Annotated in this window: 43 protein-coding genes and 1 riboswitch; of the genes, 26 read left to right on the top strand and 17 right to left on the bottom strand. The window is 72.3% G+C overall.

The window, feature by feature from the left end:
- Positions 1–90 precede the first annotated feature (90 nt).
- Entirely contained in the window at positions 91–876 is a 786-nt protein-coding gene (gene fabG / locus ACWEMJ_RS22855; RefSeq protein ID WP_452138951.1) for a 3-oxoacyl-ACP reductase FabG, read from the bottom strand.
- A gap of 483 nt (positions 877–1359) precedes the next feature.
- Here fabG and ACWEMJ_RS22850 point away from each other — a divergent pair, with 483 nt between their 5' ends.
- Positions 1360–2184 carry a MarR family winged helix-turn-helix transcriptional regulator gene (locus ACWEMJ_RS22850; protein ID WP_452138950.1) on the top strand — a complete coding sequence of 275 codons (825 nt, stop codon included), beginning with the start codon at positions 1360–1362 and terminating at the stop codon, positions 2182–2184.
- Between the two features lie 200 nt (positions 2185–2384).
- Here the strand turns inward: ACWEMJ_RS22850 and ACWEMJ_RS22845 are convergent, their stop codons facing one another.
- Positions 2385–3260: an aldo/keto reductase gene (locus tag ACWEMJ_RS22845; RefSeq protein ID WP_452138949.1), complete on the bottom strand. Its 876-nt coding sequence runs from the start codon at positions 3258–3260 to the stop codon at positions 2385–2387.
- A gap of 224 nt (positions 3261–3484) precedes the next feature.
- Between ACWEMJ_RS22845 and ACWEMJ_RS22840 the strand changes: the two genes are divergently transcribed.
- The 7 genes from ACWEMJ_RS22840 to ACWEMJ_RS22810 all read left to right on the top strand — a co-directional run bounded on the left by ACWEMJ_RS22840 (position 3485) and on the right by ACWEMJ_RS22810 (position 8155).
- Complete coding sequence (locus ACWEMJ_RS22840) at positions 3485–3733, top strand: lipopolysaccharide assembly protein LapA domain-containing protein (RefSeq protein WP_452138948.1); 249 nt, start codon at positions 3485–3487, stop codon at positions 3731–3733.
- A gap of 41 nt (positions 3734–3774) precedes the next feature.
- A complete protein-coding gene (locus tag ACWEMJ_RS22835) occupies positions 3775–4503 on the top strand; it encodes an amino acid ABC transporter ATP-binding protein (protein ID WP_452138952.1) in 729 nt (242 codons plus the stop codon).
- 11 nt (positions 4504–4514) lie between these two features.
- Positions 4515–5429 (top strand): glutamate ABC transporter substrate-binding protein, encoded by a 915-nt coding sequence (locus ACWEMJ_RS22830; RefSeq protein ID WP_452138947.1) that lies wholly within the window; start codon positions 4515–4517, stop codon positions 5427–5429.
- A 13-nt stretch (positions 5430–5442) separates the two neighbouring features.
- Positions 5443–6087, top strand: a complete 645-nt coding sequence (locus tag ACWEMJ_RS22825; protein WP_452138946.1) for an amino acid ABC transporter permease — start codon at positions 5443–5445, stop codon at positions 6085–6087.
- The gene (locus ACWEMJ_RS22820; RefSeq protein ID WP_452138945.1) at positions 6084–6938 is read left to right on the top strand and encodes an amino acid ABC transporter permease; all 855 of its coding nucleotides are present in this window, start codon (positions 6084–6086) and stop codon (positions 6936–6938) included. Before ACWEMJ_RS22825 ends, ACWEMJ_RS22820 begins: the two co-directional genes overlap by 4 nt.
- 78 nt (positions 6939–7016) lie before the next feature.
- Positions 7017–7709, top strand: coding sequence for a spermidine synthase (locus tag ACWEMJ_RS22815; RefSeq protein ID WP_452138944.1), 693 nt, complete (start codon positions 7017–7019; stop codon positions 7707–7709).
- A gap of 122 nt (positions 7710–7831) precedes the next feature.
- Positions 7832–8155 (top strand): hypothetical protein, encoded by a 324-nt coding sequence (locus tag ACWEMJ_RS22810; protein WP_452138943.1) that lies wholly within the window; start codon positions 7832–7834, stop codon positions 8153–8155.
- A gap of 18 nt (positions 8156–8173) precedes the next feature.
- On the opposite strand, the gene ACWEMJ_RS22805 is transcribed toward ACWEMJ_RS22810, so the two are convergent.
- From ACWEMJ_RS22805 to ACWEMJ_RS22785, 5 genes are all read right to left on the bottom strand, one after another.
- Positions 8174–8581, bottom strand: a complete 408-nt coding sequence (locus ACWEMJ_RS22805; protein ID WP_452138942.1) for a DUF4259 domain-containing protein — start codon at positions 8579–8581, stop codon at positions 8174–8176.
- Positions 8582–8677: 96 nt separating this feature from the next.
- The gene (locus ACWEMJ_RS22800; protein WP_452138941.1) at positions 8678–9457 is read right to left on the bottom strand and encodes a dienelactone hydrolase family protein; all 780 of its coding nucleotides are present in this window, start codon (positions 9455–9457) and stop codon (positions 8678–8680) included.
- A 265-nt stretch (positions 9458–9722) separates the two neighbouring features.
- Positions 9723–12155, bottom strand: coding sequence for a hypothetical protein (locus ACWEMJ_RS22795; RefSeq protein WP_452138940.1), 2433 nt, complete (start codon positions 12153–12155; stop codon positions 9723–9725).
- 269 nt (positions 12156–12424) lie between these two features.
- Positions 12425–13213, bottom strand: a complete 789-nt coding sequence (locus ACWEMJ_RS22790) for a TetR/AcrR family transcriptional regulator (RefSeq protein WP_452138939.1) — start codon at positions 13211–13213, stop codon at positions 12425–12427.
- 52 nt (positions 13214–13265) lie between these two features.
- Complete coding sequence (locus ACWEMJ_RS22785) at positions 13266–13784, bottom strand: NUDIX hydrolase (RefSeq protein ID WP_452138938.1); 519 nt, start codon at positions 13782–13784, stop codon at positions 13266–13268.
- Between the two features lie 129 nt (positions 13785–13913).
- On the opposite strand from ACWEMJ_RS22785, the gene ACWEMJ_RS22780 reads away from it, so the two are divergent.
- From ACWEMJ_RS22780 to ACWEMJ_RS22765, 4 genes are all read left to right on the top strand, one after another.
- Entirely contained in the window at positions 13914–14246 is a 333-nt protein-coding gene (locus ACWEMJ_RS22780; protein WP_452138937.1) for a hypothetical protein, read from the top strand.
- Between the two features lie 74 nt (positions 14247–14320).
- Positions 14321–15541, top strand: a complete 1221-nt coding sequence (locus tag ACWEMJ_RS22775; RefSeq protein ID WP_452138936.1) for a serine hydrolase domain-containing protein — start codon at positions 14321–14323, stop codon at positions 15539–15541.
- A 426-nt stretch (positions 15542–15967) separates the two neighbouring features.
- A complete protein-coding gene (locus tag ACWEMJ_RS22770) occupies positions 15968–16510 on the top strand; it encodes an RNA polymerase sigma factor (protein WP_452138935.1) in 543 nt (180 codons plus the stop codon).
- Positions 16507–17283: a hypothetical protein gene (locus ACWEMJ_RS22765; RefSeq protein ID WP_452138934.1), complete on the top strand. Its 777-nt coding sequence runs from the start codon at positions 16507–16509 to the stop codon at positions 17281–17283. Before ACWEMJ_RS22770 ends, ACWEMJ_RS22765 begins: the two co-directional genes overlap by 4 nt.
- 268 nt (positions 17284–17551) lie before the next feature.
- Here ACWEMJ_RS22765 and ACWEMJ_RS22760 read toward each other — a convergent pair whose 3' ends face one another.
- The gene (locus tag ACWEMJ_RS22760; protein ID WP_452138933.1) at positions 17552–17878 is read right to left on the bottom strand and encodes a nuclear transport factor 2 family protein; all 327 of its coding nucleotides are present in this window, start codon (positions 17876–17878) and stop codon (positions 17552–17554) included.
- 250 nt (positions 17879–18128) lie between these two features.
- Positions 18129–19172 (bottom strand): terpene synthase family protein, encoded by a 1044-nt coding sequence (locus ACWEMJ_RS22755; protein ID WP_452138932.1) that lies wholly within the window; start codon positions 19170–19172, stop codon positions 18129–18131.
- Between the two features lie 272 nt (positions 19173–19444).
- Between ACWEMJ_RS22755 and ACWEMJ_RS22750 the strand changes: the two genes are divergently transcribed.
- The 7 genes from ACWEMJ_RS22750 (at position 19445) to ACWEMJ_RS22720 (ending at position 29989) form a co-directional block, all read left to right on the top strand.
- Positions 19445–22405, top strand: coding sequence for an ATP-binding protein (locus tag ACWEMJ_RS22750; protein WP_452138931.1), 2961 nt, complete (start codon positions 19445–19447; stop codon positions 22403–22405).
- Positions 22406–22506: 101 nt separating this feature from the next.
- On the top strand, positions 22507–23571 hold the full coding sequence (locus ACWEMJ_RS22745; RefSeq protein ID WP_452138930.1) for an aldose epimerase family protein: 1065 nt from the start codon (positions 22507–22509) through the stop codon (positions 23569–23571).
- A 313-nt stretch (positions 23572–23884) separates the two neighbouring features.
- A complete protein-coding gene (locus ACWEMJ_RS22740) occupies positions 23885–25168 on the top strand; it encodes an extracellular solute-binding protein (RefSeq protein ID WP_452138929.1) in 1284 nt (427 codons plus the stop codon).
- 112 nt (positions 25169–25280) lie between these two features.
- Positions 25281–26231 (top strand): carbohydrate ABC transporter permease, encoded by a 951-nt coding sequence (locus ACWEMJ_RS22735; protein WP_452138928.1) that lies wholly within the window; start codon positions 25281–25283, stop codon positions 26229–26231.
- A 50-nt stretch (positions 26232–26281) separates the two neighbouring features.
- Complete coding sequence (locus ACWEMJ_RS22730) at positions 26282–27181, top strand: sugar ABC transporter permease (RefSeq protein WP_452138927.1); 900 nt, start codon at positions 26282–26284, stop codon at positions 27179–27181.
- A 41-nt stretch (positions 27182–27222) separates the two neighbouring features.
- Positions 27223–28941 carry a glycoside hydrolase family 13 protein gene (locus ACWEMJ_RS22725; protein ID WP_452138926.1) on the top strand — a complete coding sequence of 573 codons (1719 nt, stop codon included), beginning with the start codon at positions 27223–27225 and terminating at the stop codon, positions 28939–28941.
- A gap of 1 nt (position 28942) precedes the next feature.
- Positions 28943–29989 (top strand): LacI family DNA-binding transcriptional regulator, encoded by a 1047-nt coding sequence (locus tag ACWEMJ_RS22720; protein WP_452138925.1) that lies wholly within the window; start codon positions 28943–28945, stop codon positions 29987–29989.
- Between the two features lie 56 nt (positions 29990–30045).
- Here the strand turns inward: ACWEMJ_RS22720 and ACWEMJ_RS22715 are convergent, their stop codons facing one another.
- The 3 genes from ACWEMJ_RS22715 to ACWEMJ_RS22705 all read right to left on the bottom strand — a co-directional run bounded on the left by ACWEMJ_RS22715 (position 30046) and on the right by ACWEMJ_RS22705 (position 33770).
- The gene (locus ACWEMJ_RS22715; protein ID WP_452138924.1) at positions 30046–32046 is read right to left on the bottom strand and encodes an AMP-dependent synthetase/ligase; all 2001 of its coding nucleotides are present in this window, start codon (positions 32044–32046) and stop codon (positions 30046–30048) included.
- Between the two features lie 102 nt (positions 32047–32148).
- Complete coding sequence (locus ACWEMJ_RS22710) at positions 32149–32349, bottom strand: hypothetical protein (protein WP_452138923.1); 201 nt, start codon at positions 32347–32349, stop codon at positions 32149–32151.
- A 119-nt stretch (positions 32350–32468) separates the two neighbouring features.
- Positions 32469–33770 carry a transglycosylase family protein gene (locus tag ACWEMJ_RS22705; protein WP_452138922.1) on the bottom strand — a complete coding sequence of 434 codons (1302 nt, stop codon included), beginning with the start codon at positions 33768–33770 and terminating at the stop codon, positions 32469–32471.
- Positions 33755–33928: riboswitch (cyclic di-AMP (ydaO/yuaA leader) on the bottom strand. Its footprint overlaps the gene before it by 16 nt.
- Before the next feature lie 480 nt (positions 33929–34408).
- On the opposite strand from ACWEMJ_RS22705, the gene ACWEMJ_RS22700 reads away from it, so the two are divergent.
- On the top strand, positions 34409–36424 hold the full coding sequence (locus ACWEMJ_RS22700) for a hypothetical protein (RefSeq protein WP_452138921.1): 2016 nt from the start codon (positions 34409–34411) through the stop codon (positions 36422–36424).
- Positions 36425–36488: 64 nt separating this feature from the next.
- On the opposite strand, the gene ACWEMJ_RS22695 is transcribed toward ACWEMJ_RS22700, so the two are convergent.
- The gene (locus ACWEMJ_RS22695; protein ID WP_452138920.1) at positions 36489–37388 is read right to left on the bottom strand and encodes a hypothetical protein; all 900 of its coding nucleotides are present in this window, start codon (positions 37386–37388) and stop codon (positions 36489–36491) included.
- A gap of 348 nt (positions 37389–37736) precedes the next feature.
- On the opposite strand from ACWEMJ_RS22695, the gene ACWEMJ_RS22690 reads away from it, so the two are divergent.
- Positions 37737–37976 carry a DUF397 domain-containing protein gene (locus tag ACWEMJ_RS22690; protein WP_452138919.1) on the top strand — a complete coding sequence of 80 codons (240 nt, stop codon included), beginning with the start codon at positions 37737–37739 and terminating at the stop codon, positions 37974–37976.
- A gap of 219 nt (positions 37977–38195) precedes the next feature.
- Here ACWEMJ_RS22690 and ACWEMJ_RS22685 read toward each other — a convergent pair whose 3' ends face one another.
- Complete coding sequence (locus ACWEMJ_RS22685; RefSeq protein ID WP_452138918.1) at positions 38196–38723, bottom strand: ATP-binding protein; 528 nt, start codon at positions 38721–38723, stop codon at positions 38196–38198.
- Positions 38724–39141: 418 nt separating this feature from the next.
- On the opposite strand from ACWEMJ_RS22685, the gene ACWEMJ_RS22680 reads away from it, so the two are divergent.
- Positions 39142–40008 carry a helix-turn-helix domain-containing protein gene (locus tag ACWEMJ_RS22680; protein ID WP_452138917.1) on the top strand — a complete coding sequence of 289 codons (867 nt, stop codon included), beginning with the start codon at positions 39142–39144 and terminating at the stop codon, positions 40006–40008.
- 236 nt (positions 40009–40244) lie between these two features.
- On the opposite strand, the gene ACWEMJ_RS22675 is transcribed toward ACWEMJ_RS22680, so the two are convergent.
- Positions 40245–41729 (bottom strand): MFS transporter, encoded by a 1485-nt coding sequence (locus ACWEMJ_RS22675; protein WP_452138916.1) that lies wholly within the window; start codon positions 41727–41729, stop codon positions 40245–40247.
- 88 nt (positions 41730–41817) lie between these two features.
- On the opposite strand from ACWEMJ_RS22675, the gene ACWEMJ_RS22670 reads away from it, so the two are divergent.
- A complete protein-coding gene (locus tag ACWEMJ_RS22670; RefSeq protein ID WP_452138915.1) occupies positions 41818–42237 on the top strand; it encodes a MarR family winged helix-turn-helix transcriptional regulator in 420 nt (139 codons plus the stop codon).
- Between the two features lie 88 nt (positions 42238–42325).
- Here the strand turns inward: ACWEMJ_RS22670 and ACWEMJ_RS22665 are convergent, their stop codons facing one another.
- Both ACWEMJ_RS22665 and ACWEMJ_RS22660 read right to left on the bottom strand, forming a co-directional pair.
- Positions 42326–43273 carry a M56 family metallopeptidase gene (locus ACWEMJ_RS22665; RefSeq protein WP_452138914.1) on the bottom strand — a complete coding sequence of 316 codons (948 nt, stop codon included), beginning with the start codon at positions 43271–43273 and terminating at the stop codon, positions 42326–42328.
- A gap of 161 nt (positions 43274–43434) precedes the next feature.
- Positions 43435–43980, bottom strand: a complete 546-nt coding sequence (locus ACWEMJ_RS22660) for a DUF5134 domain-containing protein (protein ID WP_452138913.1) — start codon at positions 43978–43980, stop codon at positions 43435–43437.
- A 362-nt stretch (positions 43981–44342) separates the two neighbouring features.
- Here ACWEMJ_RS22660 and ACWEMJ_RS22655 point away from each other — a divergent pair, with 362 nt between their 5' ends.
- Genes ACWEMJ_RS22655 through ACWEMJ_RS22645 form a run of 3 tightly spaced genes read left to right on the top strand, consistent with a single transcriptional unit; the run spans position 44343 to position 47589 of the window.
- Entirely contained in the window at positions 44343–45743 is a 1401-nt protein-coding gene (locus ACWEMJ_RS22655) for a DUF6421 family protein (RefSeq protein ID WP_452138912.1), read from the top strand.
- The gene (locus ACWEMJ_RS22650; RefSeq protein WP_452138911.1) at positions 45740–46510 is read left to right on the top strand and encodes an SDR family oxidoreductase; all 771 of its coding nucleotides are present in this window, start codon (positions 45740–45742) and stop codon (positions 46508–46510) included. Before ACWEMJ_RS22655 ends, ACWEMJ_RS22650 begins: the two co-directional genes overlap by 4 nt.
- Positions 46507–47589 carry a threonine aldolase family protein gene (locus ACWEMJ_RS22645; protein ID WP_452138910.1) on the top strand — a complete coding sequence of 361 codons (1083 nt, stop codon included), beginning with the start codon at positions 46507–46509 and terminating at the stop codon, positions 47587–47589. Before ACWEMJ_RS22650 ends, ACWEMJ_RS22645 begins: the two co-directional genes overlap by 4 nt.
- The last annotated feature ends 331 nt before the right edge of the window (positions 47590–47920 follow it).

Below are 47920 nucleotides of genomic sequence, written 5' to 3'. Positions count from 1 at the left end.
CGCTACGACAAACGCGGATACGTCTACCTCGGAACCGTCACCGCAGCAGCCCTGGTCATCTGGCTCCGCACATGATCGACCGGACAAGTCCTAGTCGAGCGGGCCGCCCGCCACGTAGATGACCTGGCCGGAGACGAAGCCGGCGCCCTCGGAGGCGAGGAAGGAGATGGTGTGCGCGATGTCGTCCGGCACGCCGACCCGCTGGACCGGGATCGCCGAGGCGGCGGCCTGCTTGAAGGCGTCGAACTCCATGCCGACCCGGGCCGCGGTGGCGGCGGTCATGTCGGTGGCGATGAAGCCGGGGGCGACCGCGTTGGCGGTGATGCCGAACTTGCCGAGCTCGATGGCCAGGGTCTTGGTGAAGCCCTGCAGGCCGGCCTTGGCGGCCGAGTAGTTGGCCTGGCCGCGGTTGCCCTGGGCGGAGGAGGAGGACAGGTTGACGACGCGTCCGAAGCCGGCGTCGACCATGTGCTTCTGGACCGCGCGGGTCATCAGGAAGGCGCCCTTGAGGTGGACGTTCATCACGGTGTCCCAGTCGGACTCGGACATCTTGAACAGCAGGTTGTCGCGGAGCACGCCCGCGTTGTTCACCAGCACCACGGGGGCGCCGAGCTCGGCGGCGATCCGGTCGACCGCGGCCTGCACCTGCTCGGCATTCGAGACGTCGGCGCCGACGGCCAGCGCCCGGCCGCCCGCGGCGACGATCGCCTCGGCGGTGCCCTTGGCGTTCGACTCCTCCAGGTCGACCACCGCGACCGCGTAACCGTCGGCGGCCAGCCGCAGCGCGGTGGCGGCGCCGATGCCGCGGGCCGCGCCCGTCACCACGGCCACCCGCACCGGAGCGTCGGCGGTCACGGACGTGCTCTGCTCGGTCATCTTCGTACTCGTCTCTCTCGGAATCGGACGACGGAACCGGCCGGGGCCGGTGACCCGCGGATGAGATTTGAATGAGGTGCGCAGCGCGCAGCGCGGCAACCCTACCGGCGAGTAGAAATTCCGACCAGAGGCAGCGCCGCAGGTGACAGAGGGTGAGGGCGCACGGCGGCCGAGCGGGTGAACCAGGTCGGTCGCCGTCCCGACATACGGGGGAAATATGCCAACTTTGCCGAACCTGCGACTACTCTGCGCCCCTACCTGCCGGTCCAGGCCGACCGTTTGTATAGTGTGCGCCAGCAGCCACCGGCTGCACGGCCGGCGCGTCCTTTCTCACAGCGGGATGCTCACTCGCCGTTACTGCCCCGCTCGGGTGTCCCACACACCCCCGAGCGTGACACCGGGACGGATTTCATGGTGCTGGGGGAGATCCCGACAACCCGTGTGCCCGGCCGACTGCAGCAGTCGCCCGGTCACCTCATCCGCGTGGCCCAGCAGGTACACACCCGCTTGTGGTCCGAATACGTCGGTACCGAGCTGACGGCTCCGCAGTTCGCGGTGCTGCTGGTACTGGCACTCGAGCCCGGAGCCGACCAGCGTACGGTCGGTGAACGGGCCTCGCTCGACAAGGCCACGATGGCCGAGATGGTCGCCCGGCTGGTCAGGCGGGGACTGGTGCTCCGGCGCCGGGACCCGGCGGACGGCCGTCGCAAGCTCCTGGCGCTCTCGCAGAGCGGCGCCCAGGCGGTGCGCGAGGCGACCGGGGGCGTGGTCCGCGTCCAGCGGACCCTGTTCGAGCCGCTCAGCCCCGACGAGCAGCTCGAACTCGTCCGGACCATGGCACGGATCGCCCGGCTGGAGCCGGCCGCCGTCGCCGTGATGGCCGACGCCCGGCCCACGCTGGACGCCCAGCGGGCCATCGGCTACCTGATCCGGGTCGCCCAGCAGGTGCACACCAAGCTCTGGTCGGAGAAGGTCGGCACCGAGCTGACCGCTCCTCAGTACGCGGTGCTGGACGCGCTGGAGACCGAACCGGGCGCCGACCAGCGCACGGTGGGTGAGCTCGCCTCGCTGGACAAGGCGACGATGGCCGAAATGGTCAGCCGGCTGGTGCGACGCGGCCTGGTGCTGCGCCGCCGCGACCCCTCGGACGGGCGCCGCAACCTGCTCTCGCTCTCCCCGACCGGCCAGGAGCTGCTGCACCGCTCCACCGCCGGGGTCCGCGAGGTCCAGGAGGCACTGCTCGCTCCGCTGGAGCCGCACGAGCACGCGTCGGCGCTGGCGCTGCTCGCGAAGGCGGCCCGGCTGTAACGATTCTGCAAAGCGTCGTCCAAAATTTTGGGCGACGATCGCGCCCCGGCGGGCACGCGGCACCGCCCGGGACGCTCCGGAAGGGGCCGACACCACTCAGGTGTCGGCCCCTTCCGGGTTCCAGCCTTCGTCACGCTCCGTGCTGACGCGGCGTCAGCTCGGGCTGATGCGACGTCAACTCACGGGCGGTTAGCGGCGGGTCAGTTCCAGTCGAATCCGGCCGGGTCGGGGCCGATCCGCTTGCCGGTGGCGACGCCCGCGAGCGCCGCCAGGTCCTCGGCGTCCAGCTCGAAGCCCGTCACGTCCAGGTTCTGCCGGATCCGGGCCGGGGTGACCGACTTCGGGATGGCGATCACGCCGCTCTGCAGGTGCCAGCGCAGCACCACCTGGGCCGTCGAACGGCCGTGCTTCTCGGCGATCTTCACCAGCGCGGGCTCGGCCAGCAGCTCGCCGCCCTGGCCCAGCGGGCTCCAGGCCTCGGTGGCGATGCCGTGCTCGGCGTGGAAGGCGCGCAGCTCGGTCTGCGGGAAGTACGGGTGCAGCTCGACCTGGTTCAGCGCCGGGACCACCGTGGTCTCCTTGAGCAGCAGCTCCAAGTCCGGGACGCGGAAGTTGGAGACGCCGATCGCGCGGACCCGGCCGTCGGCGAGCAGCTGCTCGAAGGTGCGCCAGATGTTCAGGAAGGACGGGCCGTGCATCGGGCGCGGCCAGTGGATCAGGTACAGGTCGAGCTGCTCCAGGCCGAGCTTGGCCATCGACTCGTCGAAGGCGCGCAGCACCCGGTCGCGGCCCTGCTCGCCGGTCCAGTCGACGGTGCCGGAGTTCCACAGCTTGGTGGTCACGAACAGCTCGTCCCGGGCCACGCCGGCCTCGGCGATCGCCCGGCCGGTGCCCGCCTCGTTCTCGTAGACCTGGGCGGTGTCGATCGAGCGGTAGCCCGACTCGATCGCGGTGCGCACCGCCGGGACGGCCTCCGCGTCCGGCACCTGCCAGACGCCGAAGCCGAGCTGCGGGATCCGCACGCCGTTGTTCAGCGTGATCGAGGGGATCGGGGGTACTGCGGGAGTGCTGGTCACTGGAAGGGGTGCCCTTCGGTCGTGCGTGTGTGGACGGGTGTTGCCAAGAGGGCGGCAACCGCGGCGAACGTCGCCGTATTCCCGACGGCGGGCCGGGCTCCCGGCGCGCCGGGGCGGGCGGGCCGGGCATCGAACGGGTAACGGGTTGGGCCGGTCGGGTGAATGGGCGGGGCGGGCGGTGGTGGTGCGGCGGCGGGTGTGGGGGCCGGGCGCAGACTGCCAGGGTGACCAAGACTTCAGGTGGTTCCCCGTCCGCGTCCCGCCGCAGTGAGATCGGCGGCATCCCGACCCGGTACATCGGGATCGGCGTCATCGTGGTGCTGGCGGTCTGGTTCCTGCTCGCCAACCTGGACAAGGTGCGGATCCAGTTCTGGGTCTTCACCGTCACCTGCCCGCTGTGGATCGCCCTGTTGGCCACGCTGCTGGCGGGGGCGGCGCTCGGCTGGATGCTGAAGGGCCGGCGCACCCCGTGACGGCTCCGCAGGAAGCGGCGGGGCGGTCGGTCGGGGAGCCGCTGATCGAGCTGCGCGGGGTCAACAAGCACTACGGGCGACTGCACGTCCTGCAGGACATCGACCTGACGGTCGGCCGGGGCGAGGTCGTGGTGGTGATCGGCCCGTCCGGGTCGGGGAAGTCCACGCTGTGCCGGGCGATCAACCGGCTGGAGCCGGTGGAGAGCGGCGACATCCTGATCGAGGGGCAGCCGCTGCCCGCCGAGGGCAAGGGCCTGGCGAAGCTGCGGGCCGAGGTCGGGATGGTCTTCCAGTCCTTCAACCTGTTCGCGCACCGCACGGTCCTGCAGAACGTCACGCTGGCCCAGATCAAGGTCCGCAGGCGCGGCAGGGCGGAGGCCGAGGCCAAGGGGCGGGCGCTGCTGGAGCGGGTCGGGCTGGCCTCGCAGGCGGACAAGTACCCCTCGCAGCTGTCCGGCGGGCAGCAGCAGCGGGTGGCGATCGCCCGGGCGCTGGCGATGGACCCGAAGGCGCTGCTGTTCGACGAGCCGACCTCGGCGCTCGACCCCGAGATGATCAACGAGGTGCTGGAGGTGATGCGCTCGCTGGCCGCCGAGGGAATGACCATGGTGGTGGTCACCCACGAGATGGGGTTCGCGCGCTCCGCCGCCAACCGGGTGGTCTTCATGGCGGACGGGCGGATCGTCGAGGACCGCGTCCCCGAGGAGTTCTTCGCGAACCCGCGCAGCGAGCGCGCCCGGGACTTCCTCTCCAAGATCCTGAAGCACTGAGGCGGCGCGCGGTGAACCAGCGGTACATCCTGCGTGCGCTCGCCCTGGCCCTGGCGCTCCCCGGCCTGGCCGCCGGCTTGTCGGGCTGCGGCAAGGAGGGCACCCCGCCGCCCAAGGGCCCGCAGCCCGAGGCGCTGCCCAGCTACGAGGTGCGCGCCAACACCGTCACCGGCTCGCCCACGCTGGACGCGGCCCGGGCGCGCGGGCACCTGGTGGTCGGCGCCAAGGAGGACCAGCCGTACCTGGGGCAGAAGAACCCGGCCACCGGCGAGTACTCCGGCTTCGACATCGAGATCGCCAGGATGGTCGCCGCCGACCTCGGCTTCGGGCCCGACCGGATCGAGTTCCGCACCATCGCCTCCGCCAACCGGGAGACCGCGCTGCAGAACGGCCAGGTCGACTACTACGTGGGCACGTACACCATCAACGCCAACCGCAAGAAGCTGGTCGGCTTCGCCGGGCCGTACTTCATCGCCGGGCAGGCGCTGATGGTCCGCAAGAGCGAGACGAAGATCAACGGGCCGCAGGACCTGGCCGGGCGGAAGGTCTGCTCGGCCGCCGGGTCCACGCCGTACCAGCGGATCAAGAACGACTACCCCAAGGCCGAGCTGATCGGCTACGACACCTACTCGGCGTGCGTGGACAACCTGATCAGCAACCAGGTCGACGCGGTCACCACCGACAACGCGATCCTGCAGGGCTACGTGGCGAAGGTCCCCGACGAGCTGAAGATGGTCGGCGAGCCGTTCTCCACCGAGCCGTACGGCATCGGCGTCCCCAAGAACGACACCGTGCTGCGGATGGCCATCAACGACGCGCTGCAGCGGAACATGGACAACGGCAACTGGAAGAAGGCGTACGACGCGACGCTCGGCCTCTCCGGGGTGCCCGCGCCGCCGCCCCCGGCCATCGACCGGTACAACTGAGCAGGGGCCGCGGATGAACGTCCTGACCGACAACTGGTCCACCTACTGGCACGGCTTCCTCGGAACCCTGTGGCTGACCCTGGTCAGCGCCGCGCTCGCGCTGGTGCTCGGGGTGGTGATGGCGGGCTTCCGGGTCTCGCCGGTCAAGCCGCTGCGGGCCTTCGGCACCGGGTGGGTGACGGTGCTCCGGAACACCCCGCTGACGCTGCTGTTCTTCATCGTGGTGCTGGGTCTGCCGCGGTTCTCCATCACGCTGCCGTTCTTCATCTTCGCCGTGCTGGCGCTGGGCTGCTACACCTCGGCGTTCGTCTGCGAGGCGCTGCGCTCCGGGGTGAACACGGTGCCGGTCGGGCAGGGCGAGGCAGCCCGCAGCCTGGGCATGACCTTCGGTCAGACGCTGAGCCTGGTCGTCCTGCCGCAGGCGTACCGCTCGGTGGTCGCGCCGCTGGGCAGTGTGATGATCGCGCTGGCGAAGAACACGGCGATCGCCGGCTCGTTCAGCGTGGTCGAGCTGCTCGGGACCTACCGGACCATCAACGAGCTGGGCTACAGCATCATCTGGACCTTCGTCTGGATCGCGGTCGGCTATCTGATCATCACGCTGGCGATCAGCGCTCTGTTCAACCTGCTGGAACGACGGGTGGCGGTGTCCCGATGACGGTGGAGTCCTCCGCGCTGTACGACGTCCCCGGTCCGAAGGCACTGGCCCGGCACCGGCTGTACGGCCTCCTGGCGCTGCTGGTGATCGCCGCGGTGGTCGGCTGGGTGATCTGGATGCTGTTCCACACCCACCAGTTCACCTACCAGAAGTGGACGGCCTTCCAGTACAAGGGCGTTCAGGAGCTGCTGCTGCGCGGCCTCGGCAACACCCTGAAGGCGTTCGGCTGGACGGTGCTGTTCGCGCTGCCGTTCGGCGCGCTGTTCGCCGCCGGGCGACTCTCCGACCACCGGGCGGTGCGCTGGGTGTCCACGCTGGTGGTGGAGTTCTTCCGGGCCATGCCGCTGCTGGTGATGATCTTCTTCATCTTCGTCGCCCTCAAGGTCGAACCGCTGTGGGCACTGGTGGCCGGCCTCACCCTGTACAACGGCTCGGTGCTGGCCGAGGTGTTCCGGGCCGGGGTGCTCGCCGTGCCCAAGGGACAGAAGGAGGCGGCGTTCGCGCTCGGGCTGCGCAAGACCCAGGTGATGACGTACGTGCTGGTGCCGCAGGCCGTCCGGGCGATGCTGCCGACCATCGTCAGCCAGCTGGTGGTGGCGCTGAAGGACACCTCGCTGGGCTTCCTGATCACCTTCGAGGAGTTCCTGCACGCCGGGAAGCTGATCGCCACCAACCTGGACTACGACCTGCCGTTCATCCCCGTGGTGATGGTGATCGCGCCGATCTACATCGGCATGTGTCTGCTGCTGTCCTGGCTGGCCAAGTGGCTGGAGCGGCGCGGGCGGCGCAGCCCGCGCGAGGTGGTGGAGCCGCCCGCCGAGATCGGGCCGGTGCTGGACGCGCAGGGGTGACGAAAAGGCCGGTGGCCCGGGCCGGTGATCGGTTAGGGTCGTTCGGTCCGTGACCGTGCGTGGACCGGGAGTCGCCGAATGTCCGTCCTGCCCAGCCGCCAGGGCCTGCCCGAGGCCGAAGTGATCGACCGCCGGGAGGGGCCGTACGGCGAGGTGGTGCTGCGGCGGCGGGGCGAGCAGTACGAGATCATCGCGAACGGGTGCTTCCTGATGGACACCGCCGACGGGCGCTCCGAACGGCTGCTGATCCAGGCCGCGTTGGACGAGTGGGGCGGCTCCGGTGCGCCGAGCGTGCTGATCGGCGGGCTCGGGGTCGGGTTCTCGCTGGCGCACGCGGCGGCCTCGGAGCGGTGGGGGCGGATCGCCGTGGTCGAGCGGGAGGGGGCGATCGTCGACTGGCACCGGAGCGGGCCGCTCGGGGCGTTCTCGGCCCGGGCGCTGGACGATCCCCGGGTGGAGGTGCTGCACACCGACCTGGTGGCGTACCTGGCCGCCGGCGGGGAGCGCTACGACGCGCTCTGCCTCGACATCGACAACGGGCCCGACTGGACCGTCACCGAGGAGAACGACGCCCTGTACGGCCCCGTCGGGCTGGCCAACGCCGCCGCCCGGCTCCGGCCCGGTGGGATCCTCGCGGTGTGGAGCGCCCGGCCGTCCGCCGCCTTCGAACAGGCGCTGCGGGACGCCGGGTTCACCGACGTCCGCACCGAGGAGGTCGTCGTGGAGCGCGGTGTGCCCGACGTGGTGCACCTGGGGCGCCGGGGCGGCTGAGCCCTCTGGGCCTCGTGGGGTCGCTCGGGTACGGCCGAAATTGGTGGGGTGGCCGGACCCGGTGAGGAAGATGTGCGGGTGACGCGTTCACAGCGACGCCCGCGTGCGGCATGATCATCATCATGGCGGACGAGAAGAGCGACCTCCTGGCGTGCCTCTGGGACGAGTTCAGCGCCATGCGCTTCCCCACCGGCTGGTACGACCAGCAGCCCGAAGGGACCTGTCTGGTCACCCTGGACACCGTCCTCGCCGGATTCGCCGCGAGCGTCCTCGACGGGCCGCCGCTCGGCGCCCGCCACCGCGAACACCTGCGCAGCCGCATCGCCCTGCTCGGGGACATCCTGCCGACCTTCGCCACCGACGGCTACGCGTCCCGGTACTTCGTCGCGCTGTACCGGATGGCGGCGCTGGCCGAGGAGATCGACAGCGAGCGGGGCGTGGGCTGACGGCTCCGGGCGGCGGGGTCAGCCGGCGGCGAGGACGGCGCGGAGCCGCTCCACCTCGCTGCGCCAGGCCGGGCCCTCGTCCGACTCGTCCCAGAGCTCGGCGAGTTCGGAGTCGTCGGTGAGCACGCCGGCCAGGGCGTCCAGGGCGAGCCGGCGGAGCTCCGGGGCGAAGCGGGGGAGCGGTTGCTCCGGGCCGTGGGCGGTGGTGACCGGGGTGCCGCCCGGGCACTGGCTGGCTACCAGGGCGGCTGCGGCGACGATGCGGGCGCCGTCGTCGCCGTCCAGGTCGTCGAACTCGCCGGTGCCGTCGTTGGTGAGGACGGCGCGGATCAGGGCTTCGCGCTCCTCCGGGTCGGTGGCGTCGAGCTCGCCCGCGAAGTCGGCGGCGTCGTCGTTGTCGAACGGGCCGATGTCCCAGGTACCCATGGTGATCTCCTTCGGGTGGATGGTGCGGAGATCATCGCAATGGGCACTGACAGGCGGGCCGTTCGGTGGTTCGTTGGTTCGTTCGTTGGCGGCTGGTCAGGGGGCGATCGTGCGGGCGAGGAGGGGGAGCAGGCGGTCCCAGTGCAGGCGGAGGGCGGACGGGGCGAAGGCGTCGGTGTCGGGCATGGTGAAGCCGTGGACGGTGCCGGGGTAGATCTCCGAGGTGTGGGTGACTCCGGCGGCGGTCAGGGAGTGGTTGAGCTCGGCGAGCGTCTCGGGCGTCAAGTCGCTTGCGGCGTGGCCGAAGTGGACCTCGGCGGTGAGAGCGGCGAAGGGCGCCGGCCCGTCGGCGTGGACCGGGGCGTGGAAGGCAGCCAGGGCGGCGACCTGGTGCGGGTGGGCGGCGGCGGTGCGGAGGGCGTGCAGGCCGCCGATGCAGTAGCCCGTCACGCCGACCGGGCCGGGGGAGACCTCGGGGCGGGCGGTGAGGAAGCGCAGGTAGGCGTCCGCGTCGAGGAGGGCCTGGTCGCGGGTGTGGGCGGTGATCAACGGCATGAGGCGGGCGAGGAGTTCGGGGCGGGCCTGCTCGTCGATGTGGGTCGGCAGGTCGACCACGGGCGTCGGGCCGTGGCGGTAGAAGAGGTTGGGGACGAGCACGTAGTAGCCGTGGCCGGCCAGTTCGGCGGCGAGCTCGGTGAGGGCGGGGCGGATACCGAAAGCGTCCGGGTACATCAGGACTCCGGGGAGGCGATCGGCCGCGGTGGTGGCACCGGCTTGGGCAGCGGTGCCGGCTTCGGTGGGGAAGGCGGCGAGGGCGTCGGCGAGGCCGTCCCGGGTGGGGATGTGGAGCAGTTCGGTGCGGATCTGGGTGGGCATCAGGTCTCCGGTCGTGGTTGACGTTTCGTGGTGAGGTCAACACGAGGGAGGCGGGGCGCGGGACGCTGCCCGGGCGGCGCTCAGGGGAGTGCCGGGTCGCCCGTCCGTGAGTGGCGCGAGGCCGGCCCGGTCGTCATGGTCGACAAACCTAGCCGACGAGGGGTGCGGGGGCCAGCGGTGCGGACTAACCGGTAGGTGGTGAGGGGGAGTTGGGGGAACGCCGAACGGCGGGCCCGGGGTGGGCCCGCCGTTTGCCGGGCGCGGCTCAGCCGAAGGGGTTGTTGGCCGGCGGCTGCGGCGGTGCGGCCGCGGCGGGGGCGGTTGCGGGGGCGGAGCTGGCGGCGAAGGGGTTGAAGTCGGCCGGGGGGACCTTGACCAGGCGGCCCTTGGTGGGGTCGGCGGCTTCGGGCTGGGGTTCTTCGGCCTTCTGCGCGGGCGGGGCCGGGGGCGCGAAGGGGTTGAAGTCGGCCGGCGGGACCTTGACCAGGCGGCCCTTGGTCGGGTCGGCCGGCTCCGGCGGGGCGGTCGGGGCCGGGACGGCCGGCGGGGCGGCGGGGCGGGGCGGGATGTTGCTGGAGGGGCCGGTGACCGTGCCGAAGGGGTCGGACGGCTCGCTGGACAGCACCGTGCCGAACGGGTCGGCGGACGCCGGGCGGGCCGGGGCGGGCGCGGCGGCGGGCGCCGGGGCCGGTGCGGCTGCGGCGGTGGCGGGTGCGGGGGCGGAGGAGGCGGCGAAGGGGTTGAAGTCGGCCGGGGGGACCTTGACCAGGCGGCCCTTGGTGGGGTCGGCGGCTTCGGGCTGGGGCTCTTCGGCCTTCTGCGCGGGCGGGGCCGGCGGCGCGAAGGGGTTGAAGTCCGGCGGCGGGACCTTGACGAGACGGCCCTTGGTCGGGTCGGCGGCCTCGGGTGCGGCGGCCTGCGGCTCGGGTGCCGGGGCGGCGGGGGGCGTCGCGGCGGGGGCCGCTGCGGCGGGGGTGCCGAAGGGGTCCGGGGCGGCGAAGGGGTCGGGTGCCGCGAACGGGTCGGGTGAGCCGAAGGGGTCGGCGGCCGGGGTGGCGGGTGCCGGGGCTGCGGCGGGGGTGGGGGCCGGTGCGGCTGCCGCGAAGGGGTTGAAGTCCGGCGGGGGGACCTTGACCAGGCGTCCCTTGGTCGGGTCGGCCGCCTCGGGGGCGGGCTCCGGATCGGGCTCGGGCGCCGGGGCGGGTGCGGGGGTGGCCGCGAAGGGGTCGGCTGCCGCGAACAGGTCGGGTGAGCCGAAGGGGTCGGCGGCCGGGGTCGGGGCCGGGGCGGCTGCGGCGGGGGCGGAGCTGGCGGCGAAGGGGTTGAAGTCGGCCGGAGGGACCTTGACCAGGCGTCCCTTGGTGGGGTCGGCGGCCTCGGGGGCGGGTGCGGGCTCCGGGGTGGGCTCGGGGGTGGCGGCCGGGGCGCCGAACGGGTCGGCGGAGGCCAGCACCGGGGACGGCTGGTGGGCCGGCGAGTTGGTCGGGGCGGGCGTCGCGAACGGGTTGAAGTCCGAGGGCGGGACGCGCACCGAGGTGCCGGACGGGGCGTCCGGCTGCTCGGGGACCGCGACCGGGACCGGCGGGGCCGCGGGGGCGGCCGGGGTGGCGGACTGGGTGGGTCGCGCACGGCCGACCGGGACCGGGGCGGGGGCCACGGCCACACCGTCCCAGGCGAGTTGGACCGAGCAGAGCAGGTCGGCGAAGACTGAGGTGTAGACGTCCCAGTCCTCGGCGTCGGAGGTGGTCAGCTGGACCGTCAGGACCGTTGCCCCGTCCGGCATCGGGACGAACGCCTCGACCACGGAGCTGTGCACCGCGCCGCCGGGGCGCTCGTCGTGCAGCTCCTTCATCGCGGGCATCGCCCGGTTCTCCACCAGCACCGCCGCCGGCCCGGCCGGCAGCAGGACCGTCCACACCTCGGCGTGCGGGCGCTCGGTGGACAGTTCCACCGCGAGCTCCTGGATCGGCTGGGCGCACGGGACCGTCGACACCACCAGCGAGACGCGCGAGCGGCGGCCGTTCAGCAGCAGCGCGGCGACGCCCGCGTAGGCGACGTTCGCAGCCGAGAACTGCTCTGCGAGCAGCGCCGCGACTATCGCGAAGTCGTTGCGCTCCGCCGGGGACGCGCCGGAGAACAACTCCTCGGCGGTCTCGGCGAGATGGGCCGAGAGGGCGTTGCCCGAACCGCGCACCGTCAGGGTGTGGAAGGCCGGCGGCACCACCAGGCGGGCCTCGACGCCCGAACCGGTCGACAGCTCGTCCGGGGCGACCGTGGCGCGAGGTTCGGCCAGGGCCGCGAGGGACTGCGTGAAGCCGGCCAGCGGCTCGCTGGTCACCGGGGTCGGCTCGGCGTGCAGACGGAGCGCGGAGGCTGACGGGACGTCGGTCAGGCCGAGGGCGGAGGCGGCGAAGCGCTGCGTCAGAACGGGGACGGCCTCGCGGCCGGCGTTCGCGTTCGGGCGGCGGTGGCCGGAGACCTCGATGACCGTGCCGAGCTTCGGGACGGAGAGCAGGCCGGGGCCGATCTGGCTGATCCGCAGACCGAAAAGGGCCTTGGCGGCGGGGTGTTGGGGCCGGCGGAACGCGGTGAACGCGTCGACGGGGTAGTGGGTGGCGCGGCTGCCGAGAAGTGCGGCGCACGCCGCGTCCAGCGTGGCCGTGATCCGGTCTGCGGCGGCGAAGCCGTCCTGCGTCATTCGCCGAGCCCCCTCGTTCTCGGGTGTGGACAGTTCAGGCACTTTTTATCAGACGTGGACGACGTAAGAGGAAGGGTCGTGCGGGGGTGGGGGGTTGTGGGGCTGGTGGTGTGGGGGAGGTGCCTGCGGCGCGGGGGGTGGTGGGGAGGGGTGTGGACGACGTAGGAGGAAGGGTTGTGCGGGGGTGGGGGGTGGTGGGGCTGGTGGTGTGGGGGAGGTGCCTGCGGCGTGAGTGGAAGGGGCGTGCGGGGGTGGGGAGTTGGTGGGGGTCAGGGGGTGGGTGGGGTGGCGAGGCGGAGGAGGGAGGTGGTGAGGGTGGGGGTGGCGAGGGTGGTGGTGAGGTCGCGGATGAGGCGGGCGGTGGGGCCGTCGGGGTGTTCGGTGGCGAAGAAGTCGGCGAGGAGGGCGGCGAGTTCGGGGTCTCGGGTGGCGGCGACGGCGAGGGCGGCGACGAGTTCCTGGACGAGGTGGAGTTGCAGGGTCTCGGCGGGGACGGGCTTGTCGGCGAGCCAGTCGAGGGAGCTGATCTCGGCGTTGGCGATCCAGGCGCGGACGGTGCGGCGCAGGGTGGGGCTGGGGTCGGGGAGGCCGAGGTGGCGGAGGATCTGTTCCTGGGCGGCGCGGCGGACCTGGTCGATGACGGCGTCCGCGTCGGGGCTGGCGGCGACCGAGCCGCCGCGGAGCAGGGCGGTGAAGCCGGCCTCGTGGGACTGCACGAAGTCCAGGTAGCGGCCCATGACGCGGTAGAGGCGTTCGGAGAGCGGGCCGTCGGCGGCTTCCTCGAAGCGTCCGGCGAGCTCCCGGCCGGCCCGGCGGAGGGCCTCTTCGTAGAGGGCCTGCTTTCCGGGGAAGTAGTGGTAGACCAGGGGGCGGGAGGCGCCGGCCGCGGCCGCGATGTCGTCGATGGAGACGTCCTCGGGGGCCCGGTTCGAGAACAGTTCGAGGGCCACCGCGATGAGTTGTTCGCGGCGTTCGTCGACGGTGAGCCGCCGCCTGGGGGTGCGGGCGGGCTGCTGGTCCTCCGTGCGGGGGGCCACGGACGGCGTGCGGGAAGCCATGCGGCCCACCCTAGTTCGTCGGGGTTGCGCGGGACAGCACGGACGGGGGAGGTCAGCCGGTGGTGCGCTGTTCCAGGTAGCGGCGCCAGGCCTCGCGGCCGTCGGGGACGAACTCCCAGGTGGCGAGGCGGTCGGTGAGTTCCTCCTCGGTGAGCCAGGTGTACCAGGCGACTTCCTCGGCCTGCGGGGAGACCGGGCCGTCCCACTCGGCCTCGTGGACGTCGGACCACCAGCTGAAGTGTTCGCCGTCGGTGTAGCGGAAGCGGAACAGCGGGCGGGTGCGGATGCCGGTGACGCCGAGTTCCTCCTCGGCCTCGCGGACGGCGGCGTCCGCGTAGCTCTCGCCGGCGCCCACCACGCCGCCGACGAAGCAGTCGTGCGCGCCCGGGGCGAAGGCCTTGGTCTCGGTGCGGCGGTGCGTGAAGATCCGGCCCCGGGGGTCGCGGACCAGGACGAAGACGCACCGGTGCAGCAGGTTGTCGCGGTAGACCTCGGAGCGGGGTGCGGTGCGCAGGACGCGGTCGTTCTCGTCGACCACGTCGACGAGTTCGTCGAGGGGAGGGGTGTCCATGACTGCCATTCTGGCCCGGGAGGGGCGGTTTCACTCGAAAGAGTTGGCATACGGATTGGTGGGGTTGGGGTAGATAGGTGGCGGATCGTCAGTTCTGGAGTTCTCGAGTTTTGGCTTCGGGGAGGAACGTTGAGGAATCGTGTCGCTGCCCTGGTTGTCGGCGCAGCCCTGTTCGGGCTCGGCACCGTCCTGCCCGCGACGGCCGTGCCCGCGCCCGCCGCCGTCCGCTCCGGGCTGGACTGCACCACCTGGATCCACAACAACGACCCGCTGACCGGAGGAGTCACCTGTACGAACAACACCGGATCCTCGATCACCTTCCACGCCGACATCGTGTGCGGCCTCGCGCCGGACGTTTCGGGCACCTCGGTGACGGCGCAGCCGGGCCGGACGGAGCAGTCGGCGGGCCACTGCGCCTTCTACTCGTCCGGCATCGGGCACATCGGTTGGACGGTGGAGTAGCCATGGAGCGGTGAGCATTCCGCCGGGTACCGGCCCCGCCGCTGGGTGCGGAGGGCGGTGTCTAAGGTGGGTGGGTGGAGATCCAGGGATTCACGGCCGACGGGTTCGAGCCGGTCAGGGCGGCTTTCGCGGGCAACTTCCGGGAGTACGGGGAGTTGGGCGCGGCGTTCGCGCTGTACGTGGACGGCCGGAAGGTGGTCGACCTGTGGGGCGGTGACGCCCGGCCGGAGGTGGGCGCCAGGCCCGCCCCCGCGGTGGCGTGGGAGAGCGGCACGGCGCAGGTGCTGCGGTCGGTCACCAAGGGGCTGACCGCTGCCTCCGCGCTGCTGCTCGCGCAGCGCGGGGTGCTCGACCTGGACGCGCCGGTCTCCGCGTACTGGCCGGAGTTCAAGCAGGCCGGCAAGGAACGGATCCTGGTGCGCTGGCTGCTGTCGCACCAGGCCGGCCTGCCCGCGCTGGACGTGCCGTTGCGGATCGAGGACGTGCTGGCGTGGGAGCCGGCCGCCGCGGCCGTCGCCGCGCAGGCCCCGGCCTGGGAGCCCGGCACCGCGCACGGCTACCACCCGCTGACCTTCGGGTGGCTGGTCGGCGAGGTGGTGCGGCGGGTGGACGGGCGCAGCGTCGGGCGGTACTTCGCGGAGGAGATCGCCGCTCCGCTCGACCTGGACCTGTGGATCGGCCTGCCCGCCACCGCGTCCGGCCGGGTCGGGCGGCTGGTCGACCTGCCCGCACCGGACGCGGCCAAGGCCGGGCCGGGCGGGATACGGATGCGCCCCAAGCAGTCCGTGGTGGACGCCTACCGGGACCCGCGTTCGCTGACGGCCCGCGCGTTCGGCTCGGTGCGCAGCAGCGTGGACCTGAACGACCCGGCGGTGCAGGCCGTCGAGGTGCCGGGGGCGGGCGGCATCGGCACCGCGAGGTCGCTGGCGCGGTTCTACGCCTCGCTGATCGGCGCCGCGGACCGGACGGACGCGCCAGGGGAGCGACTGCCCGCGCTGTTCGAGCCCGCGACGCTGGCGGAGGCGGCGGGGCCCTCGGTGCACGGGCCGGACCGGGTGCTGATCGTCAACACCACCTTCGGCCAGGGGTTCTTCCGGCACGGGGGGACTTCGCCGATGGCCTCCCCGGCGAGCTTCGGCCACCCGGGGCGCGGCGGTTCGCTGGGGTTCGCCGACCCGGAGTTGGGCATCGGCTTCGGCTACGTCACCAACGGCATGCAGCCGGGCGTCACTGGGGACATTCGCTCGCGCGCGCTGATCACTGCCGTTCGGGAGTGCTTGGCGGGCCGGGGCTGAGGGGGCGTCGGCACGGCGGGAGGGCGGGTGCCGGGCGGGGCGGGCTTGAGTGGGTATCGGCTCGGCGGGGAGTGGGCCTCGTGTCGCGGGGGACCGGGCGGGCTCGGGTGCTGAGGTGGCGCCTGCGTGGCACTCGCCCTGCCGGGCTCGGCGTCGGCCGGCGTTGCCCCGATGTCTTCCGGCCGATCGCCCGGGCCGGGGGCCGCGGGGATTGGCATCTCGTACGTGCGGACCCGGGTGAGGGACGACGGGGCATCGCCGAGGGCGGGTATCCATGTGGCGCAGGTCACGGCAGCGGCCGGGCGCGGTGGGACAGGTACAGGCGTGGAGAAATCGATACGCGCTCACATAAGGGCTGGGGACGCCGGGGCGTTCGGGCAGGTCTTCGAGGACCACGCCCGGGCGGTGTACCGGCACGCTGTTCGGATGACGGGGGACTGGGACGTCGCGGAGGACGTGGTCTCGCTGACCTTCCTGGAGGCGTGGCGCCTGCGCACCAGGGTCGACCCCGAGGGAGAGAGCCTGCGGCCCTGGCTGCTGGGCATCGCCACCAACGTCATCCGCAACACCCGCCGGGCCGCCCGCCGTCATCGGAAGGCACTCGCCGCGCTTCCGCCGCGCGAAGTCGCCCCCGACTTCGCCGTCGAGCTGACCAGCCGCATGGCCGACGCCGAGCAGATCGCCGCGGCGAAGGCCGCGCTGGAGCAGCTGCGCCCGGCCGACCGGGAGGTGTTCGCGCTGTGCGTGTGGGAGGGGCTCGACCATGCGGCCGTCGCCGAGGCGCTGGGCAAGCCGATCGGGACGATCCGCTCCCGGCTCTCCCGTGCTCGTACCCGGCTGCGGAACCTCACCGCGAAGGAACTGGAGGCGAAGCGCTCCGCGAACAACCTGCAACGCACGAGCATGCGCGGACAGGTAACAGGCGGCTGCGCACTCGCGGCCCGGTCGACCAAGGAGACGATCCGATGAGCGCCACCCCCCAGCACCAGTCCCAGCAGGCTGAGCGGGAGGAACTGGCCCGGCTGCTGCCGGCCGCGGGCGACCCGGAACTCCCCGGTCACCGCCAGCTCCTACTGAAGGACTGCCTGATGGACACGATCACCGAGAACTCCCGGCCCGCGACCGGGCGACGGACCCTGATGCTGCGGGTGGTGCTCCCACTGGGAGTGGCCGCTGCCGTGGCGGGGGCCGCTCTCGCCGTGGCACCAGACCACCGCGTCGTGCCTTCCCCGGGCGCGGCCGCGCCGGGTGGCCAGCGGCTGGACGGTGTCACCAACGTGGCGTACACACTGCAGGGCAGCAGCGACGGCCTCGTCCGACTCACCATCCTGGACGGCTACAAGCCGGTCGACGCGACCCAGTTGCAGCGCGACCTGGACCGGGCCGGCATCCGCAGCCGTGTCTATGCCGGCGAACCCGGCTGCCACGCCCCCGACCCGACGATGCCCTCCTACCCGCCGGAGACCGTGGCCAAGGCGAACCAGGACCAACTGTCGGCCTTCGGCTGGGACATGCGGGGGGAGACCGGCCCGGAAGGCAGCCGGCAGGTTCTCACCATCCGCCCCAGCGCCATCCCGGCCGACCTGCGGCTCTTCATCCACCTGCCGCTGGCCAAGACCGACCCGGAGCACAGCTCCCGCGAACTGCGGGCCGGTCTGATGCAGGGCCCCGCCCCCGACTGCATGCCCGCCGGGACCTCTGACAACCCCCTGGCCGGCCTGTACCCGACACCGGAGCACTGAGTCCCTCCGATACACGGCCGCCGCCGGGGACGGGGCGGAACCGCGAGCCCTGGTGGCCGGGGACGAGGACGGAGTGCCGCACCGATCGGGAGTGTGCGGCACGGGGAGGTGGTGGTCCGCCCGGCGCCGGTGCGGAGCAACTGATCCGCCACTGCGCGATGGAGCCCACCGGCCGTGAACAGCCGCGCCCGGTCGAGCGCGTCGCCCTGGTCGCGATCGCGGCCGCCGGGTCGGCCGGGTGCCGGGGTGGGGGCCGGCCCCGGGGGGGTCAGGCTTGGCCGGTGTCGAAGCGGCTGACTCGGCCGTCGGGGGAGACGGTGAAGCGCCAGGCGGTGCGCATCTCGCCCCAGGCGTCGTTGCGGAAGTCGGCCACCAGGGCGCGGCCGCCGGATTTCTCGGTCTGGACCTCGATGTGGCCGTGGGAGGAGAAGATCTCCCGGTCGACCCAGTCGGCCAGGTCGCGTTCGGAGCCGTCGTCGGACATGGTGGCGTCCTCGGTGAGGGCGGCGAAGAAGGCGTCCCGGTCGCCCGAGTTGACGGCGCCGAGGAAGCGGCGCACGGCGGGGTCGGAGAGCTTGTCGACGGCGATGGTCATGAGGGTTCACTCCTTGGCGGTGGAACGGGGGCCGGGCCGGTCGGGCCGGGCGTTGACCCGACGGGACCACGTCGGGGCCGCTGTTCGCCAGAGCTTCTGGGCCGGTCGGAGCGGGTTCGCCACCGCTGCGGGCACGCTTCGGCCCCGGGCGCGTGGCGCGGGCCGGGGCCGGGGGAGGGGTGTGGTGTGATGTCCGGATGGGCGGTTCCGCGCCGCGCCCGGGGGAAGCGTCCGGGCGGTCAGGGGGCCGTCACCACAGCTGCTCCCACCACCAGGCGATCTCCGGGTAGGGCGGCGGCGTCAGCCGGCCGTCGGCGGGGCGTTCGGCGCGTTCGGCGATCGGGACGACGCCGGGGGTTCTGGTGGTGTAGCGGGCGGAGGTGAATCCCCACTCCAGGTTTCCGCTCACCAGGTTGGCCAACTGCTGGATGTAGCGCCGCAGTTCGGGACCGGCGCGGCGGCCGGCGCGGTCCGAGAGGCGGAGGAACAGGACCATGGTGCGGTCGTGCAGCGCGGCCGCCTCCAGCAGGGCCTGTTCCCGGGAGCAGCCGAGATGTCGCTGCAGGGAGTCGACGATGTTGCTCTCCAGCGCGCCGTGGCTGTCCTCGCGTTTGTACGAGTAGACGTCGGCGGAGACCAGCACCAGGAACTTGGCGGCCTCGGTGAGCGCGTGGACCCGCGGCGAGTCCAGTTGGGACTGCGGCACGGCGGTGCGTTCGCAGACCTCGATGATCTCGATGCAGGACCGGCTGCCGCGGTCCAGCGGTCCTATCGTCAGGTACTCCGACAGCGTCATCGGCCGGCCCTGGGCGCGGTAGGCGGTGACGGCGGCGGCGCCCATGAAGGACTCCAACTGGCTGTCCGCCCACCGTTTCACGGCGACCGCGGGCGCCCAGTCCCGGGCCCGGCGGAACACGTCGCGCACCGAGGCGACGTAGACGTCGGACTCCTCCGGGTGGGAAGGCGTGGAATTGATAACGGCCAGTAATGTGGCTGCTATCGTGAGTACACGGGAGGGGTCCCGGCTCAACCGGCCGGTGTCCCACTCGTCGTCGAGCGTGAGCATGCTGCACAGCCACTGCGAAACCAGTTCCAGCCCCGTGATGCCTTCGGCGTCCTTGGCGATCCGGCAGACGAACTCGTGTGCACCGATGGCCAGGAGACGGCGGCGGCGCTCCGCGTCCCGGGTGAAGCCCATGGTGTCGAGCCAGAGTTCGGTGCTCTTGCCGACCTCCTCGTGCGCCGGATGCAGGGTCGAGGGGATGGGGCAGAAGAGCGGCGGTATGGCAGCCAACGTATCTCCAGGGCGGCTGGTGTGCGGTACGGCATGACGGTTCGGGCTCGCGCCCGGCGTCGGTCTTCCCCGGCAAAGATCGAATACACCTGGGAAACCGGAAAGAGTTAATCTAATTGATCGTCAGTTGCCTTTGCCTGTAAGGGAGTTGCCCCTGATCAGGTGAACTGACGCCCCGTCAGGACCACGACCTGCGGGAACGCCGCCCGAGCGGCCTGTGGCGGCGCTAAGGTCGGAAACGGAGTGCGGGAAGGCGAGTCGGAAGGACGGACGTGGCCGAAGTGCAGAGCGGGCCGCAGGAATCGGCGGCGGCCGGAGACGGGACAACAGCCGCCCAGCGGCTCTGGGAGCGCGACAGCGAACTCCAGTCCGCCGAACAGGCCGTGGACAAGCTGTGCCGGGAGTTCGCCGCGGGCGGCACCAAGATCGGTGAACTGCTGCTGTTCTCCGGGCCGCCCGGCATGGGCAAGACCACCATGCTCGAACAGGTCCGCCGGATCGCCGGCGCCCGCAAGGACCCCACCGTGCTGTTCGCCCGCGGCAGCGAACGGCAGAAGCACGAACCGTTCCGCGTGCTGCGGCAGTTGCTGCTCCCCGTCCTCGGCGACCTCGACCAGGCCGAACGCATCGAGGTGTTCGGCAACTGGTACAACCTGGTCGCGCCGGCCATCGGGCTGGAGCCGCCGTCCGAGGAGGTCGAGCGGATCGACCCGCAGGGCGTGCACGACGGGCTGGACTTCGTGATCACCCAACTCGCGCCCCGGCGCGCCCCGTTGGTGGTGGTGATCGACGACCTGCACGCGGTCGACCAGGAGTCGCTGACCTGGCTCACCTCGTTCGTGCTGCGCGCCCGTGAGCTCCCGGTGCTGCTGGTCTTCGCCTACCGCCACGAGTTCGACGACGCGGCCCGCCCGCTGATCCTGCAGATCCAGGACCGCGCCGAGCGCCGGCACGAACTGCTGCCGCTCAACCCGCTGTCGATCGCCGAGATCGTGCACAGCGAGTTCTCCGAGGCCGACGACGCCTTCTGCCGCCAGGTGTGGGCCGTCACTGCGGGAGCCCCGTTCGACACCGTCGCCCTGCTGCGCGAGGTGCGCGACCAGAACCTCGAACCGGTCGAGGAGAACTCGCCCCGGCTGCGCGACCTCGCCGCGGCCGCCCGCGGTCAGGGCCGCGACTACTGGCTGGACAAGCTCGGGCCCACGGTCATGCAGTTCGCCTGGGCCGCCGCCCTGATCGGCACCGAGATCAGCGAGGAACTGGCCGCCGCGATCTGCGCCCAGGGCCCGGCGCAGTCCGCCCAGTCGGTCCGCGAACTGCGCCGACTGCGGGTGCTCACCAGCCAGCCCAACGGCAGGCTCGAATTCGTCCACCCGCTGATCGCCACCTCCATCTACCAGTCGATCCCGGACGCCACCAGGGCCGGCATGCACGGCGTCGCCGCCACCGCGATCGAGGACCGGGGCGGCTCGCTGCTCGCCGCCTCCCGCCACCTGCTGGAGACCCACCCCGGCGAGGGCGACGACCTGATGGTGCGCAAACTGCGCCGGGCCGCCGCCGAGAACCTGGCCATCGGCGCCCCCGAGGCCGCCCGCCGCTGCCTGGAACGCGCCCTCGCCGAGCCGCCGGACGAGGACGACCGCGCCGAGGTGCTCTACGAACTCGGCAGCGCCGCGCTGCTCACCGACCCGGACGCGACCGCCAACCAGCTGCGCCGCGCCCTCGACATCGAGGACGGCCTCAGCCCGGACCTGCGCGTCGAGGCGGTGTTCCGGCTGTCCGAGGTGACCGCGCACGGCGGCGACCTGACCGGAGCCGCCCGGCTCTGCCAGGCCGAGGCCGCGCACACCCCGGAGGGCCTCGGCAAGGTCCGGCTGCTGACCGCCCAACTGCTGTACACCGCCCTCCAGCGCGACGAGGACGACGGCCCGGGGCGGGCCCAGAAGGTCACCGACCTCGCCGCCCGGGTCTCCCCGGAGAGCGAGGCCTCCCGGCCGGTGCGCGCCCTGCACGCCTGGGACCTCACCCTCAAGGGCGGCCCCACCCACGAGGCGCTGCGGGCCGCCGAGGACGCCCTGGTCAACGGCCGGCTGCCACGCAGCCTCGGCTGGACCAACACCACCTGGAACTTCGAACTGCCCGCGCTGCTCGGCCTGTGCTTCGCCTACAACGACGAACTCGCCCGCGCCGAGAAGCTGTTCAGCTCCGCCATCCTGGAGTTCGAGATCGCCGGGTGGAGCGGCGCGCACCGCGGCTTCGCCTACTTCCTGATGGGATTCGCCCGGCTGCGCCGCGGCTTCCTCCCGGAGGCCGAGGACTTCCTGCGCCGGGGCCTGCGGATCGCCGACCGGATGGGCACCGGGCTGCCGCTGCAGTGGAACCTGGTCGGCTCGCTGATCGACACCCTGCTGGCCCGCGGCCGCGACCGGGAGGCCTGGGAGATCGCCCAGAAGTACCGTTTCTCGCCGCCGTACCACCAGACGGCGCTGGTGCTGCCCGATGTCGCCACCATCTACGGCAAGCTGCTGATCTCGCGCGGCGACTACGACATGGCCGTCGAGGTGCTCGCCGAGACCGGCATGCGGCTGGACAAGCGCGGCTGGCGCTCCACCGTGCACGCCCCGTGGGCCGGTCACCTGGCCGTGGCGATGGCGCACCGGGACCTGCCGTCGGCCCGCAAGAACGGCGACGACGCGGTGGCCCGGGCGAGGGAGTCCGGTTCGCCGTCCGCGATCGGCGGTGCGCTGCGGCTGGCCGCCAGCGTGTGGGAGGGCCCGCACGCGGTCGAGCTGTTGCAGGAGGCGGTCGGCTACCTCGGCCGCTCCCCGGCGGGTTACGAGCACGCGCACGCGCTGGTCGATCTCGGGGCCGCGCTGGTGCAGGTGGGCCGCAGCCTGGAGGCTGCCGAACACCTCTACCAGGGAATGGAGTTGGCCAAGCACTGCGGGGCCGACGGCCTGGAGGTGCGGGCCCGCAACGTGCTCGCCACGTCCGGGTTGCAGCCCAGCCGGGCGCTGGTGCCGGCGAAGATCACCCTCAATCCGCAGGAGTTGGAGGTCGCCGAGCTGGCGGCGCTGTCGGTGCCCCCGCAGCGCATCGCCGAGCAGTTGAAGCTGCCGGCGTCAGTGGTCAGGCAGCGGCTGGCCGCCGTCCACCGCAAGCTCGGCACCGGGCCGGAGGGGCTGGCCGACGCGCTCGGGCTGCCCACCGAGCGTCCCGGGCAGGGCGGCTGACGCACCGCAGGGCTCCCCGGCGCGCGGAGCGGGTCACCGACCCGCCCGCCGGGGAAAGCTACGCTGGCCGAACAGGGTGATCACGAACCAAGGAGCAGCCCATGACCGCGCCGGACCGGCCCACCGAGGTGCTGCGCGCACCGTACGACCTGTCCGGGGCCGGCATGGGGCTGGAGCGGTGGACGCTGCGCTCCGACCGCGTCGAGGCCACCGTGATCACGCTGGGCGCGGCGCTGCACACCCTGACCGCGCCGGACCGCACCGGCGCGCCCGGCCAGGTGGTGCTGACCACCGAGGATGTCGGTACGCTGCTCGGCCCGGCCAAGCACTACGGCGTCACCGTCGGCCGGTACGCGAACCGGATCGCCGACAGCCGGATCACGCTGGACGGCGAGGAGTACCAGCTGCTGCCCACCGGGCACGGCGTCACCCTGCACGGCGGCCCCGACTCGTTCTCGCACCGGGTGTGGCAGGCCGAGGAGATCCCTGGCGGGGTGCGGATGCACCTGCACTCGCCGGACGGCGACCAGGGCTTCCCCGGCGCGCTGGACGTCTGGACGGACTTCACCCTGAGCGGTGCCGAACTGACCATCTCCTACCGGGCCGTGACCACCCGCCCGACCGTGGTCAACCTGACCAACCACGCCTACTTCAACCTGGCCGGCGAGGGCCGCGGCGACGTGCTCGGCCACCTGCTGACCATCGACGCGGACGCGTTCACGCCGGTCGACGAGCGGCAGATCCCGCTCGGCCCGTACGAGCCGGTGGCGGGCACCGCGTTCGACTTCACCGCGGCCCGGCCGATCGGGGAGGGGCTGGCGAAGGGGCATCCGCAGCTGAAGGACGGCTACGACCACAACTGGGTGCTGCGCGAGCGGCCGGCGGACGGGCCGCCGGTGCGGGCGGCGCTGCTGGCCGACCCGGGCAGCGGGCGGACGCTGGAGGTGCTGACCACCGAGCCGGGCCTGCAGGTGTACACGGCGAACGGCTTCGACGGCAGCGTCACCGGCCCGTCCGGCACGGCGTACGGCCGGTTCGCGGGCGTCGCGCTGGAGACCCAGCACCACCCGGATTCGCCGCACCGGCCGTCGTACCCGTCGACCGAGCTGCGGCCCCGCGAGGAGTTCCGTTCCAGCACGGTGCTGCGGCTCGGCGTCGCCGACTGACCGCCGATCGCATCGAAGAGGGCCCCGGGGAGCGTCCCCGGGGCCCTCTTCTGCCTGGTCGGAGGGGGTGGGGCTGCACGGAGTCTCCGCAGGGCCACGGATGGTCAAGACGCGCGGCGGCAACTCTAAGGACACGTGGACGTAACGATCGCCGGTAACTTGCAGAAACTTGCTGCAAGGACTTTCAGCCCGGCTTGCCCCGCTGTTACGTTCCTGCTCAAGCCCGACGGCCTGCAACGGCGCAGTCGGCCTGGACAGCCATTATGCGCGGTCCTTCCCCCACTCGGGCACCCTCATCTTTCAAGGAGTTTCCATGCGGCGTGGTATCGCGGCCTCCGCTCTCGTTGCGGCTCTTGCGGTCACTCTTGCAGCGTGCGGCAGCAGCGGCTCCGGCTCGGACGCCAAGGGCGGCGACGGTCCGGTCACCATCACCTACTGGGACACCTCGAACGCCACCAATGAGGCCCCGAACTACCAGGAGCTGGTCAAGAAGTTCGAGGCCGCGAACCCGAACATCAAGGTCAAGTTCGAGAACGTCCCGTTCGACCAGGCGCAGAACAAGCTGCAGACCGCGATGGGCGCCAAGGGCGCGCCGGACGTCTTCCGCTCCGAGGTCGGCTGGACCTCCGCCTTCGCCAAGGCCGGCTACCTGGAGCCGCTGGACGGCACCCCGGCGCTGACCGACGCCGCCGTCTTCCAGCCCTCGCTGATCCAGCAGGCCAAGTACGCGGGCAAGACCTACGGCGTCCCGCTGGTCACCGACACCCTCGCGCTGATGTACAACAAGGAGCTGTTCGCCAAGGCGGGCATCACCGCCGCCCCGAAGACCTGGGACGAGCTGAAGGCCGACGCCGCCCAGCTCAAGGAGAAGGCGGGCGTGGACGGCTTCTGGCTGAAGGCCGCCGACGGCTACTACGCCATGCCGTTCCTGTACGGCGAGGGCACCAACATGGTGGACGCCGCGGGCAAGAAGATCACCGTCAACTCGGCCGACGCGGTCAAGGCCGTCGAGACCTACAAGTCGATGTTCACCTCCCCCGGCACCGTGAAGGCCGACGTCACCACCGACGCCTACGCGCACATGATGGACGCCTTCACCAGCGGCAAGGTCGCGGCGATCGTCCAGGGCCCGTGGGAGGTCACCAACGTCTACAAGGGCTCCGCGTTCGCCGACAAGAAGAACCTCGGCATCGCGGCCGTCCCGATGGGCGCCTCCGGCAAGGGCGGCGCCCCGACCGGCGGCCACAACGTCTCGGTGTACGCCGGCTCCGACGCCGCCCACAAGGCCGCCGCCGAGAAGCTCGCCGCGTTCCTGACCTCCGCCGAGAGCCAGACCTTCCTCGCGCTGAAGAACGGCACCCTGCCGACCCGCAGCGACGCCTACACCGCCGAGGTCAAGGCCAACCCGGGCATCGCCGACTTCCAGGCGATCCTGACCTCCGCCCAGCCGCGCCCCGAACTGCCCGAGTACGCCTCGCTGTTCGGCTCCTTCGGCACCAACCTCGGCAAGATCGTCCAGGGCCAGTCCGAGACCAAGGCCGGCCTGGACGCCACCGCCACCGACTACGCGAAGCTCCTGCCGGACTTCGCCAAGTAAGTCGGAACCAGCCCGCCCGGCCCACACCTGACGGTGGGCCGGGCGCGCCCCGTCGAACCCACAGCACAGTCGCCGAGGCAGGCGGCGGACCTCCCGGAGAAGGTGTCAACCCATGGCAGTCGCGGTCGTTCAGCGCATCAAGCTGTCGTATTCGAAGTACTGGTACGCGTACGCGATGGTCGCCCCGGTCGTGGTCGTCCTGGGCGTGCTGGTCGGCTACCCGCTGGTCCGCGGCTTCTACCTGACCCTGACCAACGCCACCAGCCTCAACGTGGGCCGGCAGATCGGCGTCAACCACATACCCGACAGCTTCGACTTCGTCGGACTCGACAACTACGCGGACGTGCTGTGGGGGCCGACCGCGTACGACCGGTTCTGGTCGCACTTCATCTGGACCGTCATCTGGACCGCGATCTGCGTGCTCCTGCACTACAGCATCGGCCTGGGCCTGGCGATGCTGCTCAACCGCAAGATGCGCGGCCGCAGCCTGTACCGGCTGGTGCTGATCCTGCCCTGGGCGGTGCCGACCTTCGTCACCGTCTTCTCCTGGCGGCTGATGCTCGCCGACGGCGGCGCCGTCAACGGCCTGCTGTCGATGCTGCACCTGCCCGAACCCGGCTGGCTGTCCGACCCGTTGGCGCAGAAGTGCGCGGCGATCCTGGTCAACACCTGGGTCGGCGTGCCGTTCATGATGATCTCGCTGCTCGGCGGACTCCAGTCGATCCCGGCCGAGCTGTACGAGGCCGCCGAGATGGACGGCGCCAGCGCCTGGCAGCGCTTCCGCTACGTCACCCTGCCGGGCCTGCGGACCGTCTCCTCCACCGTGGTGCTGCTCGGCGTGATCTGGACCTTCAACCAGTTCGCCGTCATCTTCCTGCTGTTCGGCTCCGGCGCCCCCGACGCGCAGATCCTGGTGACCTGGGCCTACCGCCTCGGCTTCGGCCAGCAGCCCGCGGACTACGCGCAGTCGGCGACCTACGGAATCCTGCTGCTCTCCATCCTGATCGTCTTCACCACCTTCTACCGCCGCTGGCTGGCCCGCAACGAGAAGGCCAACGGATGAGCGCCGCGGCCGAGTTGAACCCCACGGACCACGACCAGGCAGGTAGCCCCATGACTCTCACCGCCGACCGCCCGACCGCCGACACGACGCGCGCCGAACGACCCGGCAAGGTCCGGGCGCGCGGCGAGTCCTCGCGGCTGGCCTCCGTGCTCTCGCACGGCACGCTGATCGTCGCCAGCCTGATCGCCCTGTTCCCGGTGCTGTACATCGCGTACATCTCGCTCGGGCCGGACGACAACGACTACCTGCACCCGGCCAAGATCATGGACAAGGCCACCCTCGCCAACTACAGCCGGGTGCTGGGCGACACCGACTTCCTCAGCTGGTTCGGCAGCTCCGCGATCGTGGCCGGCGGCACCACCGTGATCGGCGTGCTGATCGCCGCCTCCACCGGCTACGCGGTCTCCCGGATGCGCTTCGCCGGCCACCGGCAGCTGATGTGGACCCTGCTGGTCACCCAGATGTTCCCGATCGCGGTGCTGATCGTGCCGATGTACTACATCCTGTCCAACCTGCAGATGCTGGACAGCTACACCGGCCTGATCCTGGTCTACTCGGCCACCACCGTGCCGTACTGCGCCTGGCTGCTGAAGGGCTACTTCGACACCATCCCGGTGGAGATCGACGAGGCCGGCCGGGTCGACGGGCTGTCCCCGTTCGGCACCTTCTGGCGGCTGATCCTGCCGCTGGCCCGCCCGGGCCTGGCGGTGGCCGCGTTCTACTCCTTCCTCACCGCGTGGGGCGAGGTGGCGTACGCCTCCACCTTCATGCTGTCGTCCAGCAAGTACACCCTGGCGGTCGGCCTGGCCTCGTTCGTCAGCGAGCACGACCACCAGTGGCAGCTGATGGCCGCCACCTCGGTGCTCATCGCGATCCCCGCCGCGTTCGTCTTCTACCTGGTGCAGCGCCACCTGGTGACCGGTCTGACGGCCGGCGCCGCGAAGTCCTGAACCTCCGTCTCCTTCCACAGCACCCAAGGGATGACTGTCCAATGACCCAGAACCTGGCCGACGCCTCCCGGCCCGCCGCCGTTCCCGCCGCTCGGACGACTGCTGCGACCACCGGGGCCTCCAGAGGCGGCTGGTGGCGGGACGCGGTCATCTACCAGGTGTACCCGCGGAGCTTCGCCGACGGCAACGGCGACGGCATGGGCGACCTGCCCGGCGTCCGCAGCCGACTGCCCTACCTGCGCGACCTCGGCGTGGACGCGGTCTGGCTGTCGCCGTTCTACGCCTCCCCGCAGGCCGACGCCGGCTACGACGTCGCCGACTACCGCGCCGTCGACCCGATGTTCGGCACCCTGCTGGACGCCGACGGGCTGATCCGCGACGCCCACGAGCTGGGCCTGCGGATCATCGTCGACCTGGTCCCCAACCACTCCTCCGACCGGCACGAGTGGTTCCGGCGCGCGCTGCGCGAGGGCCCCGGCTCCCCGCTGCGCGAGCGCTACCACTTCCGCCCCGGCAAGGGCGAGAGCGGCGAACTCCCGCCCAACGACTGGGAGTCCATCTTCGGCGGCCCGGCCTGGACCCGCAGCAGCAACCCCGACGGCACCCCCGGCGAGTGGTACCTGCACCTGTTCGCGCCCGAGCAGCCCGACTTCAACTGGGACAGCCCCGCCGTCGCCGACGAGTTCCGCTCCATCCTGCGGTTCTGGCTCGACATGGGCGTCGACGGCTTCCGGATCGACGTCGCCCACGGCCTGGTCAAGGCCCCCGGCCTGCCCGACCTCGGCAGCCACGACCAGTTGAAGCTGCTCGGCAACGACGTCATGCCGTTCTTCGACCAGGACGGCGTGCACGCCATCTACCGCAGCTGGCGCAAGATCCTCGACGAGTACCCCGGCGACCGGATCGGCGTCGCCGAGGCCTGGACCCCGACCGTCCAGCGCACCGCCAACTACGTCCGCCCCGACGAGCTGCACCAGGCGTTCAACTTCCAGTACCTGGGCACCGATTGGGACGCCGCCAAGCTGCGCGAGGTGATCGACCTGTCGCTCGACTCGATGCGCCCGGTCGACGCCCCCACCACCTGGGTGCTGTCCAACCACGACGTCACCCGGCACGCCACCCGGTTCGCCAACCCGCCCGGCCTCGGCACCCAGATCCGCACCGCCGGCGACCGCGAACTCGGGCTGCGCCGGGCCCGCGCCGCCACCCTGCTGATGCTCGCGCTGCCCGGCTCCGCGTACATCTACCAGGGCGAGGAGCTCGGCCTGCCGGACGTCACCGACCTGCCGGACGAGGTCCGCCAGGACCCGTCGTTCTTCCGGCAGGCCGGCCAGGACGGCTACCGCGACGGCTGCCGCGTCCCGATCCCGTGGTCCGGCACCGAGGCCCCGTACGGGTTCGGCCCGGTCGCCGGCGGCCCCAGCTGGCTGCCGCAGCCCGCCGGTTGGGCCGAGCTGTCGGTGGAGGTCCAGACCGGTGACCCGACCTCGACGCTGGAGCTGTACCGCTCCGCGCTGGCCGTCCGCCGCGCGCAGCCCGCGCTCGGCGCCGGCACCGAGGTCGAGTGGCTGGCCGCCCCCGAGGGCGTGCTGATGTTCCGTCGCGAGGCCGCCGAAGGGTCGTTCGTGTGCACCGTGAACGTCACCGGCGAGGCCGTCCGGATCCCGGCGCCCGGCCGGCTGCTGCTGTCCTCCGCCGAACCGGTCGAGGCGGAGCAGGTCGAACTGCCCGCCGACAGCACCACGTGGTGGGCGGTCTGAGATGGCCGCAGTAGGCTCTGGGATCGTGACTACGGCGCGACTCTCCGACATCGCGGCGCAGGCGGGGGTCAGCGAAGCCACCGTCAGCCGCGTACTCAACGGTAAGGCGGGCGTCTCCGCGACCACCCGGCAGACGGTGCTGGCCGCGCTCGACGTGCTCGGCTACGAACGGCCCACCAGGCTGCGCCAGCGCAGCGCCGGGCTGATCGGACTGATCACCCCGGAGCTCAGCAACCCCATCTTCCCGGCGCTCGCCCAGGTCATCGAGCAGGTGCTCAGCCGGCACGGCTACACGCCGGTGCTGTGCACCCAGACCCCGGGCGGCTCCACCGAGGACGAACTCGTCGAGATGCTGGTCGAACGCGGCGTCGCGGGCATCGTGTTCGTCTCCGGGCTGCACGCCGACACCACCGCCGACCACGACCGGTACGCCAAACTGTCCGGTCGGCAGGTGCCGTTCGTGCTGATCAACGGCTACAGCGAGAAGATCGCCGCGCCGTTCATCTCGCCGGACGACCGGGCCGCGATGTGGATGGCCGTGCAGCACCTGGTCGAACTCGGCCACGACCGGATCGGGCTGGCGGTCGGGCAGAAGCGCTTCGTCCCCGTGCTGCGCAAGATCGAAGGCTTCACCGCCGCGCTCCAGCAGCTCACCGGGCGCACCGCCGAGGAAGCCGCCGACCTGGTCCACCACACGCTGTTCAGCGTGGAGGGCGGGCACGCCGCCGCGCAGGCGCTGCTCGACAAGGGCTGCACCGCGATCGTCTGCGGCTCCGACATGATGGCGCTCGGCGCGATCCGCGCGGTGCGGCAGCGCGGGCTGTCGGTGCCGCAGGACGTCTCGGTGGTCGGGTTCGACGACTCGCCGCTCATAGCGTTCACCGAGCCGCCGCTGACCACCGTGCGGCAGCCGGTCGAGGCGATGGCGACGGCGGCCGTGGACGCGCTGCTGGAGGAGGTCGGCGGAAACCCGGCGCAGCGCTCCGAGTTCATGTTCCAGCCGGAGCTGGTGATGCGCGGGTCCACGGGTTCCGGGCCGCGCAACTGACCGTTGGCGTTGGCGAATCGCGGCCCTCGCTCCTCGCGGAGCGGGGGCCGCGTCGTTCAGCTGTAGAGCTGTTCGAGGTCGCGGCGGTAGGCGGTGAGGACGGCCTGCCGGCGGACCTTGAGGGACGGGGTGAGCAGGCCGCGCTCCTCGGTGAAGTCGCCGCCGACCACGCGCGCCCGGCGGATCGACTCGGCGCGCGAGACGGTCGAGTTGACCCCACGCAGCGCCTCGGCGAGCGAGGCCAGCACGGCGGGGTGGGCGGGGACGGCGCTGGTCACGTCCACGGCCGGGGCGGCGGCGGGGGTCGGGGTGGCGGCGGGGGTCGGCGGGTTCAGGCGCAGGAACTGCTCCACGGCCTCCGGGTCGAGGGTGATCAGCGCGCCGACGTACGGGCGGCCGTTGCCGACCACCAGGCACTGGCTGATCAGCGGGTGGGCGCGCAGCCGGTCCTCCAGCGGGCCGGGGGAGACGTTCTTGCCGCCGGAGGTCACCAGGATCTCCTTCTTGCGGCCGGTGATGGTCAGGTAGCCGTCGTCGTCGAGGCGGCCCAGGTCGCCGGTGGCGAACCACTGGGCGCGGTCGGGGCGGCGGGCGGGGTCGGCCTGGTGCGCGGGGTCGGGCTGGTGGGTGGTGTCGGTTCGGTGGGCGCGGTCGGCGCCCAGCTCGTGGTAGCCGTCGAAGAGCTGGCCGCCGCTCAGGAGCACCTCGCCGTCGTCGGCGATCCGCACCGCGCTGCCCGGTACCGGCGGGCCCACGGTGCCCGGGCGGGGCCGCAGCGGCGGGTTCACGGTGGACGGGCCGGTGGTCTCGGTCAGCCCGTAGCCCTCGTAGACCAGCACGCCCGCGCCGGCGAAGAACAGCAGCAGTTCCGGGTCGATCGAGGAGCCGCCGCTGATCGCGTACCTGATCCGCCCGCCCATCGCCTGCCGCACCCGGCGGTACACCAGGGCGTCGTACAGGCCGTGGGCGAGGCGCAGCGACAGCGGCGCCGGGCTGCCCTCGCCCGCCAGCGCGGCGAGTTCGGCGCGGGCGTAGCGGACGGCGACCTCCGCCGCCCGGTCGAAGACCCGCACCGCGCCCTTCGCCTGCGCCTCGGCCCGGCCCAACTGGTGGATCTTCTCGAACAGGTAGGGCACGCCGACCAGGAAGGTGGCGCCGAACGCGGCCAGGTCGGGCCGGAGTTCGGCGGGTTTCAGGGACGGGCTGTGGCCGAACCGGATCCGGCCGAACACGCAGGTCACCTGGATCATCCGGCCCAGCACGTGGGCCAGCGGCAGGAACAGCAGGGTGGACGGGGCCTCGCCGGTCGCCGCGCTGAACACCGGCTCCAGCAGGGCGTGGCAGTTCGCCGCCTCGGTGAGGAAGTTGGCGTGCGTCAGTCGGCAGCCCTTGGGGTGGCCGGTGGTGCCGGAGGTGTAGATCAGGGTGGCCTCGGACTCCGGGCGAAGTGCCTGCCTGCGCCGCGTCAACTCCTCGGCGGGGACGGCCTTTCCGAGCTCGGCGAGGGCGGCGAGGGCGTTCTCGTCCAGTCGCCACAGCGGCACCGTGCCGCCGGTGCGGGCGATCGCCACGGTCAGCGCCTCGGTGGTGCCGGCGTCCTCCGCGACCGCCAGCACCGCGTCCGAGTCGCGCAGGATCCACTCGGCCTGCTCGACGGCGGCGGTCGGGTACACCGGAACCAGGCAGGCGCCGGCCGCCCAGGCCGCGAAGTCCAGCAGCGTCCACTCGTAGCGGGTGCGGGACATCAGCACGATGCGCCCGCCCGGCCGCACCCCTGCCGCGATCAGGCCGCGGGCGGTGGCCGCCACCTCGTCCGCGAACTGCCGGGCCGTCACCCGCTGCCAGCCGCCGTCCGCGGTGCGCCTGGTCAACACCTCGGCGTCGGGGGCGAGTTCGGCGTTGCGGAAGGGCAGGTCGGCGAGGCTGCCGGCGTCCGGCGGCGGGGCCAGCGGCGGGGTGCGGGCCTCGACGACGCGGCCGTTCGCGCGCCGCACTTCGACGGGGGCGCGGTCGCGCAGGTGCTCGGCGCGGGCGGCACGGGTGAGGGGGTGTGCCATCAGCGAACTCCCTTGGGTGGGGTGAGGGTTCGCCCAGGGTAGGGACTTCGCTGATGACTTACCAGACGGTAAGTTCTTTGGCGGGCAAGGGGTTTGGCGCGGTCATCCTTCTTCGGCCGAGGGGGCGGGCCCGGTGAAGCGCTCGCCGTCGCGGCTGCCGCCGGTGCGGGCCTGGGTGCGGCGGTCGGTGGCGAGGTAGTCGCGCAGCAGCAGCTCCACCGCGTCCTGCGGGCTGCTCGCGCCGAGGCGGATCATCGCCTCCAGGGCGAGGTCGGCGTCCAGGGTGATGGTCAGTTTCGACATTGCTCCGCTTCCAGGGGTCGGCGGCACAGCCCTTCGGGGGTGAGGATAGGCGGCTGCCCCCGGAGCCGACCAGGTCTCCGGGGGCAGCGGTGTTCCGCCGTGCGGGGTGTTGCGAGGCGTCAGACGCGACCCGCGAAGTCCGGCGCCCAGTTGGCGACGGTCTCGGTGCGCACGCCCGACTTCGGGTTCGCGGCCTCGACGTACTTGCCGTCGCCGATGTAGATCGCCACGTGGTAGACGCCCGAGTTGGCGCCGTTGTTCGACCAGAACAGCAGGTCGCCCGGCTGCAGGTTGTTCAGCGACACCCGGGTCGAGTAGTCGGCCTGGTCGGCGGCGACCCGCGGCAGGCTGATGCCGGCCTGGCGGAACGCGGCCTGGGTCAGACCCGAGCAGTCCCAGCCGCCGTTGCCGGTGCCGCCGTAGATGTACGGCTGGCCGACCTTGGACAGCGCGAAGTCGATCGCCGCGGCCTTCGAACCGGTCGCCTTGGAGGCGGCGGTGGTGCTGGTCGTGGTGGTCGTGGTGGTCGCCGTGGTGGCGCTCTTGGCGGGGGCGCTCTTCGCGGGGGTGCTGGGCTTGGCCGGGGTGCTGGGCTTGGGGGCCGGGGCGGTGGAGCGGTTGCTCTTCCAGGTGGAGCTGTTGGAGGAGGACTTGGCGGCCGGCGCGGAGTCCTTGGCCGGGGCCTCGGCGACCGCGACGTTGCCGAGCGCCAGCTGCTGACCCGGGTAGATCATGTCCGGGCCCTCGGTGAGAACGTCGCGGTTCAGGTCGTACAGCTTCTGCCAGCCGCCCTCGACGTGCTGGCGCTGCGCGATGGCGGACAGCCAGTCGCCCGCCACCACGGTGTAGCTGCCGTCGGCCTTGGCGGCCTGCGGGGCGGCCTGCGGGCGGCTCTGGGCCTGGTGCTGCTGCTGGGCCTGCGGCTGCTGCTGCTTCGGGGCCTGGCTCTGCTGCTGGGCCTGCGGCTGGGCGGCGGGCTTCTGCGCGGCGTCCTGCGAACCGGAGGACTTGGCGGAGGTGTCGACCTGCGGGGCCTCGCCGCCCTTGGTCAGGCCGGCCTGGATCGAGCACACCGGCCAGGCGCCGGGGCCCTGGGAGGCGAGTACCTTCTCGGCGACGGCGATCTGCTGGTCCTTGGAGGCCAGGTCGGCGCGCGCGGCGTACGCGGTGCCGCCGAACTCCGCCCAGGTGGAGGCGGTGAACTGGAGGCCGCCGTAGAAGCCGTTGCCGGTGTTGATGGACCAGTTGCCGCTGGACTCGCACTGGGCGACCTTGTCCCAGGTGGCCACCGAGGCGGCGGAGGCGGTGCCGGCGGTCAGGCAGGGGATCGAGAGGCCGATGCCGACCACACCGGTGGTGGCGATCAGACGGCGGGCGCGCTTGGCGCTGACGGGCAGCATGAAGATGCGTTCCTCTCCCACGCCTGCGAGGTGAGCTGTCGGATTCGGGCCGGAGTTGCCCGGCCGCGCGCACCTCTCGGCGCGCCCGGCTTCACCCCAAGCCCCGGACCGGTCCGTCAGGACCGCCCCAGGGCGACTTACCTGGTTCCCCCGCCCCTGCCGCGGTGCGTTTCGCATGAGCCGGTCCGCCCGGCGGCAGGATTCGGCGTTCCGGGCGAACTGGGTCCGTGTGTCCACGAACGTGGGCAGGAGATTAAGCGGATTTAAGGAGAATTCGCAAATGCCTGTGACCGGCCTCACTGCGGCCGAAAAATATGATCAAGGAGTTTCCGGTGAACTCTCGTGCGCATGGTGAGAACTGCTGTGCCGTCAGGGAGTTGGCGATCTTGTGTCCGTTTTGGGTGGCTATGCCGCCAGGTGAGTAAATGTTCGCCTTGGTGGCGTTTGTGATCGGGTCCGTGGCGCGATCCGAAAGGTTCTGTCCTTCTGCTGCGACGGGCCGCGGAAATGTGCGCGCGGACGCTTTCTGCCGAACTGGCGGATGACGGTACGTCAGAATGCTTAACCGGTGCGGAACTCTCCTATTCTGTTCGCGCCCGCCACCTATGCTGCCCCCGACCGATTCGGAGTCCCTGCGTGCGGTTCGGGAGGCGGCCATCGTGGAGCAGTGGGAGATCGGGCGGCACCGGAGGCCGGTGCTGAGTCGGCGGCGGGTGCTGACCTGGCTGGCGGTCGGGACGGTGACGGCGGTCGGTGGGGGAGTGGTGCTGCGGCAGTCGTTGGCGGGGGCGACGGTGGCGGCCGGGCCGCGCGGGGTGGACGACGGCGGGCGGAAGTGGTCGGACGCCAAGGGGTGGGGTGGGAAGGCGCCCGGGCCCGGGAGCGCGGTGCGGATCGCGGACAGGGTGGTGCTGGACGCCGACGCCCGGGTCGGCTCGCTGCTGATCGAAGCGTCGGGTTCGCTGGTGTTCGCCAAGGACCGGTCGCTGACCCTGGAGAGCGCGGGCAACGTCGAGGTGCGCGGGGTGCTGGCGCTGGCCCCGGAGACGGCGCACACGCACACGCTGCGCTTTCCCGGGATCGACGAACGGCGCTTCCAGGGCGGCGGCATGACCGTCGTCGACACCGACACCGGCCTGTGGGTCACCGGCAGCGGCTACCTGCGGCTCGACGGCGCGCCCCGGACCGCCTGGGTGCGGGCCGCCGGGGAGTTGAGGGCCGGTGAGACCACGCTGCGGCTGGCCGCCGCGCCCGAGGGCTGGCAGGCGGGCGACGAGCTCGCCGTCACGCCGACCGCGCCGCCGTCCACCGAGGACTTCTCCACCGCGTACGACCTGGTGACGGTGCAGCGGATCGACGGCCGGGACGTCACCCTGGCCGCGCCGCTCCAGCATGCCCACCCGCGGGTGGTCCTCGGTGGTGGCCTCACGCTCGGCGCGGAGGTGCTGAATTTGACCCGCAACGTCCGGGTCGAGGGCACCGAGCAGGGCCGTGCGCACGTCCACCTGACGTCCAGCCGCCCGGCCGACGTCCGGCACGCGGTGCTGAGCCGGCTCGGGCCGCGCGCGGAGGGGAAGGACAGCTGGAACGGGAAGCCCGTCACCGAACCGGTGCTCGGCCGGTACGGGCTGCACTTCCACATGCTGCAGGAAGCCTCGCGCGGCACCGTCGTCGAGGGCGTGGTGGTCCGCGACGCCGGCAGCCACGCGTTCGTGCCGCACATGAGCCACGGCATCACGTTCCGCGGCTGCATCTCCCACCAGACCTGGGAGGACGCGTACTGGTGGGACGGCCCGAGCGACACCCGCAACCCGCAGGGGCCGTCGAACGACATCACGTACGAGGGGTGCGTCGCCTCCCGCACCGTCTTCGAGCCGAACCGGCGCGGCTACCGGCTGACCGGGTTCAGCCTCGGCGCGGGCACCGGCTCGACGGCCCGCGACTGCGTGGCGGTCGGCGTGCAGGGCGCCACCGGGGCGTCCGGGTACGAGTGGCCGGAGAACAGCGAGGGGGTGTGGACGTTCGAGAACTGCCTGGCGCACAACAACCTGGAGAACGGCGTCTTCGTCTGGCTGAACGCCGAGCACCACCACACCGTCACCCGGTTCGCCGCGTACCACAACGGGGGCTGGGGCATCGAGCACGGCGCCTACCTGAACGACTTCGACTACACCGCCTCGGTGCTGTACGGCAACGCCGCCGGCGGGATCGCCCTGCACGCGCTCGGCCGCGACAAGGGGACGGTGCTCGACGGGCTGCTGATCGACGCCGCCGGACAGTCCGACTACGCGGTGGCCACGCTCAAGCACCAACTCGACGGCGAGACGGTGGTGTTGAGCCGCAGTCGACTGACCGGGTACCGCAAGGCGGGGGTGGCGTTCCGGGCCACCCCGGACGGCAGGCCCGACGACATCGCGGTGCTGGACTGCGAGTTCGGCGACGGGCCCGAGCTGTGGCTCGACCCGGAGGCTCCCGCGCCCGAGCGGATCCTGTTCCGCAAGGCCGGGCAGTCGCAGACCGTCGCGCTCGCCAAACCGGCGCCCGGGCTCGCCCCCGGGCCGTGGAACGCCGCCACCAGCCCCGCGAACGCGCCCACCCCGCCGCGCCAAGTCGCGCTGCCCGCACTGAAGTTCACCGACAGCGCGCCGAAGACCGGGCGCGTGCAGGGAGGGTGAAAGCGCGACGGGCGGGAACGCGTCGATGCGCTGCTCCCGCCCGTCGCGGTCCTCGGACGGCGCGTCAGCGCGCCGCGTGCGCCCCCGGGGTGGTGCGCTGCTCGGCGGCCGCCGCCTCGGCGGCCTCCAGCTGCTCCGGGGTCGGCTCGGGGAGCGCCGCCAGGTAGCTGGAGGCGATCAGCTGGGCCACCGTCGGGTAGGCGCCGATCGGGGCGGCGCTCGGGCAGCCGGTCTCCTCGGCGGCCGCGGCCAGCAGCTCCGGGTCGGCCTCCGGGCCGATCACCAGCGGGGCCAGCGCGGGGCGTTCGCAGCCGGTCGACTTCAGGTGCGCGACGGCCGCGGCGACCGAGCCGGGCACGTCCAGCGCGGCCGGGACGACCGGCACGGCGAGCCGGGCGGCCAGCAGCACGCCGGTGATGCCGGCGGAGGACGCGGCCTCCTCGCCGCCGGTGGTGGTCAGCACCAGGCCGTCGGCGGCGGTCGCGATCGCGAACAGCCGGGCGCGGTCGGCGCGGGCCAGGTCCGCCTCGGACAGGCGCACGTGCACGGCCTCGGCCAGCAGCGGGTGCGGGCCCAGCGGGTCCAGCACCTGGGCACCGGTCTCGGCGGCCGCCTTGTGCAGCTCCGTCAGGAACTCGTGCGGGCCCGGGACCAGCGGCACCACCACGGGCGCGGCCAGGCCGGCCTCGGCCGCGGCGGCCAACAGCTCGGCCACCGTCGGAGCGTCCTCGCCGCCCAGGTAGGCGGCCGTCACCTCGATGCCCGGCTGGTCGCCGCGCACGACGGACAGCAGCTCGTCGACGACCGGACGGGTCTCCGGCCCGGCGACGGCCGGGACCGCCAGCACCAGGGCAGGCGAACCGGCCATGATCTCGGGGCGCTCGGGACGGCGGTGGCGCCCCCGCGCACGGGAGCCTGGCGTACGGACGGGCAGTGGCGCGCCCGGGATGGCTGCGGTGCTCATGCGCCAGATCGTAGGACATTGCCCAGCGTGCCTTGCAGCCGGATGCCGACAGTGGGCGGCTTTCCGCCAGGAAGTGACGGTCATCACAGCGCGAGTTGTGACTGGCTGTGAGGCGCGGGGCGGGCGGTGATGATCGACAACGCGCTGACGGCTGTGTGCGGACGGTCATGGAGTGGCAGGCGATTTGCTCTGCTGTGTCCGCTTACGCACGGTCAATTGCGGCCCTGTGAAGGGTTGGTGACAGCATTGGCACGGTCTTCTGCACGGGATATTTCCCATGCTGATGCACGTGCAGCCGAGCTATCATCACGTCAAGTGAGGCATTCACCAGGGTCTGGGGAGAAATCAATGGGTGAGGCGTACAACGGCATGTCGGCCGCGGAGCTCGACGTGGTCTGGCAGAAGAGCCGCTACAGCAACTCGAAGGGGAACTGCGTGGAGTTCGCCGCGCTGCCGGGGGGCGGCGTCGCGATGCGCAACTCGCGCTTCCCCGACGGGCCGGCGCTGGTCTACACCCGCGCCGAGATCGACGCGATGCTGCTCGGCGTCAAGGACGGGGAGTTCGACCACCTGGGCACCGCGCACTGACGGCATGTCAACGGCCGTGAAACCGGGCCGTCGTGGGAGATCCCACGACGGCCATCATTGTTTCCGGCGCCCGGTGTCCGGCGTCCGGTGCCCGATGCCCGGTGCCTTCTGCCTTCGCCGACTCCCGGATTTCGGCTTCCGTTCGCGTCGGGCGACGGGGGCACGCCCTGGAGTGGGGGTGCGCCTTCGAGCAGTGGCGCGGACTCGGGCGGCGCGGACTCAGGCGGAGCGGCGGTGCCGGCCGAGGTTCGGCAGCTGGGGCTCGGCGAGCGTCGCCTCCGGCCCGTGGGCGTCGAACAGCGCCCACACCACCTTTCCCGCGCCCGCGAGCGGGTGCCAGCCCCAGGAGCGGGAGAAGGAGTCCACCAGGTGCAGGCCGCGGCCCGACTCAGCCACGAAGTCGGCCTCCCGGGCGATCGGGCCGGCGCTGGACGGGTCGCTCACCGCGCACACCACCTGCGGGGCCCGGTGCACCAGGCTGATCCGGATCGGCAGCGAGCCGACGGCGAGCTGCGGAGCGGTCTGGCTCGGGACGCGGGACGGCTCGCGCTGACCCAGGGCGTGCCGCAGCGCGTTGGTCACCAACTCGGAGGCCACCAGCGCGACATCGTCGAAGATGTCGTCGAGGCCCCAGCCTTCCAGGGTGGTCCGGGCGAACTCCCGCGCGGTGCGTACGGCTTCGAAGCGGGGAGCGAGCGTGCAGCTGACCACATGCGGGTCGGTCGCCACGGCGGTTCCGGTGCTCATGAAGAGCTCCTCCCATAAGGGGGCGGACACGGCGGGACCCACCGGGGTCATGCCGGTCACCTCCGACTCGCTCGGCCGCTGCGCCGCCGCGCCCGACCGCTGCGCGCACACGCAAGTACCCAGCGACGCACGGGCGTTGCCGGGACGGGTGTGCGGAATCGCGCAAGCGGTCGACGCGGAGCCCGCGGGGATGCCAAGGGCGTGCAAGTGCACGTGCACCATGGTCCTCTGCGCTCACGGCAGATGCAAGAGTCGATTCACGTGCAGTCGTGCGATTGGCATATGCATGCACCGGATGCACGTGCAAGATGGTGTCTGCGCGTCAGAACCGGTAGCCCTCCGCACCACTACCGGCACTCAGTGCGTCCAAGTGATGGCAGACTGTGCAACTGGTCTTTCCCAGTGGAGGTTTGGTCCGATGACCGCAGTGCAGCCCGGTGGGGGCTCGATGGTGCGCCGCATCCTCCTCGGCTCCCAGCTCCGGCGGCTCCGCGACGGCTGCGGAATCAGCCGGGAGGACGCCGGCTACGCGATCCGCGCCTCGGAATCCAAGATCAGCCGCATGGAACTCGGCCGGGTCTCCTTCAAGGAGCGCGACGTCGCCGACCTGCTCAGCCTGTACGGCCTGGCCGGCGGCCCCGAGCGGGAGACCCTGCTCGCCCTGGTCCGCGAGGCCAACAAGTCCGGCTGGTGGCACAGTTACAACGACGTGCTGCCCAACTGGTTCCAGACCTACATGGGTCTGGAGGAGGCCGCCGCGCTGATCCGCACCTACGAGGTGCAGTTCGTCCCCGGCCTGCTCCAGTGCGACGAGTACGCCCGGGCGATCTTCGCGCAGAACCGGCCGGTGCTCGCCGACGACGAGATCGAACGCCGCGTCGCGCTGCGCGCCCGGCGGCAAAAGCTGCTCACCGAGGGCCGCGGCCCCAAGCTGTGGGCCGTCATCGACGAGGCCGCGCTGCGCCGCCCGGTCGGCGGCCCCGAGGTGATGCGCGCCCAGCTGGAGCACCTGGTGGAGCTGGCCCAACTCCCCAGCGTGGTGCTCCAGGTGATGCCCTTCCGGTTCGGCGCGCACGCCGGCGAGAGCGGCGCGTTCTCCGTGCTGCGCTTCCCGGAGCAGGACCTGCCCGACGTGGTCTACCTGGAGCAGCTCACCAGCGCGCTGTACCTGGACAAGCGCGACGACGTGGACGAGTACGTGCAGGTCATGGAGCGGCTCTGCGTGGACAGCCTGACTCCGCAGCAGACCCTCGACCTGCTCCAGAACATCCTCAAGAACCAGTGACGGCCGGGGCCCGCGGTGCCGGGCGGGCCGCCCGGGACTGACGGGGAGCGGGCGGGCCGCAGTTCGGTATCGGGCCGGTGAACCGGATTGACCGGGGCCCGGCGAGCTGCCATGGTGACTGCGCCGCCGTCCGGCCGGCCCGCCCGGCGGGCCCGGACACGGCGGTGTTCCGGCTCCACCAACACGGGGGTTTGGTGGAGCCGGCCCCGACTGTCGTCAGACCTGCCCGGGGGCGCTCAGCGCTCCGCCAGCACCTCCTGCTCCTGCCCCTGCTCCTGCTCTGCGGGCCGGTACCGGTAGTCCGGCACGGAGACCGGCTCCGGGACGGACTTGCGCCGGCGGCCGCGGAGCGCGCCGGCCAGCGCGATCAGCAGGCCGAGCGTGGTGGTGCCCGTCACCAGTAGCAGGGCCGGCCGGTACCCGGCGAGCTGGGCGTGCGCGTCCGTCCCCGTGCCGGTGCCCGCGGTGAGCACCGCGGTGGTGACGGCCAGCACGATCGCACCGCCCACCTGGAGCGCGGTGTTCACCAGGCCCGAGGCCAGGCCCTGCTCGTCGTCGGCCACGCCGTTGGTGGCGGCCACATTGATGGACGGGAAGCCCAGCGCGAAGCCCGCGCCGATCAGCAGCATGCTCGGCAGCACCAGGCCCAGGAACGAGCTGTGCTCGTCCAACCGCAGGAAGAGCGCGTAGCCGACGACCATCGAGGCCACGCCGACCGGGAGCACCCGCTCCGGGCCGAACCTGTCCAGCAGGCGGCTGACCGAGCCGGCCGAGAGGGCGACGATCGCGCCGCCCGGCAGCAGGCCGAGCGCCGTCTCCAGCGCCGACCACTCCAGCAGCCGCTGCAGGTACAGGGTGGCCACGAACTGGAAGCCCGCGTAGGAGCCCATCAGCGTCAGCGCCGTCAGATTCGCCCGGCGGACGCCCGCGTTGCGGAAGATGCCCAGCCGCACCAGCGGGTGCGCCGTCCGCGCCTCGATCAGCAGGAAGGCCGCGACCAGCGCGGCCACCAGCAGCAGCGAACCCAGCGTGCGCAGCGACAGCCAGCCCGCGCCCTGCGCCTCCGTCACCGTGAACACCAGCAGCAGCACGGCCGCGGTGCCGGTGATCGCGCCCGCCACGTCGTAGCCGCCGGAGCTGCGCCGCTCCTGCTGACGGGGCAGCAGTTTGATGCCGGCGACCAGTGCGATCAGCGCGATCGGGACGGGCATCAGGAACGTCAGCCGCCAGCCGGCGGACGTCAGCAGCCCGCTGATCACCAGGCCGAGCGAGAAGCCGGCGGCGGAGCAGGTGGTGTAGATCGACAGCGCGCGGTTGCGCGCCGGGCCCTCGGCGAAGGTGGTGGTGATGATGGACAGGCCCGCCGGGGCGGTGAACGCGGCGCTGATGCCCTTCAGGAAGCGGGCGCCGATCAGCAGCGGGCCGCTGTCGACCAGGCCGCCGAGCAGGGAGGCGCCGGCGAACACCGCGAGGGCGGTCAGGAAGACCCGGCGGCGGCCGAGCAGATCGGCGGCGCGACCGCCGAGCAGCAGCAGGCCGCCGTAGCCCAGGACGTAGCCGCTGACCACCCACTGCAGGGCGGAGTCGGACAGATGCAGGTCGGCGCCGATCGAGGGCAGGGCGACGCCCACCATCGAGACGTCGAGGGCGTCCAGGAACATGGCGGCGCAGAGCACCACCAGGGCGCCCCAGAGGCGTGGGGTCCATCGCGTGTCGGTCATGGCACCGTACGCTACATGCATGTGCATGGGATGCAAGTGCATTTAATGTATCCGCAACAGATGCGCACGCATGTGCTAGCGTGGCGGCGTGACCGACTTCGATCCAGGCCAAGACCCCACGGCGGAGACGGCGCTCGCCGAGAAGTGGCGCGCCGTCCTGGCCAGCCACGCGGCCACCTCCTGCGCCATCGACCGCGAGCTCGGCGAGACCTTCAGAATCGGCGTCAGCGAGTTCGAACTGCTGGAGCGCCTCTGGGAGTTCGAGCAGGACGAGCAGGCGGCGGGCTCGCGCGCCCAGGTGCTCTCCGGCAGCGTGCACCTCAGCCAGAGCGCGTTCTCCCGGCTGGTCGCCCGGATGGAGAAGTCCGGCCTGGTCCAGCGCTCGATGTGCGCGGACGACCGCCGGGGCATCTTCATCACGCTCACCGACGAGGGCCGCGAGCGCTACCGCAAGGCCCGCCCCGTGCACCGCCGGATCCTCGCGGAGACGCTCGGCCGGCAGGGCTGACGGGCCGGCCGGGCGGATGCGGGCCCGGGCGGTTCAGGGCAGGGCCCGGGGGTCGGCGCGGGCCGTTCAGGGGCAGGGCCGGGCCGGTTCAGAGCAGCGTCGACAGCCCCGGCGCGGCCGCGATCAGCGCCGCCGCCACGGGGGCGGCCAGCGCCGCCAGCGTCCACGCCAGCCGGGCCCGCCGCCGCAGCCTCGGCTCGCCCAGCAGCAGCCGGTCCACCCGGGTCGGCGACTGCGCCAACTGCCGCGGCGGGCAGGACGCGAACACCTCGCTGTTCAGCTCCGCCAGCGCCAACGCCGTGGTCACCCGCCCGTGCCGGCGCGCCGCCCGGTCGTCCGCCGCCAGCTCCACCAGCACCGTCACCTGGTCCCGGAACGCGGAGAACACCCCCACCCCGGGGAATCCCGTCGCCAGTGCCTGCGCGCACTGCGCCAACCAGTGGTGCCGGGCCCGGACATGGCCCCGCTCGTGGCTCAGCACCGCCGCCAGCTCCCGGTCCGACAACTGCTGCAGCGCACCCGTCGTCACCACCAGCCGGGCCTTCGGGCCGGGCAGCGACGACACCTGCGGCCGGACGTTCTCCAGCACCACCAGCGGCTCCTTGGCGGCCCGCCGACGCGGCACCAGCGAGGCCGGCAACTCGGGGGCCCGCCGCACCAGTTGGGCATGCCGGTGATCGCGCTCCGCGCGCGCCGAGCGGATCTCCCGGGCCAGCGACAGCGCCGTCCACAGCCCGCCCGCCGCCAACACCGCCGCCGTCAGCCGCCCCCAACCCTCGCCGCCCGCGAGGTCGTACGCCTCCGCCACCCCGTCCGGGGCGCCCGAGAACACCAGCTCCCGCCAGGCCGGCAGCGCGGCCGCGCTCGACAGCAGCAGGCTCAGCACGCAGCACAGCAGCACCGCGACCACCAGCATCTGCCACACCAGCAGGGCCAGCACCGGTTCCCGCTCGGGCCAGCGGGCCCGGGCCAGGAGGCTCGGCGCCACGGTGGCGAGCAGCAGTCCGAGCAGCAACAGGCTCAGCAGTGCCGTCATGGCAGGGCTCCCCGAGGAGGGATTTCGAGGCGCGGCGGTGCGCTTCCCCCCAACCTATGCCGCCTCACGCCGGGGCGGAACGGCCGGGTGGCCCCAGTGACCAACACCACGTCCCCGCAAGGTTTCGGACGCCCCGTCAGTCACCGTCCGCCACGCCCGGCTCACATGGTGAGCAGCATCGCGAACATGCCGATCCCCATCGCCGCCCGGCAGGCCCTCGGCAGCGGCGCCGCCACCGCCGCACCGCCCGCCGCGATCACCCGGCTGCCCTCCCAGAGTCCGTACCCGCCGAAGTACACCAGCAGCAGCCCCGTCACCACCGGCAGCCCGCCCGGCCCCCCGTGGTGCGCGTGCGCGCCGGCCGGACCGCCCGCCATCGCCAGCGCCATGTACGCCATCGCCAGCGCGCCGATCCCGTGGTGCAGGCGGTGCGCCCGCAGCCTCCCGCCGCGCCCGGCGAGCGCGCCCACCAGCAGCACCGCCGCCAGCAGCGCGTACGGCCAGCCCCAGGCCACCCCCGGCAGCAGCGCCATCCCCGCCATGCCCAGGCCCATCGCGGCCTCCAGCACGTCCGACTCGCCGCGCGACCGGTCGTCCCCGCAGGCTCCGCCCCTCCGCCGCCCCTGCCGCACCCGCCACCCGCAGTACCCGCCGCTGCCCAGGGCCAGTGCCGCCAGCAGCCAGTTCACCAGCGCCGGACCGTGCATCGCGCCCCCCTCCGGCCGGATGTGCGCGCCCACCCCACGATCACCGACCGCGACCGGGCGCAGCAGGGCGTGAACGGGGGCGCATCGAGGCTCGGCCGGGCCCGCGTCCGGCGCGGAGCGCCCGGGTCGGCGTTGCGCTGTGCGAGTGGGCGGCGGCTCCCGGTGGCGGCCGGTTCGGGGGCGGGGCAGGGTCGGGCGTACCGGGAGCAACGCCGGATCTGTCCGTTTCATCCATCACGTCAGGGAACGGGGCCGGCGGCGCTACGAACTGGAGTGTCCGCCGTCAAGTCGCTCTTGAGCCGGAGAACCTTTCGCATTTAACGTGGTCTTGTCGAAATAACTCCTGTCGAAGTGAGCCTGTGATGCAGAATCTTTCGCCGACGCTCGCGGCCGCGGGTGACGCCCCCACCGCCGACCTCGCCGCGCACCCGGCCTGGCTGAGCCTCAAGGACGCCGTCGAGGCCCTCCGGCCGCTGCAGTCCAAGGACGGCTCGATCGACCTCGCCACCGTGCCGCGCGCCACCGTCGACCCGCTGGTCGAGACCGTGCGGGCCGCCGTCGCCGAGCTCGCCCCCCGCTTCCCGCACGACGCCGAGTACCTCGCCGCCGTCCAGGCCGACCTCGGCAAGTGGGCCGAGACCGGCTACCGGGAGCCCGACTTCCTGGACTCGCTGCTGGCCTTCCGCCCGAACGAGCACCGCGTCGACGGCATCGGCCACCTGGTGGTCTTCCCGATGTACACCCAGAACGGCAACCCGAACCGGAACCTGGAAGCCGTCCTGCTGAAGGTCGTCTGGCCCGAGTGGATCGCCGAGCTGGAGCAGACCCGCTTCGACAACCCCGGCTACCTCGGCATCACCTTCGACGACTTCACCGCCGGCTACGACACCAACTCCGCCGTCCTCTTCCCCGAGACGGTGGCCGTCCGCGAAGCGCCGGAACGTTTCACCTGGGGCGGCATCTTCTGCGACCGCGAGGCCGCCCGCTTCCGCACCGTCTCCACCAGCGCCGTCCGCCAGCTCGGCCTCGACATCCCCGCCGACGCCGCGAGCCTGCTCCAGGACCAGGACCGCGTCCAGCAGACCTTCGTCCTGTGGGACCTGGTCCACGACCGCACCCACAGCCACGGCGACCTGCCCTTCGACCCGTTCATGATCAAGCAGCGCAGCCCGTTCTGGATGTACGGCCTCGAAGAGCTCCGCTGCGACCTGAACACCTTCAAGGAGTCGGTCAAGCTGGAGGCCGAGGGCTACACCCAGGGCCGCGACGTCCAGTACGCCGTCCTCTTCGACCGGATGTTCCGCTTCCCCGTCACCGGCGACCGCGTCCGCAACTACGACGGCATGGGCGGCCAGCTGCTCTTCGCCTACCTGCACAAGCACGACGCCCTGCGCTGGCGCGACAACCGCCTCACCATCGACTGGGCGCGCGTCGCCGACGTCACCAACCAGCTCTGCGCCGAGATCGAGACCCTCTACCGCGAGGGCATCGACCGCCCCAAGACCGCCCACTGGATCGCCGCCTACCAGCTGGTCTCCAAGTACCTCACCCCGCACCCCGCCTCCACCTGGGCCAAGGGCCCCGAGGCGCTCCCGCTCGACCTCGCCGACGACAAGGCGCTGCGCAAGGCGCTGTGCGACGCCGTCCACCCCGACGAGTTCCCGCTCAGCATGTTCTACGAAGCCCTGGCCAAGAAGCTCAGCCGAGTCATCGCCGACACCAAGGGCATCACCAGCGCCGACGTCGAGGAGATCGCCGCGTGACCACCGCACCCCGCACCGAAACCGGCCGCCCGCTGGCCGGCAAGGTCATCGCCGTCGCCGGAGCCAGCGGCCCCGCCGGCCAGGCCACGCTGCGCCGCCTCGCGGCCGACGGCGCCACCGTCATCGGCGCCGACATCGACCAGCAGCGGCTGGACCGGGTGATCGACGGCATCCGCACCGCCGTACCCGGCGCGCAGATCACCGGCCAGGTCATCGACCTGCTCGACCCGCAGGAAGTCCACGACTGGGCCGACCACCTCGAAGCCGAACACGGCCACATCGACGGCCTGTTCCACCTGGTCGGCGGCTGGCGCGGCAGCAAGACCTTCCACGACTCGCGGATAGACGACTGGGACTTCCTGCACGACACCGTCGTGCGCACCCTCCAGCACACCTCGCTGGCCTTCCAGCCCGCGCTGCTGCGCAGCACCGACGGCCGCTACGCGATGGTCTCCGCCGCCGCCGCGCACAAGCCCACCGCGGGCGGCGCCGCGTACGCCGCCGCCAAGGCCGCCACCGAGGCCTGGACCCTCGCCATGGCGAACTCCTTCGTGAAGGAGACCACCGCCGAGGACGGAACCCCCACCGCCGCAGCTGCCATCCTGGTCATCAAGGCCCTGGTCAGCCCCGAGATGCGTGCCGAGAAGCCGGACGCCAAGTTCCCCGGCTTCACCGACACCGCCGACCTGGCCACCACCCTGGCGGGCCTCTGGGACCGCCCCGCAGCAGAACTGAACGGACAGCACCTGTGGCTGACAGCCCGATGACCACCCCCTTCGGCCCCACCGACGCCGCGCGGCACCACGACCCCGCCGTGCGCGGCTTCGCCAGCGACAACTACGCCGGCGTGCACCCCGAGATCCTCGCCGCGATAGCCCTCGCCAACGACGGCCACCAGATCGCCTACGGCGAGGACCAGTACACCGAGCACCTGCAGACCGTCTTCCGCCGCCACTTCGGCGACCGCGCCGAGGCGTACCCCGTCTTCAACGGCACCGGCGCCAACGTGGTCGCGCTGCAGGCGCTGCTGCCCCGCTGGGGCGCGGTGATCGCCGCCGAGAGCGCGCACATCAACGTGGACGAGTGCGGCGCGCCCGAGAAGATCGCCGGCATCAAGATCCACACCGTCCCCACCCCCGACGGCAAGCTCACCCCCGAGCTGATCGACCGGCAGGCCTGGGGCTGGGGCGACGAGCACCGCGCCCAGCCGCTCGCCGTCTCCATCACCCAGTCCACCGAACTCGGCACCCTCTACACCGTCGACGAGGTCCGGGCGATCTGCGAGCACGCCCACGAGCGCGGCATGCTCGTCCACATGGACGGCTCCCGGCTCGCCAACGCCGCCGCCTCCCTCGGCGTCCCGTTCCGCGAGTTCACCACCGACGCCGGCGTCGACGTGCTCTCCTTCGGCGGCACCAAGAACGGCCTGCTGTTCGGTGAGGCCGTGGTCGTGCTCAACCCCGAGAAGGTCCGCGACCTCAAGTACCTGCGCAAGATGTCGATGCAGCTGGCCTCGAAGATGCGCTTCGTGTCCGTGCAGTTCGAGGCGCTGCTCACCGGCGACCTCTGGCTCCGCAACGCCGGCCACGCCAACGCGATGGCGCAGCGCCTCGAAGCCGCCGTCCGCGAGATCCCCGGCGTCACCGTCGTCCGGCCCGTCCAGGCCAACGCGGTCTTCGCGATCCTCCCGCGCGAGGTCAGCGAGCGACTCCAGAAGAGCTACCGCTTCTACTTCTGGGACGAGCACACCGGCGAGGTCCGCTGGATGGCCGCGTTCGACACCACCGAGGCCGACATCGACGCGTTCGCCGCGGCGATCGCGGCGGAGATGGGTCGGCAGGGCTGACGGCTGACGGCTGCCGCAGGGGCGGTCTGCTGTTGACGAGGACGACGAGGACGGTCGGTTCGGAAGGCTTCTTCCGGGCCGGCCGTCGTGCTTTCGGGGGTCGGGGCCGGAGGTGTTTGCGCCTGGGGCGGATCCGGCGTAGTGTTCACTGGTCGCTCGGCAGGGAGCACCGGACACGCGGTTCGTGTGGACGGTCCCGGGGCGGCCAATCCCTTGAGAACCACCCAGTTGATCCGTGACGGGTCGCGTCCTTTTCGCGTCTCCGTTCGTATTTGCTGTGCGCGTTTTCGGAGATTGCGGCGGATTCGCTTTTCGGAGCGGGGATCGGCTA

This window comes from Kitasatospora sp. NPDC004531, assembly GCF_053602195.1.
This window is presented reverse-complemented; position numbering and strand designations above follow the sequence as displayed.

Bases quoted from the DNA above. Each gene is read 5' to 3' on its own strand.
- fabG (WP_452138951.1), bottom strand. From the start codon at position 876: ATGACCGAGCAGAGCACGTCCGTGACCGCCGACGCTCCGGTGCGGGTG.
- ACWEMJ_RS22825 (WP_452138946.1), top strand. From the start codon at position 5,443: ATGAACGTCCTGACCGACAACTGGTCCACCTACTGGCACGGCTTCCTC.
- ACWEMJ_RS22820 (WP_452138945.1), top strand. From the start codon at position 6,084: ATGACGGTGGAGTCCTCCGCGCTGTACGACGTCCCCGGTCCGAAGGCA.
- ACWEMJ_RS22815 (WP_452138944.1), top strand. From the start codon at position 7,017: ATGTCCGTCCTGCCCAGCCGCCAGGGCCTGCCCGAGGCCGAAGTGATC.
- ACWEMJ_RS22810 (WP_452138943.1), top strand. From the start codon at position 7,832: ATGGCGGACGAGAAGAGCGACCTCCTGGCGTGCCTCTGGGACGAGTTC.
- ACWEMJ_RS22805 (WP_452138942.1), bottom strand. From the start codon at position 8,581: ATGGGTACCTGGGACATCGGCCCGTTCGACAACGACGACGCCGCCGAC.
- ACWEMJ_RS22800 (WP_452138941.1), bottom strand. From the start codon at position 9,457: ATGCCCACCCAGATCCGCACCGAACTGCTCCACATCCCCACCCGGGAC.
- ACWEMJ_RS22795 (WP_452138940.1), bottom strand. From the start codon at position 12,155: ATGACGCAGGACGGCTTCGCCGCCGCAGACCGGATCACGGCCACGCTG.
- ACWEMJ_RS22790 (WP_452138939.1), bottom strand. From the start codon at position 13,213: ATGGCTTCCCGCACGCCGTCCGTGGCCCCCCGCACGGAGGACCAGCAG.
- ACWEMJ_RS22785 (WP_452138938.1), bottom strand. From the start codon at position 13,784: ATGGACACCCCTCCCCTCGACGAACTCGTCGACGTGGTCGACGAGAAC.
- ACWEMJ_RS22770 (WP_452138935.1), top strand. From the start codon at position 15,968: ATGACGGGGGACTGGGACGTCGCGGAGGACGTGGTCTCGCTGACCTTC.
- ACWEMJ_RS22765 (WP_452138934.1), top strand. From the start codon at position 16,507: ATGAGCGCCACCCCCCAGCACCAGTCCCAGCAGGCTGAGCGGGAGGAA.
- ACWEMJ_RS22760 (WP_452138933.1), bottom strand. From the start codon at position 17,878: ATGACCATCGCCGTCGACAAGCTCTCCGACCCCGCCGTGCGCCGCTTC.
- ACWEMJ_RS22745 (WP_452138930.1), top strand. From the start codon at position 22,507: ATGACCGCGCCGGACCGGCCCACCGAGGTGCTGCGCGCACCGTACGAC.
- ACWEMJ_RS22740 (WP_452138929.1), top strand. From the start codon at position 23,885: ATGCGGCGTGGTATCGCGGCCTCCGCTCTCGTTGCGGCTCTTGCGGTC.
- ACWEMJ_RS22735 (WP_452138928.1), top strand. From the start codon at position 25,281: ATGGCAGTCGCGGTCGTTCAGCGCATCAAGCTGTCGTATTCGAAGTAC.
- ACWEMJ_RS22730 (WP_452138927.1), top strand. From the start codon at position 26,282: ATGACTCTCACCGCCGACCGCCCGACCGCCGACACGACGCGCGCCGAA.
- ACWEMJ_RS22725 (WP_452138926.1), top strand. From the start codon at position 27,223: ATGACCCAGAACCTGGCCGACGCCTCCCGGCCCGCCGCCGTTCCCGCC.
- ACWEMJ_RS22720 (WP_452138925.1), top strand. From the start codon at position 28,943: ATGGCCGCAGTAGGCTCTGGGATCGTGACTACGGCGCGACTCTCCGAC.
- ACWEMJ_RS22715 (WP_452138924.1), bottom strand. From the start codon at position 32,046: ATGGCACACCCCCTCACCCGTGCCGCCCGCGCCGAGCACCTGCGCGAC.
- ACWEMJ_RS22710 (WP_452138923.1), bottom strand. From the start codon at position 32,349: ATGTCGAAACTGACCATCACCCTGGACGCCGACCTCGCCCTGGAGGCG.
- ACWEMJ_RS22695 (WP_452138920.1), bottom strand. From the start codon at position 37,388: ATGAGCACCGCAGCCATCCCGGGCGCGCCACTGCCCGTCCGTACGCCA.
- ACWEMJ_RS22690 (WP_452138919.1), top strand. From the start codon at position 37,737: ATGGGTGAGGCGTACAACGGCATGTCGGCCGCGGAGCTCGACGTGGTC.
- ACWEMJ_RS22685 (WP_452138918.1), bottom strand. From the start codon at position 38,723: ATGAGCACCGGAACCGCCGTGGCGACCGACCCGCATGTGGTCAGCTGC.
- ACWEMJ_RS22680 (WP_452138917.1), top strand. From the start codon at position 39,142: ATGACCGCAGTGCAGCCCGGTGGGGGCTCGATGGTGCGCCGCATCCTC.
- ACWEMJ_RS22675 (WP_452138916.1), bottom strand. From the start codon at position 41,729: ATGACCGACACGCGATGGACCCCACGCCTCTGGGGCGCCCTGGTGGTG.
- ACWEMJ_RS22665 (WP_452138914.1), bottom strand. From the start codon at position 43,273: ATGACGGCACTGCTGAGCCTGTTGCTGCTCGGACTGCTGCTCGCCACC.
- ACWEMJ_RS22660 (WP_452138913.1), bottom strand. From the start codon at position 43,980: ATGCACGGTCCGGCGCTGGTGAACTGGCTGCTGGCGGCACTGGCCCTG.
- ACWEMJ_RS22655 (WP_452138912.1), top strand. From the start codon at position 44,343: ATGCAGAATCTTTCGCCGACGCTCGCGGCCGCGGGTGACGCCCCCACC.
- ACWEMJ_RS22645 (WP_452138910.1), top strand. From the start codon at position 46,507: ATGACCACCCCCTTCGGCCCCACCGACGCCGCGCGGCACCACGACCCC.